Raw genomic sequence first — 57671 nt, forward strand, 5'->3', positions numbered from 1 at the left:
GCCTTAGGCATTGCCTTGCTGCCGGGATTCATTGCCCGCCCACACCTGGAACAGGGACGTATCGTACCGGTGATGCCGGCATACCGGCCCAGACCTTTGGACATCAATTTGGTGTACCCGGCGCGGCGTTATTTATCGGCCAAAGTCCGGTTGTTCGCCGAGTTCATGAGCGAGCAATTTCGCGACGTCACGTTCTGATACCCATCACGATTCGCCGCCCGCCAAGCGGCTTGCCGGCAAAGCCGACGAAACATCGGCATCGATCTCGCTCTGGAGTTTTTCCAGTTCATCGAGGATTCGAATGAACTTGGTGCCAAAGGGCGTCACCACGTACTCCACCCGGGGCGGAACTTGCTTGAATTCCACCCGCTCAATGATGCCGAAGCGGACATTCTTGCGTAAGCACTCGTTAAGCACTTTGGTGCTCAGGCCTTCCACACTGCGCGCCATCTCGCCCGGCCGATTGATCCCGTTGGCGAGCAATTGATAGACCGTCAAAGACCATTTGCACCCGAATATCGTCTCGACCATGCGCGCGCTTTTTTCGGGCGCCGATTTTCTCAAAAAAACTTTCTCATGGGTATTCATCAAGATGCACCAAAAAGTACCTAACACACCGAATTGTTCTTGCTGTTCAATGGGATACACTCCGCTCTAAGCTAGCCCCACCCAGAACGGCTCATTGTGGAGGATAGCTGATGAACAACAACCAACCGCTCGCCCTGGTGGTGGGTGGATCCAGCGGAATGGGTTTGGCCACCGCCAAACGTCTTATCAAACGCGGGATCACCACCATGATCCTTGGTCGATCGGCCGACAAGCTGGCCGCGGCGGAGCAGAGTCTCGCCCCCATCGGGTCGGTGGAGACACTGCAAACCGATCTGTATCAAAACGACGATGTCCAGCGTTTACTTGATTTCCTTGCGCAGGAAAACCGCCACCTGAAATACCTGGTCAACGCCGCCGGTTATTTCAATCCCAAACCGTTTTTGCACCATGATCGATCGGACTACGACGTGTACATGGATCTGAACCGGGCGATGTTCTTCATTTCCCAGGTTGTGGCTGAGAACATGGTGGCACACGGCGGGGGATCTATCGTGCATATCGGCTCCATGTGGGCCAAACAGGCGATCAAGGCCACGCCTTCGTCCGCCTACTCCATGGCCAAGGCGGGCCTGCACGCGCTAACCCAACACATGGCCATGGAGCTGGCACCGCACCATATCCGGGTCAATGCCGTGTCACCGGCGGTGGTGAAAACCCCCATTTATGAGGCGTTCATCGCCCCTGAGGAACTGGATCAAACCCTGGCGAGCTTCGATGCATTTCATCCCATCGGCCGTATCGGTACCGCCGACGATGTCGCCGCCACCATCGATTTTCTGCTCAGCGACGACGCCGGTTGGGTCACCGGTGCCATTTGGGATGTCGACGGCGGTGTCATGGCCGGTCGCAATGAGTGACGGGCCGTGCAACGACACGCGTCAACGATCTTATTGCAATCAGGTTAGACTTGCTGAATCGAAGCCGGCATCGGCGTGGGCGCTGGGATCAACGGCACCCACGCCGATGCCGCCGGCACGCATTACGAATCTCTAATGATCCACTCACTGCGGTAATCAAACCAGGGGATCAACATCATGCGACTGTTCGAATGCGGTCACTGCGAGCAAACGCTCTACTTCGAGAATGACCAATGCACAACATGCGGCTCCGCGCAGGGATTCGACCCTGGCCAACGGGAACTGCTCACTCTCGCTCCGGGGGATGACGGCGACTGGCATCATCCTGGCACGACCTCGCAAGTCTTTTTCTACTGCATTAACAGCGAACACCAAGCTTGCAATTGGCTGGTCCCCCGACCGGGCGAGCTCTGCACAGCCTGTCGCCATAACCGCACGATTCCCAATCTTTCCGACCCACGCCAGCAGTCCTTATGGCGCAAGATCGAGCAGGCCAAGCATCGACTCTTTTACAGTCTGCTGCGATTTAACCTGCCCCTCAGAACAAAGCAGGAGGCGCCGCACAACGGGCTGGCGTTCGATTTTGTCGGCAACCCCAACCCGGAATTTCGGGAATCAAAATCGGTTATGACCGGTCATGCCGAAGGGCTAATCACCCTCGATATCGCCGAGGCCGATCCCGCGGAGCGCGAGCGCCAGCGGCTCACCATGGCGGAGCCTTACCGCACATTGCTCGGGCACTTCCGCCACGAAATCGGCCACTACTATTGGGCCTTGTTGGTCAGCGAAGGGCCCTGGTTGGAACCGTGCCGGGCGCTGTTCGGGGACGATCGCCGCGATTACAGCGACGCCCTCGCTGCGCATTACCAAAACGGCCCGCCGCCGGATTGGCCGGCCCACTACGTGAGCGCTTACGCCACCAGCCACCCCTGGGAGGACTGGGCCGAGAGTTGGGCGCACTATTTTCATATCGTCGATACGCTGGAGACGGCTTATCACTTCGGGTTGAAAGTGGACCCGAAGCATGTCGGGGCCGAGGGAATGCGCAGCCATCCGAAGTTCGATCCCTATCACGAAGCGGACTTCGACCGGATCATCAAGGCCTGGTTTCCGATTACCTTCGCCGTGAACAGTTTGAATCGCAGCATGGGTCAACCGGACCTCTACCCGTTTGTCTTGTCGGACGACGCGTTGGAAAAACTCGATTTCGTCCATCGACTGATTCATAACCGAAAAGCGTAACTCGGCGGCGCATCCCCCAAGAACCGGGATTCACCCGTTGAGTCTAAACGCACACGGATTCATAAAACCCTGAACCCTTGGAGGCTGTCATGCTCAAGCTGTACTACTCCCCTGGCGCCTGCTCCATGTCGCCCCATATCGTGCTGCGGGAAGCGGAGCTGGAGTTCGCCCTCGAGAAAGTCGACCTGCGTAGCAAACAAACCGAATCCGGAGTGGACTTCACCACCATCAACTCCAAAGGTTACGTACCAACCTTGCAGTTGGCGGATGGAGACGTCCTGACCGAAGGCCCGGCCATCGTTCAATACATCGCGGATTTGAAACCGGAGTCCGGACTCGCCCCGGCCAACGGAACCCTGCCCCGCTACCACCTGCAGGAATGGCTCAACTACATCTCCACCGAACTCCACAAGTCCTCGGGCCAGCTTTTTAACCCGGCCGTTCCGGAAGCGTACAAAGCGACAGTCCACGAGAACCTAAAGAACCGCTATGCCTATATCGATCAACAGCTGTCCAAGCAAGACTTCCTGCTGGGAGCGGATTTTTCGGTGGCGGACGCCTATTGCTTCACCGTCGTCAGCTGGACACCACTTTTAAAGATCGACATATCCCATTGTCCGAATTTGCAGGCTTACATGGAGCGAATAGGTCAGCGGCCTAGCGTACAGGCCGTAATGGAGGCGGAAGGCTTAAAGAAAGCAAAAGGCTGACCCGACTTTTTCCGAACCTTTCGTTTCAGGACGAGCAAAGGGCAGGCTGTCGAACGAACAGCCTGCCCCGGGACGGAGCGGCGATCAACGGGCCTTAAGGGGAAAGCAAACCGGCGGCCGGAGAGACGATTTCCTGCCGGAAACGGGCATGACATGCCGTGCAGGTCGCCAGCGTATTGCTCAAAGCCGTCACCACCGCGTTGCGATCCTGTTGCCGGGCCGCCTCGCCAATGGTGTCGGCCGTGCGGTGAAAATTGAGTGCCATTTCGGTGAAGCCGGGCGCCCCCTGCCCCATACGTTCGCACATGGCACCCATGGCGGGAGAGAAGCCAATACGCTGCACCGCATTGGCAATCCCCTCGAAATCATCTGCCGCCAGCGCGGCGGTGATCCGCTGAATCGCCTCCAGATGTTCGCGCATGTTGCGCAGCTGATGCGCCGCCATTTGTGGCGAGAGCGGCAAGGGCTCGCGGGTATCCGCCGGCTGTGCGTTCTGTCCGTGGGCCATCCCATGATGCCCGCCGAGCGGTGATTCGGCGCGGGCAACGACGGCAAACAGAACCCACATCACCAACAGCAACCCCACACCAAAAACCATGATGGACCGCGCCGAGGGCAAGTCCGCCCGGGAACTCGCCTCATGCCCGCCCCGCATGGCGGTTTCCGATAGCCCGTAACCGTAGATCGCGTGTTGTTTTTTCATCCCCATGTCCCCCTGGCGTCCCATAGGCACGCTATCGAATGACTCATCCCGAAGCGCCCAAAAAGATATCCTCCGCTACAACGTAGCGCAGCCTGATCGCTTACATTTGAGTTAAATCAGATTTCTCTGAATTAACTGGCAGGCGCAGTCGGCGGCGGCGGGAACCATCGGCGACTTACGGCCGTACGCTAAAAACCCATTGACCGACGACCCCGCGCCATTCATGATTGCGCGGCCCGGTACATGTGTCGGGCCAGCGGCTTAAGCCGCTGATTGCCCAAGTGATTCTTCAGGGTGAGCGCCATGCCGTCCCATCGTCCTCAAGCCCTTTCCGATACGTTTGTTCGTCCGGCAACCTGGGCGGATTTGGACGCCTTGGTCAGGATCGAACAACGTTGTTTCGAAACCGATCGCCTCTCGCGGCGAAGTTTTCGCCACTTTCTCAAGCGCGGGAAGGGTGCGTTTTTGATTTACGACGCCGGTGACGGCCCCATCGGCTATGCCTTGGTCCATTTCCACGCCGGCACCGCGCTGGCGCGCCTGTATTCCTTCGCCGTGCTGCCCGAAGCCCAAGGCCGGGGCGTGGGTCGATTGCTGCTTGAGGCAGCGGAAGACGCCTCCCGCGAACAGGGCTGCCTGGCCATCCGGCTGGAGATCCGCCGAGACAACGAGAAAGCCAAAGCGCTGTACTCAAGCGCCGGTTATCGCGAGCTGGAGCAACTAGAGGACTACTACGAAGATCACGAAGACGCGGTGCGGATGGAAAAGTCGTTGGCGCCCCAGCCCGACCGCGGTGTCACCCGAGTGCCCTACTATGCCCAAACCCTGGAGTTCACCTGCGGGCCGGCCTCGCTCATGATGGCGATGAAAAGTCTGAATCCGGACCTGCCGCTGAGCCGCAAACTGGAACTGCAAATCTGGCGGGAAGCCACCACCATATTCATGACCTCGGGTCTGGGAGGGTGCGGCCCCGATGGTTTGGCGCTGGCTGCGCACCGCCGGGGCTACGAGGTCGAGTTGATCCTGAAAGACGAACAGGCCTTGTTTGTCGATTCGGTCCGTTCGGCCGAAAAGAAGGAAGTCATCGCCCTGGTGCATGAAGACTTCAAGGAACAGATTCTCTCCGCCGACATCGCGGTACGCTACGGTGCAGTGCGGGTGGACGAGCTGGAAACGGCGATTCGGGAGGGCGCTGTGCCGGTGGTCTTGATCAGCTCCTATCGCCTGTACGGCGAAAAAACCCCGCACTGGGTGGTGGTCACCGATGTGGTCGATGGGATCGTCTATCTCCACGAACCCTACGTCGATTACGAGGAAAACCGGACGCCCATGGACTGCATGAATGTCCCCATTTTGAGTGAAGAGTTCGAAGGCATGGCCCGTTACGGACGCAGCGGTCAACGCGCCGTGGTCATCCTGAAGCGGCACGGAGCGCACGTATGAGTCGTCACGTTGTGGTCGTCGACCAACCCGCCGAATGGCGAGATTACTTGCCCGAGAGCCTGTTGTTGAGCGCCCGTGACTATATCGCGGGCCACGATTTCGGGACCAATCCCACAGTCAAAGTGATCAACCTCTGCCGCAGCTATCGCTATCTCGGCGTGGGTTACTACGTCTCCCTGCTGGCGGAGGCCCGCCGTCACCGCGTGATTCCCTCGGTGCGGACCATGCTCGATCTATCGCGCAAAACCATCTACCAGTTGGTCACCGAAGAGCTCGACGAGGACCTGGCGCGGCATCTGAAACGGCACGAGGAAGACCAAATCAACTTCACCATGTATTTCGGTTACACGCAGCAAGCCGATTTGCAGCCACTGGCCAATGTCCTGTTCGACCGCTTCCCGACGCCGATTTTGCACGTGCAACTGCGTCGCAGCGGCAAATGGCAAATTCACAAGATCACGACCCGGGGACCGGCTGATATCACGACGGATGAGCGCAGCACCCTCACCGACGCCCTCAACAGCTATCTGGGCAAACGGTGGCGCGCGCCCAAAGCCCGTGCCGTGTCGCGCTACGACCTGGCGATCCTTCACAACCCGGAGGATACCCTCTCGCCCTCCAACCCCAAGGCGCTGCAATCGTTCATCCGCGCCGGAAAACGGCTGGGCGTGGACGTGGACCTGATTACCCGGCGGGACTATCCGCAAATCGCCGAGTGGGATGCATTGTTCATCCGGGAAACCACCAGCATCAACCACCACACGTTCCGCTTCGCCAAACGGGCCGAAGCCGAAGGCATGGTGGTCATCGATGACCCCACATCCATTCTTCGATGCACCAACAAAGTCTACTTGGCCGAGCTGCTGCGCACCCATCGGGTGGGCACACCCCGTACAGTCGTGTTGCAACGCGATCGGTCCACAGCGGAAGTGGAAAAACTGGGCTATCCGGCGGTGCTGAAAATTCCGGACGGCGCGTTTTCTCTGGGTGTGTATAAGGCCAACACGCCGGCGGAATTCGACGAGATCGCCACGCGTTTGTTCAAAAAATCGGACCTGATTTTGGCCCAGGAATTCCTCCGCAGCGAGTTCGACTGGCGAGTGGGAATTTTAGGCGGAAAACCGCTGTTCGCCTGCCAGTATTTCATGTCACGCGGACACTGGCAGATCTACCAACACAAGGCTGATGGCCGGTTCGTCGAAGGTGAGGCCCGGACCCTGGCGGTGGAAGACGCACCGAAAGATGTCATTCAGACCGCGCTAAAAGCCGCCAATTTGATCGGTGACGGCTTGTATGGCGTCGATCTCAAGCAAACCGACCGGGGGGTGTTCGTCATTGAGGTCAACGACAACCCCAACCTGGACGTGGGTGTGGAAGATTTGGTGCTGAAGGACCGCTTGTACCAGATGGTGATCGAAGAATTCGTCCGCCGGCTGGACCGACAGCAGGAAAAAGCGGCTCGGCGTTAAGGCGGCACGCGCATCGAACCGCATCAGCGACCGGCAACCTGCGGCACCGGCGATGTTTCAGGCGACGGCTCGGCTTCGTTTTCAGCCAACCGCTGAAGCGCCAAATCCAGCAGCAACACCATCCCGTCAAAACGGGATGTGCCGTACTCCACGCCGCGCATGTTCAAACGCACAATCACCTCGCCGTTGCTGCCGTCCAGCGAGCCGATCACTTGCGTTCGGTGCTCGACCGAGGTGAGTGCCCACTCTCCCACATCCGGCACCGGGACCGGCTGATACCCCCAGCGCTCGTAACCGTCGGCCAACTTGGACATCGGTCGGGCCCGGAAGACCGAGAGAATGAAACCGCTCTCACCGAAAACGCACATATTGAACCCATCGTGAACGGAAAATGCGTTCGGTGACGCGGCATCAGGCACCACGAGCCGAATATCCTCCCACGATAACAGTTCACAGGGGTCAATCACGTCCGGTTGGACGAACCGGGCCGCTCCCTGCTCGTCGGAGCAGGCGACCAGACCTGATAACAGCAGCATACCGGTCGTCCAAGCGATACACCTGTTCCACACAGATCCCACAATATCGCCCTTTCACTAGCGAAGCCCTGACACCGAATGGTTCCAGGTTTCTATGCTAGAAATGAGGCGGGAAAAGCGTCAACGTAACTATGTCACAAATACGCAAATCGCCGGCAGCTTGTCGAGTCTCTCAAACTGTCCCAGCCAGGGGTTTTTCAGGGACAAGTGCCGCATCCAAACGGTTCAGTGCCGCACGAATCTGGGCTGCCGTCTCTTGCGGATGCTCCAGCATGAAATTGTGGCTGCCGGTCATCTCGACCGCTTCGATACAAGGATTCAACTCCGCCGCTTTGCGGCAACTCGGGCCGATGGGGGACATGCGGTCATTGCCGTACAGAATGACGGTAGGCACATTAAGCCGCTCAACCGCATCCCAAAGGGTCAACAACGGTTTGGCCAGGACTTCGATCTCCAGTTCAGGCGGACAACGCAGCGACACACCGCCGCCGTCGTCTTCCCACATGGCGTGATCGATGAAGGCATCGATCGACTCGTCCGTCCAGCGCTTGAAAGCGTGCTTGGATCGTAAATATTCCCGAGCAGTTTCCCGATCGTCCCATCGGGTCGATTTTTTGCGAACCCGGTCGATCATGGGGTTGTTCTCCAGCTTGGTGAACAACTCGAACATGTTTTGCGGCATCAGCATTGGATCGAGCAGCACCAGCGCCGAAAAGCGTTCGGGTTCCGCCGCCGCCATCAACATATGCAACGACGCCCCATAGCTGTGCCCCATCCCCACCACCGGCGCGGCGGCATTATCCAGGCCTTTGGCATCCATCACCGCCACGATCCGGTCGATACTGGCCTCCCAACCGGGATAACTGTCGCCGGTATCGCTGTCCCCGTGGCCCTGGAGATCCTGCAAAAACAAGCCGTTCTCGTCGACCAGTTCGCGCAGAACCGGCCAATAGAGCTTGCTGGCAAACGCCACACCATGAACGAAATGAAGGGTGGGCCGCTCGGGATGGCGCAGGTCGACGCCTCGAAGCGTGAGATCCGGCTCGACTTGCACAGCCCAGTGCTCGCCGGGATCCCGGAGGTGCTTGATTATCATTTGGATACATCCTGTGATCTCAATAGGCGGCCCGAAATCCTTATCGGCCACCGCGAAAGCGAAAATCCGTTTAGCATAGCAACAGCGAAGCACGCTGTCAGATCACCCGGACCAACCTAGATGCCACATCCCGGCTGCCCCTTATGCCAAGGGCGCGACACCGACCTCTACCACGCCGATCAGCAGCGAGAATATTGGCAATGCCGGCGCTGCGCGTTGATTTTCGTGCCACCGGCGCAACGCTTGGATGCGGCGGCGGAGAAAGCGGAGTACGACCGCCACGAGAACGACCCGGACGAGCCGGGGTACCGGCATTTTCTGTCGCGCCTGGCCGAGCCACTCAAGATGCGGCTCGCACCCGGTTCCCGGGGGCTCGATTTCGGTTGCGGACCGGGCCCCGCTTTGGCCGCCATGCTGGAAGAGGCTGGTCACGACGTGGCCTTGTACGACCCGTTCTACGCCAATCGCCCCGACGTTCTGCAGGGCTCTTACCAGTTCATCACCTGCACCGAAGTGATCGAGCACCTTTATCATCCGGCCCGGGAAATTCCCCGGCTGGTGGGCATGCTGGCGAGCGGAGGCTGGCTCGGTGTCATGACCAAGCAGGTGATCGACCGGGCACGCTTCGCCGGCTGGCACTACACCCGCGACCCGACTCACGTGTGCTTCTATTCGCGCCCGACATTTCGTTGGATCGGCCAGCGCTGGGGTCTGGAGCCGTTGTTTGTCGGCCCGGATGTGGTGCTGCTTCAAAAAAGCGGCCGGCCGGCGGATTAAGGATCATACCGAGAACGTGCGCAGCGGCCGGCATCCCTAAACGAACCCCTGACCATTCCACTGTTAAAAAACAAAAAGTTGTTCTCAATTGAACAACCGTTCAACTATACTTAGGTTTCGTTCCGATTGAGATATCGACAAACACCCGAAGCAGCGACGAACGGCAACCAACGCGACTCCCGTCTTCGCTGGCCAACGGCACAATATGTACGGAGGAGAACGGAATGAGCAGTCCACAACCCACGGCGGATAAGACACCGATCCGACCGCCGAAACTCACCGAGGTCGACAACCCGCAGAACCCTTACCTGTCGATCCTCGAGAATCAGCGTCAGGCCATTTTGAACGACGGTTTCCCCTCGGTGGAACGACGCGTTCAGGCGTTGAACACTCTGGCCAAAGCCGTTGGCGAATACTCCGATCAACTCATCAAAGCGGTTCAAGCGGACTTCGGCCATCGTTCCGCCCACGAAACCATCGCCAGCGAAGTGCTGGGGGTACTCGGAGAAATCAAGCTCACCAAGGGCAAGATCAAGCGCTGGGCCAAACCCAAGCGCCCGCCCTTGTTTTCCGGCATGCCCGGCGGACGGATCATCTACCAACCCAAGGGCGTGGTGGGCATCATGGGGGCCTGGAATTACCCCGTCATGTTGGTCCTCTCGCCGCTGGTCGGCGTGCTCAGCGCCGGCAATCACGCCATGATCAAACCGCCGGACGTCACACCGCGCACGTCCGATGTCATCCAAGACTTGATCGCCAAATACTTTGACCCCTCCTACGTCACGGTGATCACCGGCGACGTTCAGGCGGCCATTGATTTCTCGGCTTTGCCCTTCGATCACTTGATGTACACCGGCAACACCGAGATCGGCCGCCGGGTGATGATGGCCGCCGCTAAAAATCTCACGCCCGTGACCTTGGAAATGGGTGGCAAGTCGCCGGTGATCGTCACCGAAGACTACCCCGCTGAAAAAGCGGTCAACCGCTTGATGATGGGCAAAACCATCAACGCGGGCCAAACCTGTATCGCACCCGATTACATGCTGGTCCCCAAGAACAAAGAACAAGCCTGTCTCGACGCATTCGTGGCCGCCGCCACCAAGCGCTATCCCACCATCGCCGATAATCCGGACATCACTTGGATCGTCAACGAGCGCCACTATCAACGCGTTCAGGCTTTGATCGAGGATGCCCGCGCCAAAGGGGCAAACGTTGTTCAGGTGAACCCGGCCAATGAACAAATCCCGGAAGGCAAGCGGGTCATCCCCATGACCATGATCACCAATGTCTCCGAAGACATGCGGGTGATGCAGGAGGAGATCTTCGGCCCGGTTCTGCCGGTCAAAACGGTGAACTCTTCGCAAGAGGCGCTACAGTACGTGAAATCCCGGCCGCGACCGCTGGCACTGTATTATTTTGATGAGGATCGATCGCGGGCCAAACGGGTGATGAGCGATGTGATCTCGGGCGGTGCCTGTGTCAACGACACCGTTTTGCACCTGGCCAACTTCAATATGCCCTTCGGCGGCTCCGGAGACAGCGGGGTCGGCGCCTACCACGGCTTTTGGGGCTTCCAGGAGTTCTCACACAGAAAAGCGGTTCAGTTCCAGAGCAACTGGTTCTCACCGTCGCAGTTCTTATCAGGCCCCTATCCCGCGAAGGCCTATCAGTACATGCAACGTGCGGTGAAGTGGCTCAGCAAATAATCGGGCCGAAACCGTTCAACCAAGCGGCGTAATGCCGCCGCGAGTCGCAAGGACCGGCATGGCCGGTCCTTTTTTTGCCTCAGAAACGTCATAGCACTGATGCGGACGAATCAGAGATAATGGACCTTCCCCACCGCTGCAAACCATGCCGGGGAGGGTCAGTCATGGACCGACACGAAGCCTTTAACAGCCTGTCTCATTTGGCCGGCGCGGCGCTGGCCATTGCCGGCCTGGTGGTACTCCTGGCCTCCGCGGCGAACGACGGCGATGCCTGGAAAATCGTCAGCTTCAGCGTCTACGGGACCAGCCTTTTCTCACTGTTTTTGGTCTCCACGCTCTACCACGGCCTGAATGGCCGCGCCAAACGCGTCTTTCGAGTCCTCGACCATCAAGCCATTTATCTCCTCATCGCCGGAACCTATACCCCCTACACCCTGGTGACCTTGCGCGGCCCCTTGGGTTGGACGCTGTTCGGCACCGTTTGGGGGGTGGCGATACTGGGCTTGGTTCTGGATACCGTTTTCCCGCGGCGTGGCCCCCGCATTGTTCCGATTTTTATTTACTTGATCTTGGGCTGGTTGGGCATCATCGCCCTGCCGGAGTTGTTGGATGCGCTCTCACCCAGCGGCTTTACCTGGTTGCTGGCGGGGGGCATTCTTTACAGCGCGGGCGTTATTTTCTATGTGTTCGGGCACTGGCAACGCTGGGGGCACGGTGTGTGGCATGTGTTTGTTTTGGCCGCCAGCGCCAGCCACTACTTCGGTATTTTGCTCTATACCTGAGGTTCCGTCGTCTCCTTCATGCCGACTTACGGCGCCGGAACGCGTTCGTAAACCGTCTCGCCCAACGCGCCACCGAAGGTATAGACCTCATAGGCCCGAGGGCGCGGCCCTTCCATGCCGGGGGAACCGATGGGCATACCCGGCACGGTCAAACCGCGAACGTCAGGACGCTCCGACAGCAGACGTTGTATCACCTTCACCGGCACATGCCCCTCAATCACGTAGTCGCCGATCACCGCGGTATGGCAAGAGCCCATGCCGGCCGGAATACCTAACTCCCGTTTGATTTCGCCGACGTTCGATACGTCCCGCAAAGTGACCTTAAATCCTGCGGCAGCGATATGATCGGCCCAACGCGTACAACAACCGCAGTTCGGGTCTTTGTAGACCACGGCGGCCGGTAACTCGGACGGTGCGGGCTCCTGCGCCACCAACGGCGGGGTGACGCCAGCCAATAGGAGAACGAAAAACAAACTCATCCCAAAACTGCGTGATGATTTCCAGCTCATGAGCGCTCTTGATACCTCTGGGCGGGCGCCAGCGCTTTGGGTTAACCCCCAAAGTGGCAAGGCCGCCGGTGGGAACAAATGGTCTTGAAAGATCGTCTATCATCAATGCTAAACGATCAACAATGCAAAATGCTCGGGTCGACCTGCCAAGCAAGTTGAAACCGGACGGAGGGTTCGCTGCATGATCAATACCGCTCGTTACGGATTATGGGCCCTGATCATCACGTGGGCGATCGGCAACGCGTCAGTCGTCTGGGCCGATCTTACCGCCCAATGGGAGATGCCTTCGCACGACCGCGAGTTTCAGGTGGAGTACCTGGATGACAATCATGTGCGGATGACCATCGAAGATGACCTGTACATGCTGTTGTTGGACGGCCGCATGTATCTGATCAACGGCGACAGCGTCTTGGACGTTGAGGCATTTCGCGACCGGGTGAGTGAGTGGTCGGTGACGCAGTTCATCATGAGCCGCGTCGACGAACGCGCCAAAATGATCCCCGAACCGGAAGATTTAGTGGATACCGGCCGAACCGAAAACTGGGGCGGTGTCTCCGGGCGCGTTTACGAAGCGGAATTGACCCACCCCGAGAGCGGCGAAACCGAACGCCGTGAATACGTGCTGACCCAAGATCCGCGATTGGTGACGCTGAGACACGCCATGCAGCGTTTCTCCGACAACAACACCGAATCGCTGGAATCCCAACGGCTGGAACGAATGCAGTCGGCATTTCGGGAAGTTTTCGGCGAGGACGTGGCCCTACTTCGTTATGACCAGCGCTACCGCTTGAAGCAGATTTCCGAAGAACCCATCGACCCGACCCGGTTACAACTGCCCGAGAGTGCCACGATCAAAGACATGCCGGGCTTCGGCGACATGTTGACGCTGGCCCGACTCGCACTGCCCCTGGCGATGGACTAAGCCAACACCCGGCAAACGCACCAAACCGCCTTGGCATGACGGGCGCCGACGTCAGCGCTATCATGTGCGCGTGCACAGTCCCGGAGCGCCAACCCACATGTCAGCCGACGCATTGTTCCAAAGCGATCTATCCAGCCTGCCATTGGTTTACCGAGGCAAAGTCCGCGATATTTATCAGGTGGACGAACAACATCTGTTGATCGTCACCACTGACCGGCTCTCGGCTTTCGACGTAGTGTTGCCCGATCCCATCCCCGGCAAAGGGATGGTCCTCACTGCGGTTTCCAATTTTTGGTTCGATCGGATGCAGGATCTTATCCCCAACCACTTGGCGGATATCTCCCTGGAATCCGCCCTACCCGATCCGGCCGAAAGAGCCCAGGTCGCCGGCCGGGCCATCATTGCCAAACGCTTCCGCGCACTGCCGGTGGAAGCCATCGTCCGCGGCTTTCTGATTGGCTCGGGGTGGAAAGACTATCAGCGCAGCGGCGCGGTCTGCGGCATTAAGCTGCCCGCCGGATTGACGCAGGCGGAATCGCTGCCGGAACCCATCTTCACCCCCTCCACCAAGGCCGCAGTGGGTGAACACGACGAAAACATCGACTTCGAGCAAGCCGTAGAGCTGATCGGGCGGGAACACGCCGAGGCCATGCGGGAGATCAGCCTGGCCATCTACCGCCGCGCGGTGGCCCACGCCCGTGAGCGCGGCATCATCATTGCCGATACCAAATTCGAGTTCGGTCTGGACGAGAACGACCGTCTGGTGCTGATTGACGAGGTGCTGACGCCGGATTCGTCCCGTTTCTGGCCGGCCGATCAATACCGCACGGGCATCAGCCCGCCGAGTTTCGACAAACAGTACGTCCGGGATTATTTGGAAACCCTGGACTGGGACAAAACCGCCCCCGGCCCCCACCTGCCGGCAGAGGTGATCCGGAAAACCGCGGAGAAGTACCGCGAGGCCCAAAAGCGCCTAATGGACTGACGACTCCCGTCAGCCGGGCGAGACGGTGGGAAACGGACCGGCGATTTCGTAGGTGACTCCCAAGGGACCACGACCAGAGGGACCCCGCTGCGAGCTGAAATACAACCGGCTGCCGTCGGGCGTGAAAGCCGGCCCCGTGATCTCCGAGTTATCCTGCCCCACAATTTGCAGCAACGGATACAAATCGCCTTGGTCGTTCACCACCACAATCTGCATATCGCCGCCGTCTTCAGCCACCAGCACCTCGCCGGTCGGTGCGAACACCGTGACATTGTCCGGCCCGTCTAGGATATCCCCCGGCGCAGCGGGCGAGCGTCGGTAAATCAACTCCAAAGTGCCACCACCAATACCCGGCGTGTAAACCCAAAGGCTGTCATCGCCCTTGGTGGTGAAATACACCTTGCCGTCGTGATACCAAATGCCTTCGCCACCGTCGAACGGCGTACTTTCCGGCACCTGATAACGGGTGGGCTTACCCCGAGGACCGATACCACCGAGAATCGGATTCGGGTTCGCCACCGGATACCAGACGACATTGGCCGGGCTGACGGCAGGGTCCCCCTGCACACTGGCCACTTCCAACACGCCGCGGCGCAAATCGGGATAGTTATCCGGCGTGAAACGGTAGAGGCAACCATCCCCGACGTCTTCGGTGAGATACAACTGTTGGAAGCTGGGATCGACCGCCACGGCTTCGTGCGTAAAGGTTCCCAGTGCCCGGCGGATTCGAGGCAACCGCCGGCCAAAAGGATCACACTCCCAAACGTGCCCGCCATCCCACTCTTCGCAAGACAGCCAAGTGTCCCAGGGTGTCGGGCCACCGCCACAATTGAGGGTGGTGCCCATCAGAATCGGATAGGCATCGAGCAAGGTGCCATCGGCCGCAAAGCGCAAAGCGCCGACACCGCCCACCAGCAACATCTCGCTGTTTGAGACGTAAATCCAACCGCCGTCCTCGGTGGCAAAGGTGGCACCGCCATCGGGCAGAATGTGCCAATCGTATAGCCCACGGCCCAGAGGATGGCGCCCCGCGCGGGCGACGATTCGGGAGGTAAAACCCGCCGGCAACCGTACGCCGTTGGCATCGGCTTCACCCAGCGGCCCCAGACCCGACAGGCTCCCGGACAGATCAATGGCATGCGCCAGACGGTGCCACCCCGATAACGGACCGACCGTCAGCAGGCCGGCGCCCAACAGGCTTTGCAATAGAAAACGTCGGCGCGATGAATCAACCGACGCGGTCACAGCGGATTTTCTCGACACGGAAAATAGACCCTCGGGGATATGGTATTAATAACAGCTTCGGCCAATGGCCTTTATCCTGAACCGTGTTCATGACGTCACGGTGAAGCCCTCGGAAAATCCAAGATGCACGAACCACCTCCGCCCCGACGCGTTTTCTGTATCGGTCGCAACTACGCCGCGCATGTTCGCGAACTGGGAGAGACCGAAGATGATCAGTGCGTGGTATTTATGAAACCGTGCACCAGCCTGGAAACCATCGGCACGCCCATCGCCCTACCGCGTGCCCGTGGCGCCGTGCATCATGAGCTCGAGTTGGTTGTGGCGCTGGGAACCGGTGGAGAGAACATCCCCGAAGAACGCGCCGCCGAGCACATCGACGCCATCACTTTGGGACTGGACTTAACCCTGCGGGACTTGCAGAACCAACTGAAGGCGCAAGGGCGTCCCTGGGAGTTGTGTAAAGCGTTCGAGCAAAGTGCGCCCATTGGTGCGTTCATGCCCTACGACGGTCGCGTCGACTTACAGGCCATCGAGATGACCTGTCACGTCAACGGGGAGCTGCGGCAAATCGGGCACACCGCCCACATGATTTTCCCCGTTAGCTGGTTGATCAGCTTCTTGAGTCGTCACTGGCAACTGCTGCCGGGAGATTTGATATTTACTGGCACACCGGAAGGTGTGGGCGAGGTTCGACCCGGCGACCAGATCGTCATCGCCAGCCCCGCCATCGGCCAGTTCACCTGGGATATGGTGTAATCCAAGCATGGCGTGAACACCATACCTGCCGGGAACCGAATCGCGCCTAGACCATGGAACGGCCCGAGCCCGTCATCAGTCGCTCGAAATGTACCCAATCGAAAGCCGGGCCAGGATCGGTTTTCCGACCGGGCGCGATGTGGCAATGACCCACGATCGGTGCCGATCCCAACGAGGGGTACGCCTGCCGAAGCGCTCTGCACACAATCGTTAGTCGGCGATACTGAGGTTCGGTGTACGCGACATTGTCCGCCCCCTCCAGCTCGATACCGACGGAGTAATCATTACAGCGCTCCCGCCCCTGGTAACAGGAGACACCGGCGTGCCAGGCCCGCCGGTGAAACGGTACGTACTGGACGATCTCACCGCTGCGCCGAATCATGATGTGCGCCGAGACGCGCATCCCCACGATATCCGCGAAGTAGGGGTCGGCATCCGCCGGCAAGGTGCCGTGGAATAGGGCGTCAATCCACGGGCCGCCGAATTGCCCGGGCGGCAAGCTGATCCCATGCACCACGATCAAATCCAGCGTGGCGCCGGGTGGCCGGTCGTCGCAGTGAGGTGACGGCGATTGACGGGCCGTCGCGAGCAATCCGCTAGAGATATCGACTTTCATTGGTTCGCGGCGGCCCGCTCCACCATCAGATCGAATTCTTGCTGCGGCACGCCGATTCCCAGCTGCTGCTCCAGGATGTCGTGAAAATCCCGAACCCGCTGAACGTAGCGAACCGGTTCACTCCCACGCGCGTAACCGTGGGGCAGACGCCGATAGTATTTGCGGTCGGACAACAACGGCAACGCCTCTTTCAGGTCGATCCAAAGGTTGGGGTTGCGCCCCATTTCCTCGGTCAAGCGCCGGGCGTCCCGAACGTGGCCCAAACCCACATTGTAGGCAGCCAGCGCGAACCAAGTTCGGTCCGGCTCCTGGATCTCCGGGTCCAGGCGCGAGCGCAAGTGAGCCAAATAGCTCGCGCCACCCATGATACTCTGGCGCGCATCGAGCCGATTTTTCACGCCCAACGAGCGCGCGGTGGGGAGCGTCAACATCATCATCCCCCGAACGCCGGTGGGACTGCGGGCCCGCGGATTCCAGTGTGACTCCTGATAACTCTGCGCGGCCAGGAGCGACCACGGAATGCCATACTCCTCACCGGCTCGTTCGAACATCGTTTGGTACTTGGGCAATCGCTGTTCGATCCGGCGGCGGTACACGCTGACATCCACGTAGTCGAACAGATCGACAAACCCGTAGTAGCGCTCCACCAAATCGTCCAAATCGCCGCTCTGCTCGTATTCCTCGAACCACGTCCGCACCGCGGCGAGCAATTCACTCGCACCTTTCGGCATGGCCCAAGCCAGCGTTTGCGGCGCGCCCAGCGTGAAAGCCACATCCAACTCGGGGTAGTAGCGTCGGTTGATCGCCACGATATTGGAATCCGCTACGGTACAACCGATTCGCCCTTGCCAGACTTCTTCCAGCAGTTGCTCACTGCCCAAATCCGTCTCCGCGGTCCACTCGAGATCCGCATAATCTCGCCGCAAGGCCCGCAAACGCTCCTCGTAGCTGCTGTCTGCCAAAACCTTAAGATCGATGCCGGAAAGCTCTTCCACACCCCGCGGCGACTCGCCGTCGCGACGACAAATCACCTGCTGCTCCACGGTCTGATAACCGGGTCCGAACAGATATTTACCCATCCGGCGTGAGGTGCGCGTGATCCCAGCGGCAGCCAGATCTGCATCCCCTCGCTCAATGCGCGAGAGCATTTCACTCCAGTTGTCGATGACAATGTAGTGAGTGGACACGCCGAGATATTCGGCAAAGCTTTCGACCATCTCGTACTCGGGGCCGGCCAGACCATCCCGACCTTCGTAAAACGTGGTGGGTGCGTTCCGCGTAATCACCACCAACTCGCCGCGCGCACGAATCTCCGCCAAACGCCCCTCGCCCACGTCCGGCTCGCTGCAGCCGACCAGCAAAAGAACGCCGGCACCAACAAGGGCTGTGCCGATTCGTTGTCTTTTCATTGCCCCCCCATATCGTTCGGGCATGGTGAACGGTAAGGCGCGATGCCGTACTCGGCCGTGCTCCCCGTTCGCTGTTCTTTAGTATCTATCGGATGAGATCGAGCCTTCCTCACCCGATTTCGAATTATGAGACCAACGTCAAAGTTAAGGGACATACAACGGCTCAATCAAGTTCATCGGCTTGCGCCGGAGCAATGGGAACCGCCAGAATTGCCCCATGAAAATCGCCCATCCCGAAACACTTCAGATGATTCGCGCGCTGCTGGCCCGTCCTTCGGTGAGCAGCGCCCAGCCGACGTTGGACATGAGCAATCTGGGCGTGATCGAACTACTTGCCAACTGGCTGAATGATTTGGGATTCGACGTCCGAGTCACCCCGCTCGCCGACGCCCCACAAAAGGCCAATCTGGTCGCCACCCTAGGACGCGGGCCCGGCGGCTTAGTATTGGCCGGCCATACGGATACCGTGCCCTACGACGAGGCCCTGTGGCATTCCGACCCTTTCGGCGGAACCATTCGGGGCGGCCGCCTTTACGGTCTGGGCGCCAGTGACATGAAGTCTTTTTTCGCCTTGGCCATTGAAGCGTTGGCACCCTATCGCGACAAGCCGTTGCAACAACCATTGATCCTGCTCGCCACTGCCGACGAGGAAACCAGCATGGCCGGCGCCCAGGCAATCGCAGCCAGCGGCCGACCGTTGGGACGTTACGCCGTCATCGGCGAACCCACGGGCCTGCGCCCGGCGCGGATCCACAAGGGCATCATGATGGAAACCTTCCGCGTGCTGGGCTCTTCGGGTCATTCCAGCGATCCCGCGCTGGGGCGCAACGCCCTGGAGGGCATGTATCGCGTCCTTGGCGCGTTACTCGATCTACGGTCCGAGCTGCAGGCGCGGTATCAGTATCCGGGCCTGACCGTGCCCGTTCCGACCTTGAATTTGGGGCACATTCACGGCGGCGACAACCCGAACCGCATCTGCGGTCAATGCGAGCTCCATATCGACTTGCGCATGCTCCCTGGCATGGATGTGGACGAACTGCGCACACTCCTCAAAGCCCGTGCGCTGGCGGCACTTGCCGACAGCGATTTGACCCTGGAACATGAACCCCTGTTCGCCGGCCTGCCACCCTTGGAAACGCCGGCCGAAAGCGCGATCGTTCAGGCGGCGGAGGCGTTGACGGGCTACCAGGCGGGTGCGGTGGCCTTCGGCACTGAGGCCCCGTATCTGAATCAGATGGGCACGGAGTCGATCGTACTCGGGCCGGGCGATATCGACCAAGCCCATCAACCGAACGAATACTTGCAACTTGAACGCATCGAGCCCACCGTCAGACTGCTGCGGCAACTGATCGAGCGGTTCTGCCTATCACCGGCTCCGGAATACGCCGGCTCACAATCTCCTTAGGCAACACGCGTAACGATGGACAACTTCATTAAATGGTTCCGGGGTTCATCCCCTTACATTAACGCTCACCGGGGACGGACATTCGTCATCTGCTTCGGTGGCGAAGCCGCCGTTGACGACAGCTTCGTCAACCTGGCGCAAGATATCCGGCTACTAGCCAACCTTGGCGTGCGGCTGATTCTGGTGCATGGAGCCGAACCGCAAATCGCGCAGGAACTGGCGCGACATGACCTCACCCTTCCCGATCACGACGGCCAACCCATCGCCGACGAAACCACGCTGCAGTGCGTTAAGGCAGCCGTGGGCACGCTGCGGATCGACATCGAAGCCTGTTTTTCCAGCGGCTTGTCCGACACACCCTTGGCCACTTCCCAGCTGCGACTGGTATCGGGGAATTTCGTCGTCGCCCGGCCCTTGGGCATCCTCAACGGGGTCGACCACCTGCATACCGGCTTGGTCCGTCGCAGCGAAGCGGCCGCGATACGAAGCTACCTGGACGATGGCGCGATCGTGTTGCTTCCCCCGTTGGGTTATTCCCCCACAGGGGAAACGTTCCTGCTTCAGGCCCACGATGTGGCCACCCATGTGGCCAGCGCTCTGGAAGCCGACAAGCTGTTATTTCTGACCGAATCCGAAGCCTTGAATAACGACAGCGGTCAGACCATCAACGAACTGACACCCGGGCAGGCGGCCCAACTCAAGGGTTCGTATTCGTCCGGCACCGAGCAGGCCCGGCAACTCAACGCTGCTATTCGGGCCTGCCAAGCCGGTGTTCGACGGGTTCACCTGGTCCCCCGACGGCAGGATGGCGCACTGTTACAGGAGCTCTACACCCGTGACGGGGTCGGCACCATGATCACTGCGGAGAGCTACGATACACTCCGCTCAGCCACCATCGACGATGTGGGCGGCATCCTGGCCCTGATCGCACCGCTGGAGAACGAAGGGATTCTGGTCCACCGCGATCGTGAACAACTGGAACTGGAAATCGGCAACTTCGCGGTGATGGAGCGGGATGGCGTGATCGTGGCTTGCGCCGCCCTGTACGGCTACCCTCCGGAACCAATAGGTGAAATCGCCTGTGTGGCCGTTCACGCCGACTATCGACAATCTGGCCGGGGCCGCGATCTGCTGGAATTCCTCGCCGGGATCGCACGTGAACGCGGCATCGAACGGCTATTCGTTCTCACCACACAGACGGCGCACTGGTTTGTCGAACAGGGGTTTCAGCCCGCCCGCATACAAGATCTGCCGGTGGCCAAGCAATCTCTCTATAACTACCAGCGAAACTCCAAAGCTTTCATGATGCCGCTGGGCGAACGCAAAACCCGAAAAATTCACCGCTGAATGGCACCACCACCCCGAACGTGGGGTGGGGTGCAGTCCTGAATCCACCCGCATGCGGATTCATATTTTAAGATGGAGCGACGAGACACCATGACAAACCCGGATGCGAACGCTGAATGGGTCGCACGGGACCTCCAGGTTTTTTGGCACCCGTGCACCCAGATGAAAGATCACGAACGTCTTCCCATGATCCCCATTCGCCGGGGCGAAGGCGTGTGGCTGGAGGACTTTAACGGTCAACGCTATCTGGATGCGATCAGCTCCTGGTGGGTGAACCTGTTTGGCCACGCCAATCCCAAGATCTGCGCCCGAATCGAGCAACAACTCCACGAATTGCCTCACAGCATCACAGCGGGATTCACCCACGCACCCGTGGTAGAACTGAGCGAACGGCTCATTGAGGTCACGCCCGAAGGCCTGAGCCGTTGTTTTTACGCCGACAACGGCTCATCGGCGGTGGAAGTCGCGCTCAAGATGAGCTTCCACTACTGGCGCAATCGGGGCGCCCGCAAAAAAACCCGATTCATCTCGTTGGCCAACGGCTATCACGGCGAGACCTTGGGCGCGCTGTCGGTAAGCGGTGTGGATTTGTACCGCGAAACCTATCAACCCTTGCTGATGGACAGCCTGCAGGCACCCTCGCCCGACTGCTACCACCGCGAACCGGGCAGCAGTTGGGCCGAACACAGCGAGCGCCAGTTCGAAGCCATGGAGGCCTTGCTGGCACGTCACGCCGAAGAAGTGTGCGCAGTCATCGTCGAGCCATTGATTCAATGCGCCGGCTCCATGCGCATGTACCACCCCGTCTACTTGCAGCGCTTACGCGAGGCTTGCGACCGCTATCAGGTGCATTTGATCGCCGATGAAATCGCGGTGGGTTTTGGCCGAACCGGAACCCTTTTCGCCTGCGAACAGGCCAATATCACCCCCGACTTCCTCTGTCTGTCCAAAGGGCTGACTGGCGGTTACCTGCCTCTGTCGGTGGTGATGACCCACGAGACCATCTACCAGGCCTTTTACGATGACTACGAGAATCTCACGGCGTTTTTGCACTCGCACAGTTACACCGGAAACGCCCTGGGATGTGCGGCCGCGCTGGCGACGCTGGACATTTTCCGCGACGAACCGGTGATCGAACGCAATCACGCACTGGCCGAGCATATGGGTCAGCGCCTGCAAGCGCTGACCGACCACCCCCACGTGGGCGAAGTACGCCAATGCGGTATGGTGGCTGCGGTCGAAATGGTGCAGAGCCGGCAAGGCCGGCAGACCTACCCCTGGCAAGAACGACGCGGCTTGCGGGTCTATCAGTACGCGCTCAAGCGTGGCTACTTGCTACGGCCGTTGGGCAACGTGGTCTATTTCATGCCCCCTTATGTAATCACGCCGGAGCAAATCGACGGCATGATCGAGGTGGCCGTCGCCGGTATTGACCACGCAACCCGAGGCGAGAACTGATGGCCGGCATCGTTCACTCGCGGTGGCGGCGTGAGAAAAGTGGCGATAACGATCCATGCGCGTGACCCGTTTCTATCACCCCGAACCACTCAAGGAACATTCCGAGATCGAACTGAAGGCGCCAGCCGCACGGCACGCCACGCGCGTGTTGCGCCTCAGACCCGGCGATCCGGTGGTGGTGTTCGACGGCCGCGGTGGGGAATTCCCCGCCCAGGTGGCAGACACCGGTCGTCAAGGCGTTTCGATTCGACTGGCGGAGCGGGTTCCGGTCGAGCGGGAATCGCCTTTGATCATCACCTTGGTGCAAGGCATCTCGCGCGGCGAACGCATGGATTTCACCATACAAAAATCCGTGGAATTGGGAGTCTCCGCGATTATCCCGGTGATCTGCGAGCGAACCGTGGTCCGGCTGGATCCGGCGCGCGCCGAAAAACGTCTGCGCCATTGGCAGGGGGTGATTGAGAACGCCTGCGAGCAGTGTGGGCGCGACCGTCTACCCGAGCTCCATCCTATTGAAAACCTGACGAATTATCTCAGCACCACCACAGCAAGTGTTGAAACCCGCTTGTTCTTGGACCCCGAAGGAACGCGCGCGCCGAAAGACATCGACCCACCACCCGGCATGACGCTGCTCATCGGCCCGGAGGGCGGTTTATCAGAAGCCGAACGGGGCCGCGTCCGGGACGCGGGATTTCAGGGGGTTCGTCTGGGGCCACGAATTTTGCGCACGGAAACCGCCGCCCTGACGGCCATCGCGGCCGCCCAGACGCTTTGGGGCGATTTTCGCTGACCGGACTGACTGCGCTACCAACCGGAATCGGTCAGTTCGCTTTTTGCGGTGACCAGCTCTGGTAAATCATATCCTCGAGCAATTCGAGGTCCGGAATGTAGGCCCGGGTATTCCCGATGCGGACGTGAAACAAGACCGGCGACTCGCGCTCCGTATCGGTCAGCGGGATGGTGGTTAAAACTTCCTGTTGAATTCGTACCAACTGCGGATGGCCCTGGATTCGGATCGCCAGCTGGCGGCACGGCAACTCCTGGCCCAGGGTATAAGTGATGGCAATCCGGGAACGCTCATTGATCGGCGGCGCGGGTTGCTGACTGGCCTGCTCGAAGGAAACCAATGGAATGCGCCAACCCTGCCAGGACAATTCCCCCAACAACCAATCCGGAGCGTCGCGTACCGGCTCCGGTTCCGCGCGCGCGATCACTTCGGCCACCGCCGAGTTGGGCAACAACAGCCGATCACCATGCAATGGCATGATCAGACTATAGACCTCGTTGATTTCCGTCATCCCATTCACCTGTTTCAACCAACCCGACTCACACCCGCGCCCTCACCCTTCCGCTGACAGGGCGGGATTAACCAGCCGATCGATCGCATCCAGCAACTCTTGTTCCTGGTAGGGTTTGCCCAGATAGTCGTTCACCCCGATCTTGACGGCGCGCGCCCGGTGCTTCTCGCCCACCCGCGAGGTGATCATCACCACCGGGATCCCATGGGTTTCCCGATCGTTGCGAATGTGTGTCACCAGCTCGAAACCGTCCATACGAGGCATTTCGATGTCGACCAACATCACATCGGGGCGGTTCTCCTGTAACAGCGCCAAGGCATCGACCCCGTCTCGGGCGGTTAGCGCCACCATCCCATGTTTTTCCAGCAAACGGGTTGTCACCCGCCGGACGGTGATAGAGTCGTCGACCACCAGCACTTTGATTTGGCGACGGGCAGTGTAATGCTCGGCTTGGGACTCAGGGGCTGCCGACGAACCCAACGCCCCCAGTCGAACCAAAGCATTCACATCGAGAATGAGCACCACCCGCCCGTCGCCCAGAATCGTGGCGCCGGTGATGCCGCGAATGCTGCTGACTTGGCGACCGACCGTTTTGACCACCACCTCGCGGCTGCCCAGCATGCCGTCAACCACCAAGGCGCAGCGATTCGAGCCGGCCTTGACCAGCAGCATGGGCAAACCACCGCCCTCTTCCGGCATCAGCCCGGGCGGTGCGCCCACGAGCTCGGCGAACGAGCGAACGTTATACGTTTCGCCGCCGTACTGATACTGACTCAATTGCCCGTCGAGATAAGCCGAAGTCTCGTCCGGATACAAGCGCACCACGCCTTCGACGGCGTTGAGCGGAACCGCATAGGTTTCGGTTCCGGCATTGACCAACAAACATTGGCTGATCGCCAGGGTATAGGGCAGGCGTACGGTAAAGCGCGTTCCCTGACCGGGCTGGGAGTCAATCGACAAGGTGCCGCCAAACTGCTTGATTTCGGCATCCACCACACCCATGCCCACGCCTCGCCCCGAGATCTGGGTCACTTCGGTGGCGGTACTCATTCCCGGCGTCATGATCAGATGGGCAATTTCATCGTCGGACAAACTGGCCTCGGGGCGAATCAACGCCCGATCCACAGCCTTCTTGCGGATACGCTCGAAATCCAGGCCACGGCCATCATCCGATACCTCCAAGACCACCTGCGAGCCTTCGCGCCGCATCACGAGATGGACCGTGCCGCCGGGGGATTTACCGGTGCCACGGCGCTCGTCGGGCGCTTCCAGTCCGTGGCTGACCGCGTTGCGCAACAGATGCTCCAACGGTGCCAACATCCGCTCCAACACGCTCCGGTCCATCTCATTCTCGGCACCGACGACCTCGAGCTGTGCCGTCTTGCCGAGCTGATCCGCCGTTTGTCTAACCACACGCCGCAGGCGCGCCACGTAGGTCGACAAGGGAACCATGCGCGTGTGCATCAAGGTTCCTTGCAACTCGGTGGTCACGCGTGATTGCTGCAACAACAAACTGTCCGATTCCCGCTGCAACTCCTCAAGCAACTCTTGCAAACTGCTCAAGTCGGCCACACTCTCGGTAAGGGCCCGGGAAAGCTGCTGAACCCGCGTGTAGCGATCGAATTCCAAAGGATCGAAATCCTCATCCAAATTCGGCGCCTTCGCCCCATCGCCAGTGTCGTGGCTGTAGAGAATCTGGGCCTCGGTTTCCAGCTCCAGTTCCCGCAATTGATGGCGAAGGCGGCTGACGGTTTGATCCAACTCCTTGACGTGGTAGCCCAAGGTGCGAATCTGCTGCTCCAAACGCGAGCGATAGATACTCACCTCGCCCGCATAATTCAGGAGGTTGTCCAACAGTTCGGACGAGACCCGAACCGCCTCTTGGCCCGGCAGGGCAACTACCGAGCGGGGCACTTCGGTCTTGGAGGCAGCCGGCTTCAGTGGTTGCGATGGTGCCGACGGCTCTCGGTCGGGGCGAACCGGAATAACCTCTGCCGGCCCCAACACGGGGACCTCCGGCTCTGGTTCCGGTTCCGGTTCCGGGCTCATATCAGCCGGACGCGTCCAACCCAGTTTCTTGTCTTCCTCGCCGAACCAGGGGTCTGGCTCGACGGGAAAGGCGTCGGACTCTGACTCGGTCGACGGCTCGACCGGTTGCGGCTCATCAGAAACGGCCGGATCCTGATTCGGTTCGTCACCGGCTATCTCAACCACATCGACGGTAAGTGGAGGCGACTGCTTGCTTGAGTCCGCCAGCGGACGCACCTCGCCTGGATCCACCGGCTCCGTCGACGCCGTGAGAGATTCGGGATCCACCACATTGAACTGCGCCAGGTCGAACTCGGCGAAATCGGCCTCTTCCACCTCGATGCCGTAATCCTCGACCTCCAGGGAATCCTCATCATCCATCGGCCAGGGCGTTGGCGCCGCAGGGACCGGGGTCCTTACCTCATCCGGCGTTGACTCAACATCCGGGACCGAGCGTTCCTGGGCGGGGGCGTCCGATCCACCCAAAGCCGCCAATAGCTCGCTCTCAGCCGCGACCGGGAAACCCTCTCGATACCGCTCCAGCATGGCGTTGAGTCGATCGATGGTGCGATAGAGCAGTTTGACCGCCTCGTCTTCCGGGCTGATTCGACGGTCCCGAAGGGATTTGACGAAGCTCTCGGTCTCATGCGTGAGATCGCCCATATTGCGGGCCTCAGCCATCCGAGAGCTGCCCTTGAAGGTATGCAATTCCCGCAGCATCGCATCCAGCAGCGCGTCGTTGCCGCGGTCATTGGACCAACGGTCGAGTAACTGGTCCATCCGCTCCAGGATTTCCGCGCCTTCCTCAACAAATACCTGCAACAACCCGGCATCCAAGTTGGCCGGTTGATCCAAACGCTCCTCGGCTTGCACGGCTGCTTTGGGAACCGGTGGGGTTTCAACCTCCTCCGACTGTTCCATGCGCTGTGCCAACTCATGGACTTCTTGGTTGATGCGTGCAACCAATTCCTGATGATCGGGCAAAGGCGCCTGTGAATCGCCCAAGGCCGCCAGCACGGCCTCCATCGCCTGCATACCGGAACGGAATAACCGAAAACGGTTCGAATCCATCACGAAGCCACCGGCCAGCATGATACGGGCAATCCGGTCCAAACCCCGTGAGATGATCGATATTCCGGGCGCCTGCGCAATCTCCGCACTGCCCGTTAGGGTGTGCAACGCGCGTGCGAGATCGTCACTGATAGTCACATCGTCAGACTCGGCGATCTCGGACCCGAAAAAGGACTGCAGCGTGTCCAGATGAGTGCGGGTTTCACGGTGGAAGATCTCATAGAGCTGAGGATCCATCCGGGGCGAATCGGCCGTCTCGGGATCTGGTAACGGCGCTTGCTCGACCGGTGCCGGCGGCTGTGGAGGCTGAACGATCTCCTCCGCGGGCAACTGGCCGCCGGGCTTGGCGAGGGCGTTCGCCCGTTGCACGAGGCCATTCACATCACAAACGTCAGTCGACTTGCCCTTGAGTCGAGAGAGCAACTCCGGCAACACAGCGATGGCCTGGGCGACAGTTTCGACAATCGGAGGGCCTGTGGGCACGATCTGGTCGATGACCTTGTTGAGTAAATTCTCCACAGCCCAAGCAAATTCGCTGATTTGCTCAGCCCCCACCATTCGACCACTACCTTTCAGGGTATGGAAGCTGCGACGGACGGCCACCAACGCTTCCAGATCCTCGGCGTTATCTCGCCAGCGTGGAAAATACTGCTCCAGCGTCTCGTGGACTTCTTCGGCTTCCTCGAGAAATACCTCCAAAATCTCCGGATCAACAGCCGGCGACGGGCGTGCCGCGGGCGAGGGCGGCTGGTGGGCCGGGGCGGCCACTTCCGCTGGTGCCCGGTCGAGCGCGACTTCAGGTTGAGCCGGCGAAGCATCAGAAACCGGTGATGCCCCCGACTCCGGGGTCGGCTCGTCGAGCGCCAGCGCCGGATGTTCGGCGGTATGCTCCATCGGATCGTCGCAGACGATCTGTTCTTCCAATAAATCGACGTAGCCTTCGGTAGTATCCAACACCGCTTCGGCGTTGTGATGGCCGCTTTGCAGTGCATCCAGGTAATACTCGATGCTGACCACGGCATCGGCGATCACCTGCAACGTGTCGGCCGCCGGTGTGGTGCCCACAGGTACCGATCGCTGGAGATACTCGTGCAATGCGCGCAGCAAAGCCACCGGCCGCGTAAGGCCCAGCATCTCCATCGCGGCGCGAATTTGTCGCAATAGCCGCGCCGCCTCGGTCAAATGCTCCGGCTGGTTCGGATTGTCCAGATACTCGACGATGGCTTCCTGCGTGCGCGTCATATTGAGCGTCGATTCGCGCAACAAGGCCTGCGCCGCTTGGCGCGTCTGTGCATCGCTGTGCGGCTCGTCAGAACCGGTCAGCCCACGCAGCGACTCAGCTTCCAGATTCCCCTCGACACGAAGTAGCGCTTCGGCGACATCGAACAATCGAGACTCATTGGCCCGCTCTTTGCCAGCGGCGACCGGTGCGAGCTTCTCCACTTGGCTCATCAGCTCGGAACTAAGATCCTCGCGGTTGAGAATCACAAAGGTGTTGGCCATCCGCCGCAGCGTCTCGACCAACGGCGCCAGCTCGTCAGGCGCCGAGTTCTGCACGCGGAGGAAAACATCCAAGGACTCCTTCACGCCGACCAAGTCTTCGTTAATGGCTGCAATGACACCGCGAAGATCCTGCACGCTGGGCTGAGAAAGATTTTCTCGAAAATGCGCGACGGTATGCGCGTCCGGGACAACATCGTCCAAGCCGTACGTGGCCCGTATCTCGCTCGCCTTGGGTCCGGCAGCGCGATGGAAAATCACCTGGTACAACATGGCCGACAAGGTCGCTTCAACAACGCCCTTGTCGGTGACCGACCCGCCGCCTTCCGCCAGACCTTTAATGATGCGATCGATGCGACCCACCAGCTGTTTGGTTGAAATGTCGGGCTGGATATCGCCACCGATAACGCCTTCGAAAAAACCTTGAGCCACCCACCACAAACGGTAGGTCGCAGGATCACTCGAGGCCGCCTGCAACTGCTCGGCGATGCGCGCCATAGCAGCCATCGGCGCCGATCGTTCCGGCTGGCGAATCCAAGCGAGAAGGGCTTGCTGATATCCTGTCCGCAGATCGGCGGCCCGCCGATCCGGCAGTGGCTCGACCGCTGCTGGGGGCAAAGGCAGCGTGTCGGCATTGAGGCGTCCACCACAGGTAGCGAGGAAAATATCGACTTCCGACAGCGGTGGTTTCTTGGCGACCGCGCGCAGGGCGTTGAGTTGTGGCAGCAAGACAGCCGCCACCTCCTGTTCACCCTGCAGTATTTGGTTCAGATAGTGCGGAAACACCATGAGCCCGGCGGCCATGGGTTCATAGATCGATTTGGCGTCCGAGAGCTCGCCGGTAATGACCGCCTTGACGAGCGAATACATCTCGTCGACGAACAGCACCGACACATCCAGTTCGAGCATGCGCAAGGTGCCTGCCACCTGTCGCAAATCGGCGGCGCAGCGCTTTAGCGCATCGACATCGTCGGGCACTTCGACATACTGTTCCAACGCGCCGGCGGCACTGACCAAGGACGCATCAACCTGCGTCTTCACCCAGTGCAGCGAGTCGGATAGCGATTGGCTAATCATCCATCGTACCTCGGGCGGCACCATCCTGGGTGGCGAACACGAATCCCAAGCCGTTTGCCGAATGGTTCGTCAACGGACCTCGGGCGTGCCAAGCGAAGCTCCCTCGCGGTTCCCCTTCCCCATCATTTTTTTGGTTGTTCTTCATTCAGATCGGTCACCTAGCCGGGAAGCTTGAATCCCGCCACCGACCGACGCAGTTCGCTAGACAGTTGTGCCAGACGCCCAATGGATTCGCCGGTGATGCGCGTTCCTTGCTCCGTCTGCTCGGTGGTTTTCTGGATCGCACTCATGTTGCCCGACACTTCCGATGCCCTGCCCGACTGTTGGCGGGCCGCATCGGAGATGCTTTGCACCAAGCTGGCGATCTGATTGGAAACCCGTTCAATCTCATCAAGGGCGTTACCGGCGTCTTCCGCCCGTTTCGCCCCCGCTACCACCCCGGCCGTACTCTTCTCCATGGAGCCCACCGCCTCGTTGGTATCAGCCTGAATGGCATGTACGAGCGCCTCGATCTGGCGTGTGGCGCTGGTACAACGCTCGGCCAACCGTTGAACCTCGTCCGCGACCACCGCAAATCCCCGGCCGGCTTCGCCTGCGGACGAGGCCTGGATTGCAGCGTTCAGCGCCAGAATGTTGGTTTGCTCGGCGATGTCGTTAATCAACTCGACGATGTTGCCAATCTCCTGGGAACTTTCACCCAGCCGTTTGATTCGTTTGGACGTTTCCTGAATCTGTTCACGAATTGTTGTCATGCCTTCAATGGTGCGGCGCACTGCAGCGCTACCTTTGGCCGCCACTTTGACCGAATGCTGCGCCACCTTGGCCGAACGCTGGGCGTTCTCGGAAACGTGCTCGATCGACCGCACCATGGTCTGAATAGACGAAGTTGCCGAACCGATCTGGTCGTTCTGGTGCTCCGTAGCCTTAATCAGCTTGCGGACGATACCCTCACTGTCGTTGGCGGAGGCGGCAACGCGCTCCGCCGTACTGTTAATGGTGCGGACCAAATCACGCAGTGCTTCGACGGCATAGTTCACGGCATCGGCAATCGCGCCCGTAATGTCCTCGGTCACTGTGGCTTGGACGCCCAAATCGCCTTCGGCCAAACTGCCCATTTCATCCAGCAGTTGGAGAATGGCGTCCTGGTTCTTACGATTCTGCTCGCGGGCCGAGCGCAGTAGTTGCCGTATCCGCGCCGTCATCAGATACACGGCCGCGACAATCAACAACAGCGTGATCCCGCCCAGAATCAAGCTGTAAACGGGCTGCATAAAGCGGTTCTGGGCGTGCTGCCGGAATGCCACCGACTGTTGGGCCAAGCCCTGTTGCAGAATGGCCACCTGGTCGGCCAACTCCCGCGATGCCACCGAGGCAGTGCCCAACACGGCGGCATTGGATGCGATGTAGTCCACTTGCTCCGATAAGGGGGGAAACAGTTTGATAAGACGTGCGAGAGTTTCGCGAATCGGACCGTCGGCGGGCACTTTGGTCACGCCCAAAGCGCGATCCCCCTCCGCCAATGCCTGCAACCCCTCACTGAACCGGGCCAGCTGTTCGGTGAGAGCCACGCCCGCACTGGCATCGGGAACCGTGCCTGCAAAAATGGCACTGATCTGATTGTTCATGCGTTGTACCACCGTGGAAAGCCGCAGGACAAAGTTGACCTGACTTGCGGGCACACGCGCGGCCCGCAGCTGATCAACCAAAGTATCCAGATCGTCCAACAACTGGGGGAATAACGCTTCGAATTCGGCTTGGTAAGCCCGGGCGCCGGGCATCACACCTTTGACCTCCATGATCGCGCGAACGCTCGGCGTGGCCTTGGCCCACGTTTCGGCCACCAGATCCACGCGTGCCTGCACTTCCGGTGGCGGCGGGGGCAAGCCCTCGACTGGATCGCCGCCCCTGAGTTTGTTCAGCGTCGTAACAAACTTGTCCACCACCTGCTGAAATTCGATAAAGGTTTGGCGCGCAGCCAACTCATCAGCCACCGCATTCACGGCTTCGAAGCCCCGAGCGCCGATGCGCTCGGCCAGAACTTGCTGCGTGGTGGTGGTCTGCAGATAAGCCTCGTCTTGTCCGGTCAACCGAAATTGGTACACCACACTCGCAGCAGTGGCAGCAACAGAGAGCGCCAGCAACACGAGCAGCACCGCAAAGGGCCGCCCCGTTCTCGCCTCATGTTTCGATTTGGCTGTTGCCCCTGCCATATTGGCTCCTTATCCCAGCGCGGTCGTCATCTCGGGTTTGAGGAACTGACCGCCCTTCACTCAAGTCTTGGCCGAACTCCCGTTTGGGTACGAATAACGGCCGTTATGGGTCATTTTTAAGTCTTTGGCCTACCCAACCGCTTCACGCTGGTCCGATGCATTGGTAAACAAATCATCTTCCACCAGCCGGTAGAAACTGAATACGCCCCACAAATCTTCGCCTTGCCGGTAGCCATAGGCCACGAACGGGCGATAGGGCTCGAGAATCTCGTCGGACCGGTCGACTTTTTGTTTTTGTTCAAACTGGCGAAAGCCCACCACTTCGTCGACCAACAGCCCGGCCGAAACATCCGGGTGCTTGATGACGATCAAGCGCACACCGCGCGCATTGGGCACCGTGAGGCGACCCTCCAACAAACAAGCCAGATCGGTTACCGGTACCAAGCTGCCACGCACGTTTGCAATACCGCGCAACCAAAGTCGTGCGCCGGGCAATCGCGTTAATGCCGGGCAACGAATCACCTCCCGAACCACATCGCGATCCGCCAGCATCCGGGCACCACCGACGCGAAACCCCAGTCCCGTCCAAACGCCCGGCGCATCAGAACCCGACGCCGTCGGACCCGCCAGCTCGCGGCTGCGCCGATCGATCTCGATCAAAGCGGAAAATGGATCCAACGCGATTTCAGCAAGGCGAGGCCGCATCTCAGTTCTCTACCACGGCCTTGATCTTGCGGATCAGTTCAGCCTCGTGGACTGGCTTGACGACGTAGTCGATCGCCCCCTGGCGCAACGCCCAGATACGATCAGTGTCCTGATCTTTGGTGGTCACCATGAGAATCGGGATCGACGCGGTCTGTGAATCTTTGCTCAACTTGCGCGTGGCCTGAAAACCACTCATCCCCGGCATCACCACATCCATCAATATGACGTCCGGATGTTCGGCACGCGCCATCATGATCCCTTCCTCACCGTCATTGGCGACCAGGGTCTCGTAGCCGTGCTTCTGCATGATCTTCTGCAGGACGTATATTTCCGTGGGTGAGTCGTCCACGATTAATATCCGAGCCATTGAATCCCCATCTCCGGTTTATGCCCTTGCTCCGTCAACCCGTGTCCCGCCCTGCCCGCTAGTGCCGGACGTATTGTCGAATCGCACCGACCAATTCATCGCCGGTGAAAGGTTTAGTCAAGTACTCTTCGGAACCCACCAATCGGCCCCGGGCGCGGTCAAACAACCCATCCTTACTGGATAGCAACACCACCGGGACGTCGCGGAACATTTTGTTCTGTTTGATCAGGGCGCAGGTTTGATATCCGTCGAGTCGAGGCATCATGATGTCGGCAAATATGATGTCCGGTTTGCGCTCGGCGATTTTGGCCAGCGCTTCGTAGCCGTCTGTGGCACCCACAACGGTGCACCCCTGCTTCTGCAGAATGGTCTCTGCAGTTCGTCGAATGGTTTTACTGTCGTCGATCACCAGTATCGTCAGGCCGGCCAACTCGCCGCCGGTGTCGTTCCCGTCCGCTTCAGTCATTGCCCGCTCCGAACCATCATCGATAACTTGTTCATGCCCCAAACAACGCCACGTGGCGAAAGAATCTCGATGCGCTCCCGGTCATAACAAAAGTCATCGTCGACAAGCCGGGCTGCGGGGGAAAACTCGATCAACGTCATGCTTCGCGTTCCAAAGCGGAAAGGACTGTCGACAAACCGAAAAACACCCTTATAAAACCGAATGTTACGTCGATACGGAGGCGACATGAGATGAAAAATTCGTGGGATTCCCGGGACGATGCCCGGTATCATAGTCCGACACCGCGGCCATAGCAGGAAAGGTTTCATGATGCCGAGCACTCCCAGAACTGTGCCGAATATGAGCGCCGAGCTACGCAAGCCGGTTTTGCAGATCGAAGCGTTGTTGCTGGAAAAGCAAAGCTTGATCGAGTCTTGGTTCCGCAAACACTGGTTGCACACGCCCCCGCCCTTCTATGCATCGGTCGATCTTCGCAATGCCGGCTTCAAACTGGCGCCGGTTGACACGAATCTTTTTCCGGCAGGCTTCAACAATCTCGATTCGTCCTGCCATCCGCTTTGTATTCAGGCCGTTCAACGAGCCATCGAGCGCCATTGCCCAACCGGTCGAAACATCTTGATCGTGCCCGAGAGCCACACCCGGAATCTCTATTATCTAGAGAGCTTGGCCGCTTTGGCGTCCATCGTTGAGCGGGCCGGCTTCGATGTACGTATCGGCTCCTTATTGACAGACTTGAACGGAGCCCAGACCATCGATTTGCCCTCTGGAAACCAGGTCACACTGGAACCACTGGAACGTCACGGCGACCGCTTGAGCGTGAACGATTTCCAGCCCTGCATGATTCTGCTGAACAACGACTTGTCGAAGGGAAATCCGGCAATATTCGCCGGGCTCCAACAGCCCATTCAGCCACCGCCGGTCCTGGGTTGGACTCAGCGAACCAAATCGGGACATTTCGAGATCTACCGCGAAGTTGCCGAAGAGTTCGCCGATCTGGTCGGCATGGACCCCTGGTTGATCGATCCGTTTTATCGCAGTTGTGGCCGAATCGATTTTCTCAAGCGCGAGGGCCTCGATTGTATGGCCCATAACATCTCCAGCATGTTAGAGATGATCGGAGAAAAATATCGTCAATATGGGATCGACAAAGTGCCGTTCGTCATCGTCAAGGCCGACGCCGGCACCTATGGCATGGGGATTATGACGGTGACCGAACCCGACGACATCTACCGTCTCAGCCGAAAACAGCGAACCAAAATGAGCTCGGCCAAAGAAGGATTATCGGTCGACCGCGTGCTGATCCAAGAAGGCGTCTACACGGAAGAAACATGGGGGGAGAACGGGGCGGTCGCCGAACCGGTGGTGTACATGATCGATAACGCGGTGGCCGGCGGATTCTATCGGGTTCACGAAGAGCGCGGACCCAACGAGAACCTCAATGCACCGGGCATGCGTTTTCAGCCGCTCGCCTTCGGCGAATCCTGTATCACACCGGACAAGCACTTAGACCCGGATGCTGAACCGAATCGATTTTATGCCTATGGCGTGATCGCCCGCTTGGCCCTGATCGCGGCGGCCCGAGAGTTGGCGACCAAAACCTGAAGCATTCAGCGCGAGGAGATCTTGTCATGAGCATCCGTGTCGGGGTCGTAATGGACCCGATCGCCCATATCAAACCGCATAAAGACACCACGTTGGCCATGCTCCTGGAATGTCAGCGGCGCGACTGGAACATGCGTTACATGGAGCTCGACGACCTCTACTTGAATGATGGAAAGGCTTTTGCCCGACAACGCCCGCTGCAAGTCCGCGACAGCGACCGCGACTGGTTCGAATTGGGCGAACCCGACGAAAGCCCGTTGAGCGATCTGGACGTCATCCTGATGCGGAAAGATCCGCCGTTTAACATGGAATATATCTACGCGACCTACATCCTGGAACGAGCCCAAGCCGAAGGCGCCTTGGTGGTCAACCGGCCCGAGAGCCTCAGGGACGTCAGTGAAAAGGTCTACACCGCCTGGTTTCCCCAGTGTTGCCCCCCCACCTTGATTACACGCGACATGGGCCGATTGCGCCATTTCGTTCACGAACAGCAAGAAGTGGTCGTCAAACCTCTGGACGGGATGGGTGGCGCTTTCATATTTCGAATCACACACGGCGACATGAACACCGGCGTGATCCTGGAAACACTCACCGACCACGGCCGACGCTATGCCATGGCACAACGGTACATTCCCGCGGTACGAGAGGGTGACAAACGCATTTTGCTAATTGACGGCGAACCGGTTCCGTATGCGCTGGCGCGCATTCCGGCTGCCGGCGAAGCGCGTGCCAACCTGGCGGCCGGCGGAACCGGAGAAGGCCGTGAACTCACCGAGCGCGACCGATGGATCTGCGAGCAGGTCGCCCCCATACTTAAGAAGAAAGGGCTGCTCTTCGTGGGCCTGGACGTGATCGGTGACTACCTCACCGAAATCAACGTCACCAGCCCAACCTGCGTGCGTGAGCTGGACCGGCAATATGGCATCACTATCAGCGCCCGATTCATGGACGCCATTGAGCAGCGGCTGGGCGCGTGACGGTCTGTGTCCCCTCATCTTTCCGGATGACCTCTACGCAATGGATCACAACAGACTGTCCGCCACTGGCCGATAACCCGCGTGGACAGACATCCACTTGACCCATGAGTACTTTGATTCGCGAACCGGCAACCCCACCAGCCACAGTCGAAATCGGTAGCGGTGATCGCTTAGCGACCACGTTGTTCTTTGCCGCTCTGCTGCACGGCTTGGTGATCCTCGGTATTGGCTTTTCCGGCGAACCGGTGCGCATGCCGTCCGCCCTAAATTCGAAGCTCGAGGTCACGCTCATCAAAGGACAGAGCGGCGAGACGCCCGACGATCCCCAGTACCTAGCGCAGATCGACCAAACGGGCTCCGGCAACACCGAAGAGATGCGACGCCCCCGCGGTGCGATGCAAAGTCAGTCAGTGGTGGAAAACGAAGGCATTCCCGACGCCAACGACGTCCTCAGCGAACTGGCGGCGAGCGAAGAAAATCCCGATCCCAACACCCCCGAAGACCTCCCCAGCCCGAGCAGCGAGCAAATTCTCACGCAAACTGCAGACGATCGCCGGGAGATGGACTCGAGCCCCCAAACCAGCGCCGCAGATCGCAGCCAAAGCACGCGGGTGGCGCGGTTAATCCTGCAAAGCGCCGACAATCTGGATCTGAGCGCCGAGAACACGCCCGAAGCGCTGACCACGGCCAAGCAACCCCGTGTCAAACGCATTGCCGTCAACACCAAATCGAATGTCTACGCGCCCTATCTTTACTATTGGCGTCTGAAAATCGAGGAAGTGGGCAACCTCAACTTCCCCGACGAGGTGCTCCGTCAAGGCCTGCACGGTGATGTCACGGTGGAAGTCTCGATCAAACAGGACGGCAGTTTGGAGCAAGCCCGGGTGGTGGTGCCGTCCCCACATCGTCTGCTCGACGACGCGGCACTACGAATCCTGTATCTGGCGGCACCCTTCGCGCCGTTTTCCGAGGAAATGCGCGCGGAAGCCGATACGGTTCGGTTCGTGTGGAAATGGCGCTTCCTACCGGGCGACGATGGCACCCCCCGCGGCACGGGCAAAGTCTACGCCGACTCCTAATCGGCGCATCCAAGCGGGACATCGATGGCTTGTCAGTGCCAGAAACGCCCCCTACTATGAGCCTATGCCCGAATCGCACTTTCTCATCAACCAATATCTGATCGCCATGCCGGGACTGGCAGACCAGAACTTCGCCAACACCGTCACCTACGTCTGCGAACACAGCGAAGACGGTGCCCTTGGCATTGTGGTCAACCGTCCCTCCGAGTTGCACCTGAGCGATCTGATGCGGCAGATGGATCTGGACCCGCCGGCCAACGAACGTTTCGATCCCATCATTTTTCATGGGGGGCCGATGAGCCCTGAGCGCGGTTTTGTGTTACACCCGCGCGAGTACGAATGGGAAGCGACCATCCACGTCAGCGGTGATGTCAGCGTCAGCAGTTCCCGGGATGCACTGATCTCCATTAGCCGTGGTGATGGTCCCAAAGACTATCTGATTTCATTGGGGTACGCCGGATGGGGCCCGGGTCAGCTGGAACAGGAAATTTTGAGCAATGCGTGGCTCAATGTCCCCGCAAAAACCGAAATCATGTTTCAAACACCCGCCACGGAACGATGGCAAGCTGCGGCCGCGTTAATCGGTATCGATCTCGATCGACTCAGCAGCGACGCCGGTCATGCCTGAAACTCAAAGCACCGGGACCATAACGACCGTGCTGGGCTTCGATTACGGCCGCAAACGGATCGGGGTGGCCGTCGGCCAAACCCTGACCGGTTCGAGTCGTGCCCTGACCGTCCTGAAGAACGACGGCAACCCTTCATGGCAGTCGATTCAGGCACTCATCCAAGAGTGGTCACCCAACGCCCTGGTGGTGGGCCTGCCCCTGTTGGCTGACGGCACCCGGGGAGACATGGCCAAGGCGGCGCAACGATTCGCTCGCACCTTGGCGGAAAAAACCGGCTTGCCAGTGACAACCGTCGATGAGCGCCTGACCAGCTGGGAAGCGGATCACGCTATTCGGGAGAGCAAGGAGCGCGCCGACCGTGATGCCGTCGCCGCCAGTTTGATCGTGGCCACCTATCTGCAGGGCCGCGCATGATTCTCCGGGATGCCAACGCCGTCCACCGGCTGATTACGAACATGGCTGAGGCCATCGCCGAGCGGTACCGCAATGAACCCGAACCACTGTTGATAGGCATCCATACCGGTGGTTTGTGGGTTGCATCGGAGCTTTACCGACTCCTGGCCGAGCCGTTGCGTTTGTCCGATCCCTTGGGCAGCCTGGATATCAGCTTCTATCGCGATGATTTTGCGCGAATCGGTGTTCATCCCGAAGTCAAACCGTCCCACCTTCCGTTCTCGGTCGACGAGCGGGAAATCATCCTGGTTGACGATGTCCTCTACACCGGTCGTACGGTCCGGGCCGCCATGAATGAAATTTTCGACTATGGACGGCCCGCGGCCATCCGGCTTGCTGTTCTGATCGATCGCAACGGCCGCGAACTGCCCATCGCCGCAGATGTGGTCGGCGAACACTACTCGCCCGCGCCCGACGAACACATTAAACTGATCGGACCTTCGCCACTTGAAGTGCGCCTGAAGCACGCGCACGGTTGATCAAGGCTGCAATCAAATCACATGAGTCGACAAGTCGATGAAACAGGGCACCTGCGCCATTTGTTGAGTATCAATGGCCTGGACCGCCAACTGATCACGGCCATCTTAGACACTGCAGCCTCGTTTATGTCCGTCACCGAGCGGGCAGTCAAGAAAGTGCCCCTGTTGCGCGGAAAAACCGTCGTCAACTTATTTTTCGAGCCCAGCACGCGTACCCGCATGACCTTCGAGCTGGCCGCCAAACGGCTGTCCGCCGACGTGCTGAATCTCGATGTGGAACACTCGTCGACACGCAAGGGCGAAACCCTGCTCGATACCTTGCGCAATCTGGAAGCCATGCACATGGACATGCTGGTGGTCCGCCACGCCGAAAGCGGAGCCGCTGACTTTTTCGCGCAATACTGCGCACCCCATGTCGCCGTTTTGAACGCCGGTGACGGCCGCCACGCGCACCCCACGCAAGCACTGCTGGATGTTTTCACCATTCGGCGCCACAAACCGAATTTCGAACAACTCACCGTCACGATCGTCGGTGACGTATTGCACTCCCGTGTGGCCCGCTCCCAGATTCAGGCGCTTCGGACACTGGGCGTGCCGAACATCCGAGTGGTCGCCCCGCGTACCCTGTTGCCCACCGGCATCGAACACATGGGCGTGGAATCCTTCGACCATTTAGAACCGGCCCTGAAAGACTGTGATGTGATCATCGCCCTGCGACTGCAACGCGAGCGCATGGTGGGCGCACATTTACCCAGCGAAGCCGAATACTTTCACTACTACGGACTCACTCACGAGAAGCTGGCCCTGGCCAAACCCGATGCCGTCGTCATGCATCCCGGGCCGATCAACCGCAACGTTGAAATCGCCTCCGATGTGGCAGACGGCCCCCGCTCACTGATCCTGGAACAGGTATCAAACGGCATTGCCGTCAGAATGGCGGTGATGGCGATGGTGCTCGGCCATCGCACACCCGCGCCGGAGATCGCCTCGTGAACCGGATCACCGTACAGGGGGGGCGCGTCATCGACCCGGCAAACCAGGTCGACCAGATACAGGATGTCCATATCGCCGATGGAAAAATCGTTGCCTTGGGTGCGCGGCCGGACGGTTTCACGACGGATCGGATGATAAACGCCGAAGGGCGGTGGGTGATCCCGGGTTTGGTGGAGTTATCCGCACGACCCGCCTCATTGGCAGCGGAATCCCACGCCGCGGTGGCCTCGGGAGTCACCACGCTGTGTATCCCACCGTCAGCCAAACCCTGTATCGACACCCCCGCCGAGGCGGAACTTTTGTATCTGCGCGGCCGACAAAGTGACGCCGCCCGTGTCTATGTGATCGGGGGCTTGACCCAAAACCTCGATGGGGAGCGGTTGACTGAGATGGGCGCACTGGCGGCGGCCGGCTGCGTGGCTTTGAGCAACGATCGACGACCGGTCACCAATACGCTGGTATTGCGGCGGGCATTGGAGTATGCAGCCAGCCACGGACTGACCGTGTTGTTATACGCCAAAGATCCCTGGCTCCACCAACAAGGCTGCGCCCACGAAGGGCCCATCGCATCACGGCTGGGACTGCCCGCGATCCCCATCGCCGCGGAAACCGTCGGCCTGGGTCGCGACCTGGCACTGGTGGAACTGACCAAAGCGCGGGTGCATTTTTGCCGGCTCTCCAGCAGTGAAGCGGTTGAGATGATTCACGCAGCCCGCGATCGTGGGCTGCCCGTCAGTGCCGATGTCGCCATTCATCATCTTTATTTTTGCGATGAAGATTTGGATGGTTACGACCCCAACTTCCGTGTCGACCCGCCGCTTCGCAGCAGCAACGACCGGGATCGCCTGCGCCGAGGCGTTGCTGAGGGAACCTTGTCTGCCATTTGTTCCGATCACGAGCCGTTAGGTGATGACGCCAAACGAGCACCATACCCCCAAGCTTTGCCGGGTATCTCCGGAATCGAAACCTTGCTTTCGCAGACCCTGGCCCTGGCCAAACACAACTTGATGCCGCTGAGCACCGCCATTGCCCGGGTCACCTGTGACCCCGCCGCGATTCTCGGCTTGGAGCTGGGTCACCTCGCGGTCAGCGCCGCCGCCGATCTGTGCGTGATCGACCCTGATCGACAGTGGTCGTTTTCAGTGGAATCTCAGCGCAGTGCCGGACACAACTCTCCGCTCATCGGCCGGACCATGACGGGGGTGGTCACCCACACGCTGGTCGGCGGACACTTGGTTTATCAACACGAGGGATAGGACGAGAACATGGCTTCGGATCGCCGTTCCCGCGGAACCATTCACCTGGAAACCGCCGAAGTGGTCGCCCACACGCACCACGAAGGCGACCAACACACGCTGGTGCTGCACGCACCGAATTGCGCGCAAAAAGCGCAACCGGGAATGTTCGCCCACCTGCAATGTGATCCCGCCACCGCCATGCGCCGTCCATTGTCGATCATGCGGGTCTCTCCGGACCAGGGTTGGGTGGAATTCCTATATAAATCCGTGGGCCACGGCACGCGGCAACTGAGCCAACGGCGGCCGGGCGAGACCCTGAGCCTGCTCGGCCCCATCGGAACACCGTTTAGCATGGAACGCTCGCGCCCGCGCCCGCTGCTCCTGGGTGGCGGTGTCGGCATTCCACCCATGGTCTTTTTGGCCGATCATTTCCGGCGCGACCGGGAACAGTGGACGCCCCTGGCCATTTTCGGCTCGGAAGTCCCGTTCCCATTCACCCTGCGCCCATCCCGGATCCTATTGCCGGAGATGCCGTCAGACGTCATCGCCGCCATGCCGATGCTGGAAGACTGGGGCGTGCCCTCGCGACTAACCAGCACCCAAGGCTATCAAGGGTGCCACAACGGGTATGTCACCGACCTCGCGCGGTATTGGCTTCACGCTTTGGATTCCGACCAGCGGCGTGAGGTGGAAGTTTATGCCTGCGGCCCCACGCCGATGTTGGCCGCAGTGGCGGCTCTGGCGCGCGAATTCGTCTTGCCCTGCCAAGTGGCCCTGGAGGAATTCATGGCCTGCGCCGTGGGCGGATGCGCCGGTTGCGTGGTGGAGATCCAAACCCCCAGCGGCCCGGCGATGAAACGGGTCTGCGTCGACGGACCGGTGTTCGACGCACACGCTGTATTCCCATCGACAGCAAAATGACCCAGGTCAAACGACACACTTACACGTTACCGTATTAATAAACGCTGATGTCACCGTTGATCCATGTGCGGACAAGAACGGCGGCTAAACTGTGATCGAAGCGAAGCAACGACAAGAGAGAACGTGATGGATCCGGTGAAATTATATCAAGGACTTAGGCAATACCTACGAGTTTCTTATGATCTAAGCGAGGTGGAAGGATCGGAAATCGACGTGGGAGAGGATTTTGCAGTGAAATTCCGCCTCACCAATGACGCGCCGAGCCCCATCGGCGATTCCAACCCCATCGTGGTGTTCAAAAATCCACGCATCGTGGTCTCCGCGACGGATTTCGCCACACCCCTCGCCGAAGGCGAGCCGACAGCCCCGATAACGGTTGCGTTCGACAAAGACAATCTCCGCCCCGGCGAATTCACTTTCGCGGAAGTCAAAATGCGTGCGATCGCCAATATGGGAGGGCTGGAGGATACGTTCCGACACGAGCAAGTGGCCAAAGCCAAAATCTATGCGGATCTGGATCTGGAGCTGTTTTTCCAGATGCGTTATAGCAAAGCGGTGTTTGAGGAAATCCACGCCAAGCGTTAGTGCCCGGACGGCGATTGCGCAGATGCACAATCGCCGCATCATTCGAAACGTTGCAGGCGGACCAAAACCTCATCGGGGCTAATCTGGCGCAAGCAGTTGGTGTGACCCAGCGGGCAACGGCGCTCGAAGCACGGGCTGCAATCCAAATGTAGCCAGATGGTTTCCGCCTGTGGCGCCAGTGGCGGCGTGTAGTCGGGTGTGGAGGAGCCGTAAATGGCCACCAGCGGCACACCGACTGCACCGCTGACGTGCATCAATCCCGAATCGTTGGTCACCACGCGCCGACAGGCTGCCAGAAGATCGACGGCATCGACGAGTTGAGTCTGCCCGCACAAATTGCGCGCGCCATCACCGGCTAACTGAGCGACGCGTTCCCCAAGCGCAGTTTCTTTCGGCGAGCCGAACACCCACACCCGATCCCCCATGGCAATGCGCCGCTTGGCCAAGTCGGCGAAATACTCAAGCGGCCATTGTTTGGCGGGACCGTACTCGGCCCCGGGTATCAGCGCCGTGACGGACCCTGCCGCGTCGGCCGACAATCCCAGGCAATCGATCAGCCGCCGCTGATTTTCCGTGTCCACCTGCAGTGCGGGTGTCGGAATGGGAATGGGCAAATCTTCATCCGCGGCCAAACCCAGATTCACAAAACGCTGCACGGTCTGGGTCAGACGCTTCTTGTCGAGTGGGCGGATATCGTTCAACAAGCCCCGGCGTAACTCCCCGAGATAACCGGTCCGCCGCGGTATGCGCGCGAAAAAGGGCGTAATGGCTGACTTGAACGAGCGAGGCAAGACAATGGCCTGGTCATATTGGCGGGCGCGAAGCCGACGACCGAGATCCCGGCGCACGGAAAACTGAAACTGGCCGTGCCCCAACGGCATCTCGATGCCCGCGCGCACTTCCGGCATCCGCGCGAGCAGCGGCAAAGACCATTTGGGGGCCAATACGTCGATGGCGACACCGGGGTGCCGAGCGCGCAGCGTTTTAAACAACGCTTGGGCCATCACCATATCGCCCACCCAGGCCGGCCCTACCACCAGGATGGCCGAGGCTTTGACTTCCGATTCAATCATGGGCCGCGCGGGCATCTAACCATTGCAGGTAGGCAGGGACACCTTCCTCGACCGTCAAAAAGGACTGATCGTAGCCCACCGCGCGCAAGGCACTGATGTCGGCTTCGGTGAAGCTCTGGTAACGCCCTTTGAGATGGTCGGGGAACGGAATGTAGCGAATCTTACCGCGTTCGTGATAGCCGACCACCGCCCGCCCCACATCGTTAAAGGTTTGGCTGCGACCGGTGCCCACATTGAAAACGCCGGATCGGTCCGGATGGGCCCAGAACCACAAGTTCACACGCACCACGTCGTCGACGTGGATAAAGTCCCGGCGCTGTTCGCCATCGCCGTAGCCGTCACAACCGGCGAACAGCCGGGCCTCGCCGGAATCCAAAACCTGCTGATGTAGATGATACGCCACGCTGGCCATGCTGCCCTTGTGCTGTTCTCTGGGACCATAGACATTGAAGTAGCGAAAACCGGCAATCTGCGACCGCGCGTCCGATAGCTTTCGGCGAACATACTGGTCGAATAGAAACTTGGAGTAACCGTAGACATTCAAAGGCGCTTCAAAGGCGCGATCTTCTTTGAAAGTGGGTCCGGCGCCGTAAACGGAAGCGGACGATGCATACAAAAAGGGGATACTGTTGCCAAGGCAATACGCCAACAGCCGCTTAGAATAGGCGAAGTTGGTATCCATCATGTAGGCACCATTCCACTCGGTGGTATCCGAGCACGCACCCTGATGAAAAATCACTTCAATATCCCGATACCGGCCCGCGTCCAGGCCCGAGATAAATGCGTCTTTGTCTTCGTAGTCCTGAATGTTGCAGTCGGTGAGATTGACGAACTTGGTGCCATCGCGCAGATCGTCGACGACCAGGATGTCTTCCCGCCCCTGATCGTTCAGTGCCCGAACCAAATTGCTTCCGATGAATCCGGCTCCGCCGGTGACGACAATCATGGATGTAGATCCCCTTTGGCCTCTGGAGTCTTATTCAAAATCTGCCGGTATATCGCGAGGTAACGCTGGGCCATCACACCAGGCTGAAAAGACTCCGCCACTGTCCGTGCGCGGTCGCCAAACGCCTGGCGCAGTGCGGAATCATGGTACAGATCGGACACAGCCTCAGCCAAAGCGGGTCCGTCTCCGGGCGGCACCAATCGTCCATTATCGCCGTCAGCGATCAACTCGGGTATCCCGCCAACGCGGCTGGCCACAATCGGCAAACCGAAGGCCATGGCATCCAGCAGAATCGAACCCAAACCCTCCTCGCGCGACGGAAAGACGAACATATCCATCACCGCCAGGTAATCGCCGACATTGTTGACGTACCCTTCGAAGACCACATTGTCCAGCCCGGCTGCCTGCGCCCGCAAGCCGGCGGCATCCGCGCCATCCCCGATCAGTAGGAAAATCATCTTCGGACAGGTGGTTTTCAACCGGCGTGCAGTCTCGATCAGTACCGACTGACCCTTGTGTTTGTCCACCAGCGCGCCCACGTGCCCCACCACAAAGCGGCGATCAAACCGCCTACGCAGTTCTGCCAAGCGCGCCGCATCGGTTTCCAACGCACTGCTGGCGGAGGGAATCACCGGCGGATCTAGCCGCGCATCATAGTGTAGGAGGGTGTCGCGAACGGCCTGGGATATGGCGACCACCGATGCGGCATTGAGGTAGACCGACCGGGTGAGCCGATTCGATTTCAGGGGATTGGGCACCCGCCGGGTGACCACATAGGGTAAACGGCGAAGGCGGTGCATTTGATAAGCCAGATGCGCCGCCTTGGCTTCATGTGCGTGGACGAGCTCGCACGCGGTGCGGCGCAGTGCCTGCCGAAAGAAGGGACGATTTGCCTCACGACACGCCAGCTCCGGGACGTCCGCCAGCCGGGTGGTCAGAGGTTCGCCGGCGCGCGCAATCAATGTCTGCTGGATGCCTCGCGCCGCCAAGGCCCGAATCAGCAACTCAGTTTGTCGCTCGCCGCCGCGATAACCGCGCGCCAGATTGATATGGCAAACATGCACCGTTCAGCAACCGGCGAGCGAACCGCCTGCTCAGTCCACCAAACGAAAGACGGCGCCGCAGTAAATGCATCGCGCCTCGTCGCCCGCATGCTTTAGCGGAATGTAAACCCGAGGATGGCCGTTCCAGAGACTGGCGCCGGGCACCGGACAGTAAATCGGCAAGTCAGCGTGAGTCACCTCGTAGGTCGTCTCGGCCGCCGGTTGCTTGTCCCCGACACGCGGTTGTTCAACGTTCAGTTCGCCCGCCTCACTCACCTTCGCTCTCTCCAGATCCGTTTAACTTTGGCCCGTATGATGGGTCTTGCTTAGGACCGCACATAACTTAACCAGTCTTGATGGCCTTCGTGGCGACCATAGACCGCATCGAAATAGCGCGCTTGTAGCCGCTCGGTTACCGGCCCGCGCCGCCCTTCGCCGATGATCCGGCCGTCCAATTCCCGTATGGGCGTGACTTCGGCTGCGGTTCCGGTGAAAAAGGCCTCGTCAGCGATATAGACTTCGTCCCGCGTAATACGTCGCTCCCGAACGGAGATACCCATTTCGGCAGCCAGTTCAAACAAGGTCCGTCGCGTGATGCCATCCAGGGCCGATGTCAAATCCGGCGTATGCAACTCACCATCGCGCACCAGAAATATGTTCTCTCCGCTTCCTTCAGCCACGTAACCCTCCGGATCCAACAGAAGCGCTTCATCGCAACCGGAAGCCAGCGCTTCATTCAAGGCCAACATGGAGTTCATGTAGTTGCCGTTGGCCTTGGCCTTGCACATGGTGACATTCACGTGGTGACGGGTGAACGAGGAGGTTCTCACGCGCAAGCCTTTCTCCAAGGCTTCGGCTCCCAAATAGGTGGGCCAGGTCCAGGCCGCGACCATCACGTGGACGCGCAGATTATCGGCTCGAAGCCCCATGCCTTCCGAACCCAGAAACGCCATGGGACGAATGTACGCCTCGTCCAGATTGTTCTCTCGAATAACCGCTTTTTGCACCTCCGCCAGACAATCGCGGTCAAACGGCATTTTCAATCCGAGGATATGGGCGGAACGGAACAAACGTTCGTTGTGTTCGCGAAGGCGAAAAATAGCCGTCCCCTGCGCTGTTTTATACGCCCTGACGCCCTCGAATACGCCCATTCCGTAATGTAGCGTGTGCGTTAAAACGTGCACCTTGGCATCTCGCCACGGCACCATTTCACCATCTAACCAGATGACCCCGTCGCGGTCACTCATCGATGTCGAAGCCATTGTTATCGAACCTTGTCTACGGTAAATCCCCCCGCCGCCCAGGGGTGTTCAGCTGCTGGAGGCGATGATTCGTTCCCAGATCGTCATGACCAGCTCGCGCTCGGCGCTCATTTCCGAGTCTTTGACGATCGCCGGCCGCCCCTCTAAGTTCAGCGCGTGCAGGCGCAACCGAAAATGCCGATAGGCATCGGCCAAGTGCTCACAGGCTTGTGCCGACATGAGACCCTCGGCAGCGAACGTTTCCAGTATTCGGATATTGTCGGTATATCGCAGGACCGCCGGATGGGTGTGGGCCCAATTCAAAACACCGTATTGGACCATAAATTCGATGTCCGCGACACCACCCGCGCCCTGTTTGATATCCCAAAATCCGGCTTTGCTCTGATCCAGGGTTTCCCGCATGCGCGCCCGCATGTCGCGCACATCATTGCGAAGGGACTCACTATCCCGACGGCGGGAAAGAATCTCAGCCCTCACCGCCTGAAACCGTGACACCAAAGACGGTGCTCCGGCGACCATCCGGGCTCTCACCAAGGCTTGATGCTCCCACGTCCAGGCGTCGCGTCGTTGGTAGTCGGCGTAGCCATCAATGCTGCTGACCAGCAGCCCCGAACGCCCGCTCGGCCGCAGGCGTGTGTCGACGTCGTATAGAAAACCCGATGGCGTAGGGGTTGAAATGAAGTGAATCAGACGTTGGGTCAGGCGCGCGAAGAAAACCGCGTTGTCCACCGCCCGGGTACCGTCGGTTTCCTGCTGGCCGCCGGCGCTGTCATGAAGAAAGACCAAATCCAGATCGGACCCGTAACCCAACTCGATTCCACCGAGCTTGCCATAGGCCACGATGCCGAACTGCGCGGTTCGTGCGCGCTCCGCTTCCAGACAGCGCGGTCGCCCATAGCGCTGGACCAGATCGGCCCACCCCAGCAGCAAGACCTGCCGAAGAATGACTTCCGCCAGATCCGTCAGGTGGTCGCTCACGCGCATCACCGGCAGATGACCACCGATGTCCGCGGCTGCCACCCGCAGCACGTTGATTTGGTGGAAATGTCGGAGCGTCTCCATCTGCTGCTCAAGATCGCTCGTTTCGGCCATCATCTCAGCCAGCTCACGCCCCAGACCAGCCCGATCAGGCGGCCGATATAAGGCGCGTGGATCGAGCAGCTCATCGAGCAGAATCGGATGCGCCGCCAGATAGTCGCTGATCCACGGGCTGGTGGCGCAAAGCCGAACCAACTGAGATCGCGCCATGGGATTTTCCACCAGCAGCGAGAGATAAGGACTGCGCCGGCCAATCGACTCCACAACGTGGATTAGCCGCGCCAGGGCCGTCTCCGGGGATTCGCTACCCGAGGCCTCCAACAGCAACAAAGGCATCAATTGATCGAAACGATGACGGCCGCGGTCGCTCAGGCTCCGGTAAAGCACGCTGTGATGCAAGGCACGCAAACGCTCTTGTACTCGATCGGCGTCGTCGAAGCCGTGCTCGCGCAGGAGTTGACCGGCCTGATCGTCCGCAAGCCGCCCACGCCAGAGCATGTCCAACTCGACCGCCAACTGTTCTTGTTCGTCGGTGCTGCCGTGATCGCCGAAAATTTCGCCGAACTCATCACTGACAACGGCCCGATGGTCAGCCAAATCTTTATCGAACTCTTCCCAGCGCGAATAGCCCATGGCGAAGGCCAATCGAACACGCTCTGTCTCGGAAGAGGGCAAATCGTGGGTCTGCGCTTCGCGAACCTGCTGCAGGCAATTCTCGGTCCGCCGGAGAAAACGATAGGCGTCCGAGAGCAGATCAACCGTTTGAGAGGTCAACACGCCGCGCTCGGCCAACTCATTCAACACCGGCAATAAACGGCGCTGACGTAACTGCGCGTATTGCCCACCTCGAATCAGCTGGAATACCTGGGCGATGAATTCAACTTCGCGAATTCCGCCAGGACCGAGCTTGATGTTCTGCGCCATTCCCTTGCGTCGCACTTCCCGGACAATTAGCGATTTCATCTCGCGCAAGGCATCCAGCGCGCCGAAGTCCAAGTACCGGCGATAAACGAAAGGAGACAAGATCCCCCGTAATCGTTCCACCGCGTAGACGTCCCCTGTGATCGGACGCGCCTTGATCATGGCGTAACGTTCCCACTCACGGCCGTGACGCTGGTAGTACTCTTCCAATGCGGAAAAATGCATCACCAACGGTCCGCTCTCGCCGAACGGACGCAAGCGCGTGTCGACGCGAAAGACGAAACCATCACGGGTGGATTCGGCCAACACCTTAATCAACTGCTGCGCCAGCCGTGAAAAATAGCGCTCGTTGTCCACCGGCCGGGCACCATTTGTTTCTCCCGCGTCGGCATACACGAAGATGAGATCGATATCGGACGAATAGTTCAGCTCGAAACCGCCCAACTTGCCCATTCCCAACACAATCAGTGATTGCGCTTGCCCGTCGGCGTCGAGGGGAACGCCCCACTGGGCTTGCAGGCGCTCATCCAGCCAGCTCAGGCTTTGGCAAATACAAACATCGGCGACATGGGAGAGCGATTCGACGGTTTGCTCCACCGGCACACCGCTGATCGCGTCGCGCCAACTGATGCCGAGATACTGCCGCTTACGAAAAAGCCGCAACGCCGCCATCAGTGCATCGATGTCGGTACATTCCGCCAGAGCAGTCGCCAGCTCTTGCGCTAAATCCGCTTCCGAGGGCGCACGACTCCCCGACCAGGGCGAATCGAGAAACTCAATCAAGCACTCCGGGTGGGCAATGGAAAATGCCGCCAAAGCAGGGCTGCAAGCCCACAGCCGGGTGATCTGCCTCTCGCGACCTCGAAGCGGCGCGGGCACTCCGCCGTCGTGGTCGATGAACGCTTCCCAGAAACGTTCCACTTCCTCGCGCAGTGACAAGGGCAGCGTGGCAATGGATTGGGCTATGTCTTCGGATATCATCAGTACGCTTCAATCGTGCCGAGGCGACGAGCCGTTCAAGTTCGCAGTTGGGCAGCGTCGATGGGCAGTCGCCGAATCCGCTTACCGGTGGCGGCGAATATGGCGTTGCACACCGCCGGCGCGATGGGCGGGGTACCGGGCTCGCCGACGCCACTGGGCGGTTCACGACTGTCCACAATGTGAACCTCCACGCGGGGCATATCCGGCATGCGCAACACTTGGTAAGTGTCGAAATTACCTTGCTCCACGCCCCCATTGCGGATTGTAATCTGACTTTTGAGCACGGCGCTGAGCCCATAGGCCATGCCGCCTTCCATCTGGGCACGAACCGTGAGCGGATTGACCACCTGTCCGCAATCGATGGCAATCACCACCCGATGCACTTTGACTTGCCCGGCCCCGCTCACCGACACCTCGGCCACCTCTGCCACATAGCTGCCGAAGGAATGATGAACCGCGATGCCGCGCCCGTGGCCGGCCGGCAGGGGCTGACCCCAACCGGACTTTTCCGCAGCCAGATTGAGCACCCGGAGGTGTCGGGGATGTTCGGTCAAACGCTCCCGGCGAAACTCCAGCGGGTCCTGCCCCAACCGATGTGCCATCTCGTCGGCAAAACTCTCCACGGCAAAAGCGCTGTGCGAGTGCCCCACCGAACGCCAGAAACCCAAGGGAACGAAATCATCACGATGGGTGGCGAACTCGACACGCAGATTGTCCATTTGGTAGGGCACTTCGCGCGCGCCTTCGAATCCCGCGATGTCCGGTACGATGCCGGCAATCGCGCCGGCCACGCTGGAGATACCCCGTTTGACCACCCGCGGCGTCCAGTTGGGCGCAGCCGCCGGAACCAACTCCGGGACGGCCTGGGCCAAGATCGAAGGCCCCACCACCCGGTGCACCCAGGCCGACAAACGGCCCTGGCGATCCACCGCACCTTGCATGCGGTGCAGCATCGCCGGGCGATAGTAATCGTGCCGGGTATCGTCTTCCCGAGACCAAATGACTTTGACAGGCGACTTGGTCCGCATCGAAACCTGAACCGCATCTTCCACGAAATCCGTCGCCACGCGTCGCCCGAAGCCACCTCCTAAATGAGTGGTGTGGACAAATACCGATTCCAACGGCAATCCGGTTAGAGCGGCCGCCACATCCTGCGTACCACCTTGGTTTTGCGTCGGCACCCACACATCGCAACGATCCGCTTGTACGTGGGCTGTGGCGTTCATCGGCTCCATCGTGGCATGGGCCAGATACGGCAACTCATAGACCGCCTCGATCACATCGGCGGCCTCCCGTAGCGCCTGCAACGGATGGCCATCCTGGCGTGCCCGCAGACCCGAGCCTTGAGCCAGTTCTCGGTACGCCCGAAAAACATCCTCGCTGCTTTGGTTCGCGCTCGGCCCCAGATCCCAACTCACCTTCAAGGCAGCGCGGGCTTTTTTGGCCTGCCAATACGTTTCCGCCACCACCGCAACACCATGGTCCACTTCGAACACGTCGCGTACGCCCGCCATAGCCCGGGCTGCCGTGTCATCAAACGATTTCAAACGAGCGCCGAAGGCGGGCGGCCGCTCAATCGTAGCCACCAACATCCCTGGAACGCTCACATCCATACCGAACTGGGCCCGCCCTGTGACTTGATCGAGGGCGTCCACACGGCGTGTCGGTTGGCCGATGAGCTTGAATTCAGAGGGCGATTTGAGCCGGACACGCCGCGGCAACGCCTGGCCCGCAGCCTCAGTTGCCAAATCCCCATAGCCAACGGATTGGCCCGTCGGCTCGTGGATGACCCGACCCCGTTCGGCCCGGCACTCCAAGGGCGGAACCGACCAGCGTGAGGCGGCGGCCGAAATCAGCATTGTCCGGGCCGTAGCGCCCGCCTCCCGCAGCGGTTCCCATGCGGTGGGAACCGAGGTACTCCCACCCGTGGCCTGGATGAACATCATGGGGTTGTCGTAGTCGCGGGATGCCGGCGCAAACTCGACGCGCACCTGAGCCAAACCGACTTCCAGCTCCTCCGCGAGCAGCATAGGCAAGGCGGTCTTGACGCCCTGCCCCATCTCGGAACGACCGATCAAAAGAGTGGTCGTGCCGTCGGTCGCGATTCGTATCCAGGCATTGGGAGCAAATCGACCCGCCTCATCCTGAGTCTCGGAAGACGGCGCGCAGCCTTGCAGTTTAAACCCCACCAGCAACGCGCCCGTGGCGACCGCAGACACTTTCAAAAAACGTCGGCGCGCAGGATCGAAGAATTCACTCATGTCCCTTCCACCTCCGCGGCCGCGATCACGGCCGCGCGGTGAATCGCCCGCCGGATGCGATCGTAGGTGCCGCAGCGGCAAATATTGCCCGCCATGGCGGCGTCGATGTCTTCGTCGGTCGGCCGCGGGTTGGATTTCAGCAGTGCCGCCGCGGTCATCAACTGGCCGGACTGACAGTAACCGCATTGCGGCACATCTTCTTCCAACCAGGCCTGCTGCAACGGATGCAATCGCTCACCACCCAGGCCTTCAACCGTGGTCAGCGTTCTCCCGGCGGCCACCGCGATGGGTGTGACGCACGACCGGATCGGCACCCCATCAAGCTGAACCGTGCATGCGCCACACTGAGCCAGGCCGCAGCCAAACTTAGTGCCCACTAGCCCCAACCCATCCCGGAGAACCCACAGGATCGGCGTATCTGGATCAATAGAAATTTCTACCGGCTGGTCGTTCAGTGTAAAGTTGACCACAGTCGGCCTCCCGTTAGACGAGCATCGAAAATGCCTGTGCATGGCAGTAAATAACTGAGTCTGTCGGACAACACTGAGTGAACGCGTAGGCTCATATAAGCCGCCTGTCGCAAATAATTATCCGCCGGTCGAGATGGACTAGCATCCTTCATATTGGGCGGGCAAACTGCTTTGTGTGTAAAAATGTCACGTTGACAACACGGCCCGATACGGTCAATAACACTTAACAACGAGGGCATAAGCAAATACGACCGCAAGCGGACTTCAAGGGGTATCAAGAACATACCGCTGGGCAGAAATCATAACAACAACAATAACTTTCGGACATAAGAAAAAACGAGCTTAGGGATGAGCGGCAAAGGATAAACCGCTGATGTTTTCGATTATTCCCAAAGACGACCCGGCTCAAGCGGTCCGCATCAGCCGGAACTTGCTGGCCTCAGCCGCCTACTTCACTGGCGCGGTGATGCTGGTCTATGTCCACCTATTTCAGCCATTTGGTATCCAGGTGGGACTCACTGAGACGGCAGTTCTTCTAATCACCGTCGTCATTAGCAATATCACCTTCTACGCCATCTTGCGCTCAGGGCTCAATAAGCGTTTTTCCGATCCGAGCCTGACAATGTCGCAGTTGTGCGTCGGTATTGTAGTCGTCACCTTCGGCGTCTACATCGCAGGACCTTATCGGGGTGTCATTTCTATTCTTTACCCCGTTGCCTTCACGTTCGGGCTTTTTCGCCTCAACACCGCGCAACTATTGAGCCTTAGCGTTTTCACGCTGGTGGCGTTTGCGTTGATGATGGCGCTGGCGATTCAAAGCCAACCGCAGCCGGGCCTCGCGAGCGACTTGGCGTTTCAACTCATTGTGCTTGGCATTGTACTGCCTTGGTTTTCAGTACTGGGCGGTTACATCAGCAAGTTGCGTCAACGACTGGTGATTACCAATCGTGAGCTGCAACGCGCGCTCAGAAAAATTCAAGAACTGGCCATCCGCGATGATCTCACCCAGCTATACAATCGCCGACATCTCATGGAAGTGCTCGAGCACCAGCGAAAAATTGCCGATCGGGGCGGCTACCGGTTCTGTATCTGCATCTTAGACCTTGATCACTTCAAATCGATTAATGACCGCCTCGGGCACCTGGCAGGCGACCGAGTCCTAACCAAGGTTGCCGAGACGCTGGCGCAACACATCCGGGGGGGAGATTTTATCGCGCGTTTCGGCGGCGAGGAGTTTGTCATCATCCTAAGCGACACGAATCTCGAGGGCGCGGTGGAATCTGCCGAACGGATGCGAATCCACGTTCACAGCCTGAACCATGAGCAAATCGACAAAGATACCCGAACCACCGTGTCCATCGGCGTAACAGACTTTGGTCCCGGTGAAAGCATCGATCATGTGCTGGATCGAGCAGACCGCGCACTTTACCAAGCCAAGCAAGACGGCAGGAACCGGACCGTGGCCCTCACTAGCCCGGCCAGTAACAAAATCACCACGCTGCACTGACAACCGACCCTCGATCGCCGGGCCTATTCGACCGTGACCGCCTTGGCCAGATTGCGGGGGTGATCGACGTCCGTCCCCTTCAGCACGGCAACGTAGTACGCCAACAGCTGGAGCGGAACCACGTAAATGGCCGGTGACAGCGCACTATGCTCCGCGGGCAAAACGATCACCCTCGGATCCCCGGGTTCCGGCACCGTTACGCCAGCGCCGGCAAACACCACCAACTGACCGCCTCGCGCCCGAACTTCTTGAAGGTTGGAAAGCAACTTGCCCAGCAACTCGTTATTCGGGGCAACAGCTACTACCGGCATTTCCTCGTCCACCAGCGCCAAAGGCCCGTGTTTAAGCTCCCCGGCCGCATAGGCTTCGGCGTGGATATAGGAGATCTCTTTAAGCTTCAAGGCACCTTCCAGGGCAATGGGATACTCGACCCCGCGCCCCAGAAACAGCGTATGGCGCTTGTGCACGAACCCCTCGGCCAATTGGGCGATCTGAGGCTCCAGGCTCAAGACGCGCTCGATCTGTTTGGGCAGGGCCAGCAGCTCGGCCACCAATTTGCCCTCGGCCTCTCGTGACAGCCGCTGGTGACGACCCAAAGCGATGGTCAAAAGCATCAGCGCAACCAACTGCGTGGTAAAGGCTTTGGTCGATGCCACACCCACTTCGGGCCCGGCGCGTGTCATCAACGCAAAATCCGACTCGCGCACCAATGAACTTTCCGGCACGTTGCAAACCGCCAACGTCCCCAGGTATGCCTTTTGCTTGGCCGAGCGCAGTGCCGCGAGGGTATCGGCGGTCTCGCCGGACTGAGACAGGGTCACAAACAGCGTATGGGGCGGAACGATGGGATCGCGATAGCGGTATTCGCTGGCGATCTCTGCCATGCAGGGAATACCGGCGATGGATTCAATCCAGTAGCGCGCCACCATCGCGGCATGGTAGCTGGTACCACAGGCGACGATGTGAACGCCCGCCGTTTCGCGCAATACGGCCTCTGCCCCATGACCAAAAGCAGCCTCGAGCACTTGCGTACCGGTGATGCGACCTTCCAACGTCTCGGCGATGGCTTGAGGCTGCTCGTGAATCTCTTTGAGCATGAAGTGTCGGTAGGCGCCCCGTTCCACCGCCTCGGGCGAGAGGGATGATTGTTGGACCCGCCGCTCTACCGGCCGGCCTTCGCGGTCGTAGATATGCACCTCATCGCAGAGGATTTCGGCAACGTCCCCTTCTTCGAGCTGGATAAAACGCTGCGTGACCGGCAACAAGGCCGCCACATCGGACGCCACGAAATGCTCCCCGATCCCGACCCCGATAACTAAGGGGCTTCCCTCTCGGGCAACCACCATACGCTCCGGTTGTTCGGTCGAGATCACCGCGATGGCATAGGCGCCTTCCAATTGACGAACCGCGGCCTGTACGGCCGGGAGCAAAGCGCCTTCGGTGTGTAAAAAGCGATCGATTTCATGGGCAATGACTTCCGTGTCGGTCTCGGATGCCATCACATAGCCATCACCGATCTGGGCGTCCCGAAGTGCGATGTGATTTTCGATGATGCCGTTATGCACCAATGCCACACGATTGCCCGAAACGTGGGGATGAGCATTCTCCTCGGTGGGCCGACCATGGGTAGCCCAACGAGTATGAGCCAAACCCACCTGCCCTTCGAGGGGCGCTTGAGCTAGGCAATCCGCCAACGCGGCAACACGACCAACGGCCCGTTGACGGCACAAGCGATGATGCGTGTCGAGCAACACCATCCCGGCCGAGTCATAGCCCCGATACTCCAGACGCCGCAATCCTTCCAGCAGGATCGGCATCACCTCACGCTGGGCAACCGCGCCCACGATTCCACACATGATTGTTTTACTCCATGGCGCCCGCGTGATCGCCGGAAAAGTGGCCTAGCGCAAGCGGGGGATGCAGCGGCCACAGTGGTTGATCGCCGGTGTTGAACGACCGCCACAGGTCCGCGAACGTTCGCTTGAGTACCGGATGGCGCCGCTCCGGCGCCAATTCCGCCAACGGCCGCAGAACAAAGGCGTAGCGCAAAATGTCATCGCGTGGCAGCGAAACCGGCGGCCCCTGCTGGACCAAATCCCCATACAGGATCAGGTCGGCATCGAAGGTTCGCGAAACGAATCTTTCCGCCCCTCGGCGACGGCCGCATTGCGATTCGATCGCGCGCAGCGCCGCAGCCAGCTCGGAAGACGGCTCATCCGTGTCGAATCCCACCACCAGGTTGATAAAATTCTCACCTTCGAATCCCACCGGCGGACACTCGTAGACAGGGGAAAAACGCAAACGCCCGAAGCGCTGATGTAGCAAACCCAAACCCTGAACGATATGTTCACGGGGCGCAACGTTGCTCCCCAGGCTAAGAAAGACCTCAACCATCGGCAGGAATCCGGAGGGGTGGCTCATAATCGGGCTGCATCCGCTCGATCACCACACCCACATCCCGGGCGCCCCGCACGGCGCCGGCCTTATTCACCCGCAGACGAACCCAAGGCACATCGAATTCCGTCAGAATGATCTGCGCGACTCGCTCCGCCAACGTTTCCACCAGCTGAAACTCACTGGCCGCGACAAAGCCGATCAGACGCTTGGCCACCGCTTTGTAGTCCAAGGCGTGGGCAATATCGTCGTGCTCAGCCGCCCGGCCAATGTCGGTGGCCATATCCAAATCCAGACTGATCGTTTGCTTAACGCGACGTTCCCAATCGAAAACACCGATGACGGTGTCGATTTTGAGATCCCTCAAGTAGACGATATCCATAACCGCAGAAACCTTTTGACAAACCGCCGCGTCATACCGACACGGCTGAAAGCGAATCCAGGGGCCATCGCGGGCGGACCTGCAGCGACGAATCCCGCGAGACCTCATCACCCAAACGCTTGCATCCAGCAAGCGCAATCATGGCGCCGTTGTCAGTACAAAATTCCAATCGCGGGTAGGCCACATGCACACCGTTCTGCCGACCCAGCTCTTCCAACGATGCGCGAAGCCGTCGATTGGCGCCCACGCCGCCCGCAACCACCAACTGGGACAAGCCGGTCACGGTAAGCGCCCGGGCACTTTTTTCCCGCAACACGTCCACCACCGCATCTTGAAACGCTCGAGCCAAGTCTGCTCGGGCCTGATCACGCTCGCCAGGCTCGGAAATAGAATCAATCTGCCCCCGAACGGCATGTAATACGGCCGTTTTCAGACCACTGAAACTAAAATCCAAACCGGGACGATCCAGCATGGGACGCGGCAGATCGAACCGTCCCGGGCGCCCCTGTTCTGCCAGTTCGGCCAGAGCCGGGCCACCAGGATACGGCAGGGTAAGCAACTTCGCCGTCTTATCGAATGCCTCTCCGGCGGCGTCGTCCAGCGATTCGCCCAGCAACTGATAGCGCCCCACCCCATCGACGCGCACCAGCAAAGTGTGGCCACCGGATACCAATAGGGCCAAAAATGGAAACGTCGGAGGATCTTCCTCCAGAAGCGGCGATAAAAGATGCCCTTCCAAATGGTGCACCGGCACGCTGGGAAGATCCCAGGCCATTGCCAAGGACCGCGCAACGGTGGCGCCGACCATCAGCGCGCCCACCAAGCCAGGTCCTGCGGTGTATGCAATCCCGTCCAGCGACTCGTGCGTCTGCCCACTGGCGCTGAGCACTTCCCGAATTAAGGGCAGAAGCTTGCGAACATGGTCTCTGGACGCCAATTCCGGTACGACGCCGCCGAATTCGCGGTGCAGGTCAATTTGACTGTAAAGCGCGTTGGCAACCAATCCCCGCTCGTCATCGTAAATCGCCACGCCGGTTTCGTCACAAGACGTCTCAATTCCCAATACCCGCATAGTTATAAATCGCCCGTCACTTCTGTGTTTTGCAATTGTAACCTTACAAGGATAAACTTTG

53 protein-coding genes are annotated in these 57671 nt (G+C 59.6%); 27 read left to right on the forward strand and 26 right to left on the reverse strand.

The window, feature by feature from the left end; translation table 11 throughout:
• The coding region (locus SVU69_03795) for a LysR substrate-binding domain-containing protein (protein ID MDY6942115.1) at positions 1-198 on the forward strand (198 nt) is incomplete at its 5' end.
• Positions 199-204: 6 nt separating this feature from the next.
• Here SVU69_03795 and SVU69_03800 read toward each other — a convergent pair.
• A complete protein-coding gene (locus tag SVU69_03800) occupies positions 205-588 on the reverse strand; it encodes a helix-turn-helix domain-containing protein (GenBank protein ID MDY6942116.1) in 384 nt (127 codons plus the stop codon).
• A 110-nt stretch (positions 589-698) separates the two neighbouring features.
• Between SVU69_03800 and SVU69_03805 the strand changes: the two genes are divergently transcribed.
• From SVU69_03805 to gstA, 3 genes are all read left to right on the forward strand, one after another.
• Positions 699-1466 (forward strand): SDR family oxidoreductase, encoded by a 768-nt coding sequence (locus tag SVU69_03805; GenBank protein MDY6942117.1) that lies wholly within the window; start codon positions 699-701, stop codon positions 1464-1466.
• A gap of 177 nt (positions 1467-1643) precedes the next feature.
• Positions 1644-2708, forward strand: a complete 1065-nt coding sequence (locus tag SVU69_03810; protein ID MDY6942118.1) for a putative zinc-binding peptidase — start codon at positions 1644-1646, stop codon at positions 2706-2708.
• 89 nt (positions 2709-2797) lie between these two features.
• Positions 2798-3418 (forward strand): glutathione transferase GstA, encoded by a 621-nt coding sequence (gene gstA, locus SVU69_03815; protein MDY6942119.1) that lies wholly within the window; start codon positions 2798-2800, stop codon positions 3416-3418.
• A gap of 94 nt (positions 3419-3512) precedes the next feature.
• On the opposite strand, the gene SVU69_03820 is transcribed toward gstA, so the two are convergent.
• A complete protein-coding gene (locus SVU69_03820; protein ID MDY6942120.1) occupies positions 3513-4121 on the reverse strand; it encodes a cytochrome c in 609 nt (202 codons plus the stop codon).
• A 303-nt stretch (positions 4122-4424) separates the two neighbouring features.
• On the opposite strand from SVU69_03820, the gene rimI reads away from it, so the two are divergent.
• Together rimI and SVU69_03830 are read left to right on the forward strand one after the other, a co-directional pair.
• Positions 4425-5564, forward strand: a complete 1140-nt coding sequence (gene rimI / locus SVU69_03825; GenBank protein MDY6942121.1) for a ribosomal protein S18-alanine N-acetyltransferase — start codon at positions 4425-4427, stop codon at positions 5562-5564.
• On the forward strand, positions 5561-7033 hold the full coding sequence (locus SVU69_03830) for a RimK family protein (protein MDY6942122.1): 1473 nt from the start codon (positions 5561-5563) through the stop codon (positions 7031-7033). Before rimI ends, SVU69_03830 begins: the two co-directional genes overlap by 4 nt.
• 23 nt (positions 7034-7056) lie before the next feature.
• On the opposite strand, the gene SVU69_03835 is transcribed toward SVU69_03830, so the two are convergent.
• Together SVU69_03835 and SVU69_03840 are read right to left on the reverse strand one after the other, a co-directional pair.
• A complete protein-coding gene (locus SVU69_03835; GenBank protein MDY6942123.1) occupies positions 7057-7569 on the reverse strand; it encodes a hypothetical protein in 513 nt (170 codons plus the stop codon).
• 172 nt (positions 7570-7741) lie between these two features.
• Complete coding sequence (locus tag SVU69_03840; GenBank protein ID MDY6942124.1) at positions 7742-8665, reverse strand: alpha/beta hydrolase; 924 nt, start codon at positions 8663-8665, stop codon at positions 7742-7744.
• 120 nt (positions 8666-8785) lie between these two features.
• On the opposite strand from SVU69_03840, the gene SVU69_03845 reads away from it, so the two are divergent.
• The 3 genes from SVU69_03845 (at position 8786) to SVU69_03855 (ending at position 11930) form a co-directional block, all read left to right on the forward strand.
• Positions 8786-9442: a methyltransferase domain-containing protein gene (locus tag SVU69_03845; GenBank protein MDY6942125.1), complete on the forward strand. Its 657-nt coding sequence runs from the start codon at positions 8786-8788 to the stop codon at positions 9440-9442.
• A 224-nt stretch (positions 9443-9666) separates the two neighbouring features.
• Positions 9667-11148 carry a coniferyl aldehyde dehydrogenase gene (locus SVU69_03850; protein MDY6942126.1) on the forward strand — a complete coding sequence of 494 codons (1482 nt, stop codon included), beginning with the start codon at positions 9667-9669 and terminating at the stop codon, positions 11146-11148.
• Positions 11149-11312: 164 nt separating this feature from the next.
• A complete protein-coding gene (locus tag SVU69_03855) occupies positions 11313-11930 on the forward strand; it encodes a hemolysin III family protein (GenBank protein MDY6942127.1) in 618 nt (205 codons plus the stop codon).
• A 26-nt stretch (positions 11931-11956) separates the two neighbouring features.
• On the opposite strand, the gene SVU69_03860 is transcribed toward SVU69_03855, so the two are convergent.
• Positions 11957-12439 (reverse strand): DUF411 domain-containing protein, encoded by a 483-nt coding sequence (locus SVU69_03860; GenBank protein MDY6942128.1) that lies wholly within the window; start codon positions 12437-12439, stop codon positions 11957-11959.
• Positions 12440-12620: 181 nt separating this feature from the next.
• Here SVU69_03860 and SVU69_03865 point away from each other — a divergent pair, with 181 nt between their 5' ends.
• Entirely contained in the window at positions 12621-13361 is a 741-nt protein-coding gene (locus SVU69_03865) for a hypothetical protein (protein ID MDY6942129.1), read from the forward strand.
• 97 nt (positions 13362-13458) lie between these two features.
• A complete protein-coding gene (locus tag SVU69_03870; protein MDY6942130.1) occupies positions 13459-14346 on the forward strand; it encodes a phosphoribosylaminoimidazolesuccinocarboxamide synthase in 888 nt (295 codons plus the stop codon).
• A gap of 9 nt (positions 14347-14355) precedes the next feature.
• Here the strand turns inward: SVU69_03870 and SVU69_03875 are convergent, their stop codons facing one another.
• The gene (locus SVU69_03875) at positions 14356-15591 is read right to left on the reverse strand and encodes a DUF839 domain-containing protein (protein ID MDY6942131.1); all 1236 of its coding nucleotides are present in this window, start codon (positions 15589-15591) and stop codon (positions 14356-14358) included.
• 123 nt (positions 15592-15714) lie between these two features.
• Between SVU69_03875 and SVU69_03880 the strand changes: the two genes are divergently transcribed.
• Positions 15715-16347, forward strand: coding sequence for a fumarylacetoacetate hydrolase family protein (locus SVU69_03880; protein MDY6942132.1), 633 nt, complete (start codon positions 15715-15717; stop codon positions 16345-16347).
• 46 nt (positions 16348-16393) lie between these two features.
• Here SVU69_03880 and ampD read toward each other — a convergent pair whose 3' ends face one another.
• Positions 16394-16963 (reverse strand): 1,6-anhydro-N-acetylmuramyl-L-alanine amidase AmpD, encoded by a 570-nt coding sequence (gene ampD / locus SVU69_03885; GenBank protein MDY6942133.1) that lies wholly within the window; start codon positions 16961-16963, stop codon positions 16394-16396.
• Complete coding sequence (gene mltF, locus SVU69_03890) at positions 16960-18372, reverse strand: membrane-bound lytic murein transglycosylase MltF (GenBank protein MDY6942134.1); 1413 nt, start codon at positions 18370-18372, stop codon at positions 16960-16962. Before mltF ends, ampD begins: the two co-directional genes overlap by 4 nt.
• A 217-nt stretch (positions 18373-18589) precedes the next feature.
• On the opposite strand from mltF, the gene argE reads away from it, so the two are divergent.
• The 4 genes from argE to SVU69_03910 all read left to right on the forward strand — a co-directional run bounded on the left by argE (position 18590) and on the right by SVU69_03910 (position 23372).
• Positions 18590-19777, forward strand: a complete 1188-nt coding sequence (argE, locus tag SVU69_03895; protein ID MDY6942135.1) for an acetylornithine deacetylase — start codon at positions 18590-18592, stop codon at positions 19775-19777.
• Between the two features lie 15 nt (positions 19778-19792).
• Complete coding sequence (gene argA / locus SVU69_03900) at positions 19793-21124, forward strand: amino-acid N-acetyltransferase (protein MDY6942136.1); 1332 nt, start codon at positions 19793-19795, stop codon at positions 21122-21124.
• Between the two features lie 90 nt (positions 21125-21214).
• Positions 21215-22582, forward strand: coding sequence for an adenosylmethionine--8-amino-7-oxononanoate transaminase (locus SVU69_03905; protein ID MDY6942137.1), 1368 nt, complete (start codon positions 21215-21217; stop codon positions 22580-22582).
• A gap of 55 nt (positions 22583-22637) precedes the next feature.
• A complete protein-coding gene (locus tag SVU69_03910; protein MDY6942138.1) occupies positions 22638-23372 on the forward strand; it encodes a 16S rRNA (uracil(1498)-N(3))-methyltransferase in 735 nt (244 codons plus the stop codon).
• Between the two features lie 31 nt (positions 23373-23403).
• Here SVU69_03910 and SVU69_03915 read toward each other — a convergent pair whose 3' ends face one another.
• From SVU69_03915 to SVU69_03940, 6 genes are all read right to left on the reverse strand, one after another.
• Positions 23404-23880 (reverse strand): chemotaxis protein CheW, encoded by a 477-nt coding sequence (locus SVU69_03915; protein ID MDY6942139.1) that lies wholly within the window; start codon positions 23878-23880, stop codon positions 23404-23406.
• A 42-nt stretch (positions 23881-23922) separates the two neighbouring features.
• Positions 23923-29556, reverse strand: a complete 5634-nt coding sequence (locus SVU69_03920; GenBank protein ID MDY6942140.1) for an Hpt domain-containing protein — start codon at positions 29554-29556, stop codon at positions 23923-23925.
• Between the two features lie 158 nt (positions 29557-29714).
• Positions 29715-31766 carry a methyl-accepting chemotaxis protein gene (locus SVU69_03925; GenBank protein ID MDY6942141.1) on the reverse strand — a complete coding sequence of 684 codons (2052 nt, stop codon included), beginning with the start codon at positions 31764-31766 and terminating at the stop codon, positions 29715-29717.
• 129 nt (positions 31767-31895) lie between these two features.
• A complete protein-coding gene (locus SVU69_03930; protein ID MDY6942142.1) occupies positions 31896-32471 on the reverse strand; it encodes a chemotaxis protein CheW in 576 nt (191 codons plus the stop codon).
• 1 nt (position 32472) lies between these two features.
• Positions 32473-32838: a response regulator gene (locus tag SVU69_03935; GenBank protein MDY6942143.1), complete on the reverse strand. Its 366-nt coding sequence runs from the start codon at positions 32836-32838 to the stop codon at positions 32473-32475.
• A 58-nt stretch (positions 32839-32896) separates the two neighbouring features.
• A complete protein-coding gene (locus SVU69_03940; protein MDY6942144.1) occupies positions 32897-33304 on the reverse strand; it encodes a response regulator in 408 nt (135 codons plus the stop codon).
• Positions 33305-33610: 306 nt separating this feature from the next.
• Here SVU69_03940 and gshA point away from each other — a divergent pair, with 306 nt between their 5' ends.
• The 10 genes from gshA to SVU69_03990 all read left to right on the forward strand — a co-directional run bounded on the left by gshA (position 33611) and on the right by SVU69_03990 (position 42260).
• The gene (gene gshA / locus SVU69_03945) at positions 33611-34906 is read left to right on the forward strand and encodes a glutamate--cysteine ligase (GenBank protein ID MDY6942145.1); all 1296 of its coding nucleotides are present in this window, start codon (positions 33611-33613) and stop codon (positions 34904-34906) included.
• 26 nt (positions 34907-34932) lie between these two features.
• Positions 34933-35883 carry a glutathione synthase gene (gene gshB / locus SVU69_03950; GenBank protein MDY6942146.1) on the forward strand — a complete coding sequence of 317 codons (951 nt, stop codon included), beginning with the start codon at positions 34933-34935 and terminating at the stop codon, positions 35881-35883.
• Between the two features lie 104 nt (positions 35884-35987).
• Positions 35988-36962, forward strand: a complete 975-nt coding sequence (locus tag SVU69_03955) for a TonB family protein (GenBank protein MDY6942147.1) — start codon at positions 35988-35990, stop codon at positions 36960-36962.
• Positions 36963-37026: 64 nt separating this feature from the next.
• On the forward strand, positions 37027-37590 hold the full coding sequence (locus tag SVU69_03960) for a YqgE/AlgH family protein (protein MDY6942148.1): 564 nt from the start codon (positions 37027-37029) through the stop codon (positions 37588-37590).
• Positions 37583-38005 carry a Holliday junction resolvase RuvX gene (gene ruvX / locus SVU69_03965; GenBank protein MDY6942149.1) on the forward strand — a complete coding sequence of 141 codons (423 nt, stop codon included), beginning with the start codon at positions 37583-37585 and terminating at the stop codon, positions 38003-38005. The genes SVU69_03960 and ruvX overlap by 8 nt, the downstream gene beginning before the upstream one ends.
• Positions 38002-38523, forward strand: coding sequence for a bifunctional pyr operon transcriptional regulator/uracil phosphoribosyltransferase PyrR (gene pyrR, locus SVU69_03970; GenBank protein ID MDY6942150.1), 522 nt, complete (start codon positions 38002-38004; stop codon positions 38521-38523). Before ruvX ends, pyrR begins: the two co-directional genes overlap by 4 nt.
• A 21-nt stretch (positions 38524-38544) precedes the next feature.
• Positions 38545-39516 carry an aspartate carbamoyltransferase catalytic subunit gene (locus SVU69_03975; protein ID MDY6942151.1) on the forward strand — a complete coding sequence of 324 codons (972 nt, stop codon included), beginning with the start codon at positions 38545-38547 and terminating at the stop codon, positions 39514-39516.
• Positions 39513-40772 carry a dihydroorotase gene (locus SVU69_03980; GenBank protein ID MDY6942152.1) on the forward strand — a complete coding sequence of 420 codons (1260 nt, stop codon included), beginning with the start codon at positions 39513-39515 and terminating at the stop codon, positions 40770-40772. The genes SVU69_03975 and SVU69_03980 overlap by 4 nt, the downstream gene beginning before the upstream one ends.
• Positions 40773-40781: 9 nt before the next feature.
• On the forward strand, positions 40782-41675 hold the full coding sequence (locus tag SVU69_03985) for a dihydroorotate dehydrogenase electron transfer subunit (protein MDY6942153.1): 894 nt from the start codon (positions 40782-40784) through the stop codon (positions 41673-41675).
• Positions 41676-41801: 126 nt separating this feature from the next.
• Positions 41802-42260, forward strand: coding sequence for a hypothetical protein (locus SVU69_03990; GenBank protein ID MDY6942154.1), 459 nt, complete (start codon positions 41802-41804; stop codon positions 42258-42260).
• Between the two features lie 38 nt (positions 42261-42298).
• On the opposite strand, the gene waaF is transcribed toward SVU69_03990, so the two are convergent.
• The 8 genes from waaF to SVU69_04030 form a co-directional block, all read right to left on the reverse strand.
• The gene (gene waaF, locus SVU69_03995; protein MDY6942155.1) at positions 42299-43333 is read right to left on the reverse strand and encodes a lipopolysaccharide heptosyltransferase II; all 1035 of its coding nucleotides are present in this window, start codon (positions 43331-43333) and stop codon (positions 42299-42301) included.
• Entirely contained in the window at positions 43326-44279 is a 954-nt protein-coding gene (rfaD, locus tag SVU69_04000) for an ADP-glyceromanno-heptose 6-epimerase (protein ID MDY6942156.1), read from the reverse strand. Before rfaD ends, waaF begins: the two co-directional genes overlap by 8 nt.
• Positions 44276-45343: a glycosyltransferase family 4 protein gene (locus SVU69_04005; protein ID MDY6942157.1), complete on the reverse strand. Its 1068-nt coding sequence runs from the start codon at positions 45341-45343 to the stop codon at positions 44276-44278. Before SVU69_04005 ends, rfaD begins: the two co-directional genes overlap by 4 nt.
• A 30-nt stretch (positions 45344-45373) precedes the next feature.
• Entirely contained in the window at positions 45374-45580 is a 207-nt protein-coding gene (locus tag SVU69_04010; protein MDY6942158.1) for a zinc-finger domain-containing protein, read from the reverse strand.
• Positions 45581-45648: 68 nt separating this feature from the next.
• Positions 45649-46569 carry a branched-chain amino acid transaminase gene (locus tag SVU69_04015; protein ID MDY6942159.1) on the reverse strand — a complete coding sequence of 307 codons (921 nt, stop codon included), beginning with the start codon at positions 46567-46569 and terminating at the stop codon, positions 45649-45651.
• A gap of 63 nt (positions 46570-46632) precedes the next feature.
• Complete coding sequence (gene glnE, locus SVU69_04020) at positions 46633-49524, reverse strand: bifunctional [glutamate--ammonia ligase]-adenylyl-L-tyrosine phosphorylase/[glutamate--ammonia-ligase] adenylyltransferase (GenBank protein MDY6942160.1); 2892 nt, start codon at positions 49522-49524, stop codon at positions 46633-46635.
• 35 nt (positions 49525-49559) lie between these two features.
• Positions 49560-51785 (reverse strand): xanthine dehydrogenase family protein molybdopterin-binding subunit, encoded by a 2226-nt coding sequence (locus SVU69_04025; protein MDY6942161.1) that lies wholly within the window; start codon positions 51783-51785, stop codon positions 49560-49562.
• Positions 51782-52255, reverse strand: a complete 474-nt coding sequence (locus tag SVU69_04030) for a (2Fe-2S)-binding protein (GenBank protein MDY6942162.1) — start codon at positions 52253-52255, stop codon at positions 51782-51784. Before SVU69_04030 ends, SVU69_04025 begins: the two co-directional genes overlap by 4 nt.
• Before the next feature lie 373 nt (positions 52256-52628).
• Here SVU69_04030 and SVU69_04035 point away from each other — a divergent pair, with 373 nt between their 5' ends.
• Positions 52629-53762, forward strand: a complete 1134-nt coding sequence (locus SVU69_04035) for a diguanylate cyclase (protein ID MDY6942163.1) — start codon at positions 52629-52631, stop codon at positions 53760-53762.
• A gap of 23 nt (positions 53763-53785) precedes the next feature.
• On the opposite strand, the gene glmS is transcribed toward SVU69_04035, so the two are convergent.
• From glmS to tsaD, 4 genes are read right to left on the reverse strand one after another with little or no spacing between them, the layout of a single operon-like run.
• Positions 53786-55618 carry a glutamine--fructose-6-phosphate transaminase (isomerizing) gene (glmS, locus tag SVU69_04040; protein MDY6942164.1) on the reverse strand — a complete coding sequence of 611 codons (1833 nt, stop codon included), beginning with the start codon at positions 55616-55618 and terminating at the stop codon, positions 53786-53788.
• A gap of 7 nt (positions 55619-55625) precedes the next feature.
• Positions 55626-56183: a 2-amino-4-hydroxy-6-hydroxymethyldihydropteridine diphosphokinase gene (gene folK, locus SVU69_04045; protein MDY6942165.1), complete on the reverse strand. Its 558-nt coding sequence runs from the start codon at positions 56181-56183 to the stop codon at positions 55626-55628.
• The gene (folB, locus tag SVU69_04050) at positions 56149-56538 is read right to left on the reverse strand and encodes a dihydroneopterin aldolase (protein ID MDY6942166.1); all 390 of its coding nucleotides are present in this window, start codon (positions 56536-56538) and stop codon (positions 56149-56151) included. The genes folK and folB overlap by 35 nt, the downstream gene beginning before the upstream one ends.
• Before the next feature lie 31 nt (positions 56539-56569).
• Entirely contained in the window at positions 56570-57610 is a 1041-nt protein-coding gene (gene tsaD / locus SVU69_04055) for a tRNA (adenosine(37)-N6)-threonylcarbamoyltransferase complex transferase subunit TsaD (GenBank protein MDY6942167.1), read from the reverse strand.
• Positions 57611-57671 lie beyond the last annotated feature (61 nt).

The sequence above is a fragment of the Pseudomonadota bacterium genome, assembly GCA_034189865.1.
Lineage (GTDB): Bacteria > Pseudomonadota > Gammaproteobacteria > UBA5335 > UBA5335 > JAXHTV01.

Coding starts and splice junctions, on each gene's coding strand:
- SVU69_03800 (MDY6942116.1), bottom strand. CDS start 588: ATGAATACCCATGAGAAAGTTTTTTTGAGAAAATCGGCGCCCGAAAAA.
- SVU69_03805 (MDY6942117.1), top strand. CDS start 699: ATGAACAACAACCAACCGCTCGCCCTGGTGGTGGGTGGATCCAGCGGA.
- SVU69_03810 (MDY6942118.1), top strand. CDS start 1,644: ATGCGACTGTTCGAATGCGGTCACTGCGAGCAAACGCTCTACTTCGAG.
- gstA (MDY6942119.1), top strand. CDS start 2,798: ATGCTCAAGCTGTACTACTCCCCTGGCGCCTGCTCCATGTCGCCCCAT.
- SVU69_03820 (MDY6942120.1), bottom strand. CDS start 4,121: ATGAAAAAACAACACGCGATCTACGGTTACGGGCTATCGGAAACCGCC.
- rimI (MDY6942121.1), top strand. CDS start 4,425: ATGCCGTCCCATCGTCCTCAAGCCCTTTCCGATACGTTTGTTCGTCCG.
- SVU69_03830 (MDY6942122.1), top strand. CDS start 5,561: ATGAGTCGTCACGTTGTGGTCGTCGACCAACCCGCCGAATGGCGAGAT.
- SVU69_03835 (MDY6942123.1), bottom strand. CDS start 7,569: ATGCTGCTGTTATCAGGTCTGGTCGCCTGCTCCGACGAGCAGGGAGCG.
- SVU69_03840 (MDY6942124.1), bottom strand. CDS start 8,665: ATGATAATCAAGCACCTCCGGGATCCCGGCGAGCACTGGGCTGTGCAA.
- SVU69_03845 (MDY6942125.1), top strand. CDS start 8,786: ATGCCACATCCCGGCTGCCCCTTATGCCAAGGGCGCGACACCGACCTC.
- SVU69_03850 (MDY6942126.1), top strand. CDS start 9,667: ATGAGCAGTCCACAACCCACGGCGGATAAGACACCGATCCGACCGCCG.
- SVU69_03855 (MDY6942127.1), top strand. CDS start 11,313: ATGGACCGACACGAAGCCTTTAACAGCCTGTCTCATTTGGCCGGCGCG.
- SVU69_03860 (MDY6942128.1), bottom strand. CDS start 12,439: ATGAGCTGGAAATCATCACGCAGTTTTGGGATGAGTTTGTTTTTCGTT.
- SVU69_03865 (MDY6942129.1), top strand. CDS start 12,621: ATGATCAATACCGCTCGTTACGGATTATGGGCCCTGATCATCACGTGG.
- SVU69_03870 (MDY6942130.1), top strand. CDS start 13,459: ATGTCAGCCGACGCATTGTTCCAAAGCGATCTATCCAGCCTGCCATTG.
- SVU69_03880 (MDY6942132.1), top strand. CDS start 15,715: ATGCACGAACCACCTCCGCCCCGACGCGTTTTCTGTATCGGTCGCAAC.
- ampD (MDY6942133.1), bottom strand. CDS start 16,963: ATGAAAGTCGATATCTCTAGCGGATTGCTCGCGACGGCCCGTCAATCG.
- mltF (MDY6942134.1), bottom strand. CDS start 18,372: ATGAAAAGACAACGAATCGGCACAGCCCTTGTTGGTGCCGGCGTTCTT.
- argE (MDY6942135.1), top strand. CDS start 18,590: ATGAAAATCGCCCATCCCGAAACACTTCAGATGATTCGCGCGCTGCTG.
- argA (MDY6942136.1), top strand. CDS start 19,793: ATGGACAACTTCATTAAATGGTTCCGGGGTTCATCCCCTTACATTAAC.
- SVU69_03905 (MDY6942137.1), top strand. CDS start 21,215: ATGACAAACCCGGATGCGAACGCTGAATGGGTCGCACGGGACCTCCAG.
- SVU69_03910 (MDY6942138.1), top strand. CDS start 22,638: ATGCGCGTGACCCGTTTCTATCACCCCGAACCACTCAAGGAACATTCC.
- SVU69_03915 (MDY6942139.1), bottom strand. CDS start 23,880: ATGACGGAAATCAACGAGGTCTATAGTCTGATCATGCCATTGCATGGT.
- SVU69_03920 (MDY6942140.1), bottom strand. CDS start 29,556: ATGATTAGCCAATCGCTATCCGACTCGCTGCACTGGGTGAAGACGCAG.
- SVU69_03925 (MDY6942141.1), bottom strand. CDS start 31,766: ATGGCAGGGGCAACAGCCAAATCGAAACATGAGGCGAGAACGGGGCGG.
- SVU69_03930 (MDY6942142.1), bottom strand. CDS start 32,471: ATGCGGCCTCGCCTTGCTGAAATCGCGTTGGATCCATTTTCCGCTTTG.
- SVU69_03935 (MDY6942143.1), bottom strand. CDS start 32,838: ATGGCTCGGATATTAATCGTGGACGACTCACCCACGGAAATATACGTC.
- SVU69_03940 (MDY6942144.1), bottom strand. CDS start 33,304: ATGACTGAAGCGGACGGGAACGACACCGGCGGCGAGTTGGCCGGCCTG.
- gshA (MDY6942145.1), top strand. CDS start 33,611: ATGATGCCGAGCACTCCCAGAACTGTGCCGAATATGAGCGCCGAGCTA.
- gshB (MDY6942146.1), top strand. CDS start 34,933: ATGAGCATCCGTGTCGGGGTCGTAATGGACCCGATCGCCCATATCAAA.
- SVU69_03955 (MDY6942147.1), top strand. CDS start 35,988: ATGAGTACTTTGATTCGCGAACCGGCAACCCCACCAGCCACAGTCGAA.
- SVU69_03960 (MDY6942148.1), top strand. CDS start 37,027: ATGCCCGAATCGCACTTTCTCATCAACCAATATCTGATCGCCATGCCG.
- ruvX (MDY6942149.1), top strand. CDS start 37,583: ATGCCTGAAACTCAAAGCACCGGGACCATAACGACCGTGCTGGGCTTC.
- pyrR (MDY6942150.1), top strand. CDS start 38,002: ATGATTCTCCGGGATGCCAACGCCGTCCACCGGCTGATTACGAACATG.
- SVU69_03975 (MDY6942151.1), top strand. CDS start 38,545: ATGAGTCGACAAGTCGATGAAACAGGGCACCTGCGCCATTTGTTGAGT.
- SVU69_03985 (MDY6942153.1), top strand. CDS start 40,782: ATGGCTTCGGATCGCCGTTCCCGCGGAACCATTCACCTGGAAACCGCC.
- SVU69_03990 (MDY6942154.1), top strand. CDS start 41,802: ATGGATCCGGTGAAATTATATCAAGGACTTAGGCAATACCTACGAGTT.
- waaF (MDY6942155.1), bottom strand. CDS start 43,333: ATGATTGAATCGGAAGTCAAAGCCTCGGCCATCCTGGTGGTAGGGCCG.
- rfaD (MDY6942156.1), bottom strand. CDS start 44,279: ATGATTGTCGTCACCGGCGGAGCCGGATTCATCGGAAGCAATTTGGTT.
- SVU69_04015 (MDY6942159.1), bottom strand. CDS start 46,569: ATGAGTGACCGCGACGGGGTCATCTGGTTAGATGGTGAAATGGTGCCG.
- glnE (MDY6942160.1), bottom strand. CDS start 49,524: ATGATATCCGAAGACATAGCCCAATCCATTGCCACGCTGCCCTTGTCA.
- SVU69_04025 (MDY6942161.1), bottom strand. CDS start 51,785: ATGAGTGAATTCTTCGATCCTGCGCGCCGACGTTTTTTGAAAGTGTCT.
- SVU69_04035 (MDY6942163.1), top strand. CDS start 52,629: ATGTTTTCGATTATTCCCAAAGACGACCCGGCTCAAGCGGTCCGCATC.
- glmS (MDY6942164.1), bottom strand. CDS start 55,618: ATGTGTGGAATCGTGGGCGCGGTTGCCCAGCGTGAGGTGATGCCGATC.
- folK (MDY6942165.1), bottom strand. CDS start 56,183: ATGAGCCACCCCTCCGGATTCCTGCCGATGGTTGAGGTCTTTCTTAGC.
- folB (MDY6942166.1), bottom strand. CDS start 56,538: ATGGATATCGTCTACTTGAGGGATCTCAAAATCGACACCGTCATCGGT.
- tsaD (MDY6942167.1), bottom strand. CDS start 57,610: ATGCGGGTATTGGGAATTGAGACGTCTTGTGACGAAACCGGCGTGGCG.